Origin of the sequence: Telluria mixta (genome assembly GCF_029223865.1) — a bacterium.
Taxonomy (GTDB): domain Bacteria; phylum Pseudomonadota; class Gammaproteobacteria; order Burkholderiales; family Burkholderiaceae_D; genus Telluria; species Telluria mixta.
The window spans coordinates 2,968,215-3,025,885 of sequence record NZ_CP119520.1 but is presented as its reverse complement, the minus strand read 5'-3'; the positions used below and the strand labels follow the sequence as shown (position 1 = coordinate 3,025,885).

At 65.7% G+C, this 57,671-nt stretch carries 44 protein-coding genes and 1 tRNA gene (2 of these 45 cut by a window edge); 23 read left to right on the top strand and 22 right to left on the bottom strand.

Annotated elements, in window-relative coordinates:
- Positions 1 to 3,485: the 5' portion of a DNA polymerase III subunit alpha gene (dnaE, locus tag P0M04_RS13555; RefSeq protein ID WP_259449783.1), read on the bottom strand. 10 nt of this gene lie to the left of the window's left edge; only the first 3,485 of its 3,495 coding nucleotides appear in the window; it begins with the start codon at positions 3,483 to 3,485; its stop codon lies beyond the left edge, outside the window.
- 83 nt (positions 3,486 to 3,568) lie between these two features.
- The gene (locus P0M04_RS13550) at positions 3,569 to 4,447 is read right to left on the bottom strand and encodes a MipA/OmpV family protein (protein WP_259449782.1); all 879 of its coding nucleotides are present in this window, start codon (positions 4,445 to 4,447) and stop codon (positions 3,569 to 3,571) included.
- A gap of 232 nt (positions 4,448 to 4,679) precedes the next feature.
- On the opposite strand from P0M04_RS13550, the gene P0M04_RS13545 reads away from it, so the two are divergent.
- A complete protein-coding gene (locus P0M04_RS13545) occupies positions 4,680 to 5,903 on the top strand; it encodes a hypothetical protein (protein WP_259449781.1) in 1,224 nt (407 codons plus the stop codon).
- On the opposite strand, the gene P0M04_RS13540 is transcribed toward P0M04_RS13545, so the two are convergent.
- Positions 5,881 to 7,014 carry an acyltransferase family protein gene (locus P0M04_RS13540; protein WP_259449780.1) on the bottom strand — a complete coding sequence of 378 codons (1,134 nt, stop codon included), beginning with the start codon at positions 7,012 to 7,014 and terminating at the stop codon, positions 5,881 to 5,883. The genes P0M04_RS13545 and P0M04_RS13540 overlap by 23 nt on opposite strands.
- A 126-nt stretch (positions 7,015 to 7,140) precedes the next feature.
- Here P0M04_RS13540 and P0M04_RS13535 point away from each other — a divergent pair, with 126 nt between their 5' ends.
- Positions 7,141 to 8,079: a sulfurtransferase gene (locus tag P0M04_RS13535; protein WP_281042413.1), complete on the top strand. Its 939-nt coding sequence runs from the start codon at positions 7,141 to 7,143 to the stop codon at positions 8,077 to 8,079.
- Positions 8,080 to 8,100: 21 nt separating this feature from the next.
- On the opposite strand, the gene P0M04_RS13530 is transcribed toward P0M04_RS13535, so the two are convergent.
- From P0M04_RS13530 to P0M04_RS13505, 6 genes are all read right to left on the bottom strand, one after another.
- The gene (locus tag P0M04_RS13530; protein ID WP_259449778.1) at positions 8,101 to 8,715 is read right to left on the bottom strand and encodes a DUF4214 domain-containing protein; all 615 of its coding nucleotides are present in this window, start codon (positions 8,713 to 8,715) and stop codon (positions 8,101 to 8,103) included.
- A gap of 230 nt (positions 8,716 to 8,945) precedes the next feature.
- Positions 8,946 to 10,292 carry a TolC family outer membrane protein gene (locus P0M04_RS13525; RefSeq protein WP_259449777.1) on the bottom strand — a complete coding sequence of 449 codons (1,347 nt, stop codon included), beginning with the start codon at positions 10,290 to 10,292 and terminating at the stop codon, positions 8,946 to 8,948.
- A gap of 2 nt (positions 10,293 to 10,294) precedes the next feature.
- Complete coding sequence (locus P0M04_RS13520; protein WP_259449776.1) at positions 10,295 to 11,647, bottom strand: HlyD family type I secretion periplasmic adaptor subunit; 1,353 nt, start codon at positions 11,645 to 11,647, stop codon at positions 10,295 to 10,297.
- Complete coding sequence (locus P0M04_RS13515) at positions 11,647 to 13,458, bottom strand: type I secretion system permease/ATPase (RefSeq protein ID WP_259449775.1); 1,812 nt, start codon at positions 13,456 to 13,458, stop codon at positions 11,647 to 11,649. The genes P0M04_RS13520 and P0M04_RS13515 overlap by 1 nt, the downstream gene beginning before the upstream one ends.
- 233 nt (positions 13,459 to 13,691) lie before the next feature.
- Positions 13,692 to 15,692 carry a DUF4214 domain-containing protein gene (locus P0M04_RS13510; RefSeq protein ID WP_259449774.1) on the bottom strand — a complete coding sequence of 667 codons (2,001 nt, stop codon included), beginning with the start codon at positions 15,690 to 15,692 and terminating at the stop codon, positions 13,692 to 13,694.
- A 312-nt stretch (positions 15,693 to 16,004) separates the two neighbouring features.
- Entirely contained in the window at positions 16,005 to 17,366 is a 1,362-nt protein-coding gene (locus tag P0M04_RS13505) for a FecR family protein (RefSeq protein ID WP_259449773.1), read from the bottom strand.
- A gap of 193 nt (positions 17,367 to 17,559) precedes the next feature.
- On the opposite strand from P0M04_RS13505, the gene P0M04_RS13500 reads away from it, so the two are divergent.
- From P0M04_RS13500 to P0M04_RS13455, 10 genes are all read left to right on the top strand, one after another.
- Positions 17,560 to 19,476, top strand: a complete 1,917-nt coding sequence (locus P0M04_RS13500; protein WP_259449772.1) for a CHASE2 domain-containing protein — start codon at positions 17,560 to 17,562, stop codon at positions 19,474 to 19,476.
- Positions 19,473 to 20,747 (top strand): tetratricopeptide repeat protein, encoded by a 1,275-nt coding sequence (locus tag P0M04_RS13495; protein ID WP_259449771.1) that lies wholly within the window; start codon positions 19,473 to 19,475, stop codon positions 20,745 to 20,747. Before P0M04_RS13500 ends, P0M04_RS13495 begins: the two co-directional genes overlap by 4 nt.
- A gap of 28 nt (positions 20,748 to 20,775) precedes the next feature.
- A complete protein-coding gene (locus P0M04_RS13490) occupies positions 20,776 to 21,513 on the top strand; it encodes a Crp/Fnr family transcriptional regulator (protein WP_259449770.1) in 738 nt (245 codons plus the stop codon).
- 1 nt (position 21,514) lies between these two features.
- Positions 21,515 to 22,636: an acyltransferase family protein gene (locus tag P0M04_RS13485; RefSeq protein ID WP_259449769.1), complete on the top strand. Its 1,122-nt coding sequence runs from the start codon at positions 21,515 to 21,517 to the stop codon at positions 22,634 to 22,636.
- Positions 22,637 to 22,765: 129 nt separating this feature from the next.
- On the top strand, positions 22,766 to 23,569 hold the full coding sequence (locus tag P0M04_RS13480; protein WP_281042412.1) for an ABC transporter permease: 804 nt from the start codon (positions 22,766 to 22,768) through the stop codon (positions 23,567 to 23,569).
- Positions 23,569 to 24,789, top strand: coding sequence for an ABC transporter ATP-binding protein (locus P0M04_RS13475; RefSeq protein WP_259449768.1), 1,221 nt, complete (start codon positions 23,569 to 23,571; stop codon positions 24,787 to 24,789). The genes P0M04_RS13480 and P0M04_RS13475 overlap by 1 nt, the downstream gene beginning before the upstream one ends.
- The gene (locus P0M04_RS13470) at positions 24,786 to 26,012 is read left to right on the top strand and encodes an FkbM family methyltransferase (protein WP_259449767.1); all 1,227 of its coding nucleotides are present in this window, start codon (positions 24,786 to 24,788) and stop codon (positions 26,010 to 26,012) included. The genes P0M04_RS13475 and P0M04_RS13470 overlap by 4 nt, the downstream gene beginning before the upstream one ends.
- Before the next feature lie 3 nt (positions 26,013 to 26,015).
- The gene (locus tag P0M04_RS13465) at positions 26,016 to 28,913 is read left to right on the top strand and encodes a glycosyltransferase (RefSeq protein WP_259449766.1); all 2,898 of its coding nucleotides are present in this window, start codon (positions 26,016 to 26,018) and stop codon (positions 28,911 to 28,913) included.
- A gap of 6 nt (positions 28,914 to 28,919) precedes the next feature.
- Positions 28,920 to 30,401 (top strand): hypothetical protein, encoded by a 1,482-nt coding sequence (locus P0M04_RS13460; RefSeq protein WP_259449765.1) that lies wholly within the window; start codon positions 28,920 to 28,922, stop codon positions 30,399 to 30,401.
- A gap of 84 nt (positions 30,402 to 30,485) precedes the next feature.
- Positions 30,486 to 32,162, top strand: a complete 1,677-nt coding sequence (locus tag P0M04_RS13455; RefSeq protein ID WP_259449764.1) for an ATP-binding protein — start codon at positions 30,486 to 30,488, stop codon at positions 32,160 to 32,162.
- Positions 32,163 to 32,185: 23 nt separating this feature from the next.
- Here the strand turns inward: P0M04_RS13455 and P0M04_RS13450 are convergent, their stop codons facing one another.
- Complete coding sequence (locus P0M04_RS13450) at positions 32,186 to 33,646, bottom strand: DEAD/DEAH box helicase (RefSeq protein WP_259449763.1); 1,461 nt, start codon at positions 33,644 to 33,646, stop codon at positions 32,186 to 32,188.
- 323 nt (positions 33,647 to 33,969) lie between these two features.
- On the opposite strand from P0M04_RS13450, the gene P0M04_RS13445 reads away from it, so the two are divergent.
- Positions 33,970 to 34,692, top strand: a complete 723-nt coding sequence (locus tag P0M04_RS13445) for an EF-hand domain-containing protein (protein WP_259449762.1) — start codon at positions 33,970 to 33,972, stop codon at positions 34,690 to 34,692.
- 1 nt (position 34,693) lies between these two features.
- Here P0M04_RS13445 and P0M04_RS13440 read toward each other — a convergent pair whose 3' ends face one another.
- Complete coding sequence (locus tag P0M04_RS13440; RefSeq protein WP_259449761.1) at positions 34,694 to 35,311, bottom strand: LON peptidase substrate-binding domain-containing protein; 618 nt, start codon at positions 35,309 to 35,311, stop codon at positions 34,694 to 34,696.
- Positions 35,312 to 35,364: 53 nt separating this feature from the next.
- Positions 35,365 to 35,838, bottom strand: coding sequence for a cupredoxin domain-containing protein (locus tag P0M04_RS13435; RefSeq protein WP_259449760.1), 474 nt, complete (start codon positions 35,836 to 35,838; stop codon positions 35,365 to 35,367).
- A gap of 152 nt (positions 35,839 to 35,990) precedes the next feature.
- Here P0M04_RS13435 and P0M04_RS13430 point away from each other — a divergent pair, with 152 nt between their 5' ends.
- Together P0M04_RS13430 and P0M04_RS13425 are read left to right on the top strand one after the other, a co-directional pair.
- Positions 35,991 to 38,276: a CHASE domain-containing protein gene (locus P0M04_RS13430; protein ID WP_259449759.1), complete on the top strand. Its 2,286-nt coding sequence runs from the start codon at positions 35,991 to 35,993 to the stop codon at positions 38,274 to 38,276.
- 30 nt (positions 38,277 to 38,306) lie between these two features.
- Positions 38,307 to 39,593 (top strand): cytochrome P450, encoded by a 1,287-nt coding sequence (locus P0M04_RS13425; RefSeq protein ID WP_259449758.1) that lies wholly within the window; start codon positions 38,307 to 38,309, stop codon positions 39,591 to 39,593.
- A 124-nt stretch (positions 39,594 to 39,717) separates the two neighbouring features.
- On the opposite strand, the gene P0M04_RS13420 is transcribed toward P0M04_RS13425, so the two are convergent.
- On the bottom strand, positions 39,718 to 40,164 hold the full coding sequence (locus tag P0M04_RS13420) for a glycine zipper 2TM domain-containing protein (RefSeq protein ID WP_259449757.1): 447 nt from the start codon (positions 40,162 to 40,164) through the stop codon (positions 39,718 to 39,720).
- Between the two features lie 271 nt (positions 40,165 to 40,435).
- On the opposite strand from P0M04_RS13420, the gene P0M04_RS13415 reads away from it, so the two are divergent.
- The 3 genes from P0M04_RS13415 to P0M04_RS13405 are packed head-to-tail and all read left to right on the top strand — an operon-like array spanning position 40,436 to position 44,810.
- Positions 40,436 to 42,457, top strand: a complete 2,022-nt coding sequence (locus tag P0M04_RS13415) for a TonB-dependent receptor plug domain-containing protein (RefSeq protein WP_259449756.1) — start codon at positions 40,436 to 40,438, stop codon at positions 42,455 to 42,457.
- A gap of 2 nt (positions 42,458 to 42,459) precedes the next feature.
- Positions 42,460 to 42,948, top strand: a complete 489-nt coding sequence (locus P0M04_RS13410) for a YfiR family protein (RefSeq protein WP_259449755.1) — start codon at positions 42,460 to 42,462, stop codon at positions 42,946 to 42,948.
- On the top strand, positions 42,945 to 44,810 hold the full coding sequence (locus tag P0M04_RS13405; protein WP_259449754.1) for a putative bifunctional diguanylate cyclase/phosphodiesterase: 1,866 nt from the start codon (positions 42,945 to 42,947) through the stop codon (positions 44,808 to 44,810). Before P0M04_RS13410 ends, P0M04_RS13405 begins: the two co-directional genes overlap by 4 nt.
- A 7-nt stretch (positions 44,811 to 44,817) precedes the next feature.
- On the opposite strand, the gene P0M04_RS13400 is transcribed toward P0M04_RS13405, so the two are convergent.
- On the bottom strand, positions 44,818 to 45,201 hold the full coding sequence (locus P0M04_RS13400) for a hypothetical protein (protein WP_259449753.1): 384 nt from the start codon (positions 45,199 to 45,201) through the stop codon (positions 44,818 to 44,820).
- A gap of 129 nt (positions 45,202 to 45,330) precedes the next feature.
- Here P0M04_RS13400 and P0M04_RS13395 point away from each other — a divergent pair, with 129 nt between their 5' ends.
- Positions 45,331 to 45,912 (top strand): DJ-1/PfpI family protein, encoded by a 582-nt coding sequence (locus tag P0M04_RS13395; RefSeq protein WP_259449752.1) that lies wholly within the window; start codon positions 45,331 to 45,333, stop codon positions 45,910 to 45,912.
- 14 nt (positions 45,913 to 45,926) lie between these two features.
- Here P0M04_RS13395 and P0M04_RS13390 read toward each other — a convergent pair whose 3' ends face one another.
- The gene (locus tag P0M04_RS13390; protein ID WP_259449751.1) at positions 45,927 to 46,961 is read right to left on the bottom strand and encodes a GGDEF domain-containing protein; all 1,035 of its coding nucleotides are present in this window, start codon (positions 46,959 to 46,961) and stop codon (positions 45,927 to 45,929) included.
- 78 nt (positions 46,962 to 47,039) lie between these two features.
- Here P0M04_RS13390 and P0M04_RS13385 point away from each other — a divergent pair, with 78 nt between their 5' ends.
- A complete protein-coding gene (locus P0M04_RS13385; RefSeq protein WP_259449750.1) occupies positions 47,040 to 47,255 on the top strand; it encodes a hypothetical protein in 216 nt (71 codons plus the stop codon).
- A 51-nt stretch (positions 47,256 to 47,306) separates the two neighbouring features.
- Here P0M04_RS13385 and P0M04_RS13380 read toward each other — a convergent pair whose 3' ends face one another.
- On the bottom strand, positions 47,307 to 48,665 hold the full coding sequence (locus P0M04_RS13380) for a GGDEF domain-containing protein (RefSeq protein WP_259449749.1): 1,359 nt from the start codon (positions 48,663 to 48,665) through the stop codon (positions 47,307 to 47,309).
- A gap of 224 nt (positions 48,666 to 48,889) precedes the next feature.
- On the opposite strand from P0M04_RS13380, the gene P0M04_RS13375 reads away from it, so the two are divergent.
- Complete coding sequence (locus P0M04_RS13375; RefSeq protein WP_259449748.1) at positions 48,890 to 50,197, top strand: hypothetical protein; 1,308 nt, start codon at positions 48,890 to 48,892, stop codon at positions 50,195 to 50,197.
- Here the strand turns inward: P0M04_RS13375 and P0M04_RS13370 are convergent.
- Together P0M04_RS13370 and P0M04_RS13365 are read right to left on the bottom strand one after the other, a co-directional pair.
- Positions 50,187 to 50,666 (bottom strand): DUF1579 domain-containing protein, encoded by a 480-nt coding sequence (locus tag P0M04_RS13370; RefSeq protein ID WP_259449747.1) that lies wholly within the window; start codon positions 50,664 to 50,666, stop codon positions 50,187 to 50,189. The genes P0M04_RS13375 and P0M04_RS13370 overlap by 11 nt on opposite strands.
- Before the next feature lie 10 nt (positions 50,667 to 50,676).
- The gene (locus tag P0M04_RS13365) at positions 50,677 to 51,369 is read right to left on the bottom strand and encodes an NIPSNAP family protein (RefSeq protein ID WP_259449746.1); all 693 of its coding nucleotides are present in this window, start codon (positions 51,367 to 51,369) and stop codon (positions 50,677 to 50,679) included.
- A 79-nt stretch (positions 51,370 to 51,448) separates the two neighbouring features.
- Between P0M04_RS13365 and P0M04_RS13360 the strand changes: the two genes are divergently transcribed.
- Both P0M04_RS13360 and P0M04_RS13355 read left to right on the top strand, forming a co-directional pair.
- Positions 51,449 to 52,414, top strand: a complete 966-nt coding sequence (locus P0M04_RS13360; RefSeq protein WP_259449745.1) for a helix-turn-helix transcriptional regulator — start codon at positions 51,449 to 51,451, stop codon at positions 52,412 to 52,414.
- 118 nt (positions 52,415 to 52,532) lie between these two features.
- Entirely contained in the window at positions 52,533 to 53,315 is a 783-nt protein-coding gene (locus tag P0M04_RS13355) for a hypothetical protein (protein WP_259449744.1), read from the top strand.
- Positions 53,316 to 53,443: 128 nt separating this feature from the next.
- Here the strand turns inward: P0M04_RS13355 and P0M04_RS13350 are convergent, their stop codons facing one another.
- The 4 genes from P0M04_RS13350 to rpoD form a co-directional block, all read right to left on the bottom strand.
- A complete protein-coding gene (locus tag P0M04_RS13350) occupies positions 53,444 to 54,220 on the bottom strand; it encodes a slipin family protein (RefSeq protein WP_259449743.1) in 777 nt (258 codons plus the stop codon).
- Between the two features lie 16 nt (positions 54,221 to 54,236).
- A complete protein-coding gene (locus P0M04_RS13345; protein WP_307727171.1) occupies positions 54,237 to 55,610 on the bottom strand; it encodes an NfeD family protein in 1,374 nt (457 codons plus the stop codon).
- 194 nt (positions 55,611 to 55,804) lie between these two features.
- Positions 55,805 to 55,883, bottom strand: a tRNA-Ile gene (locus tag P0M04_RS13340).
- Between the two features lie 99 nt (positions 55,884 to 55,982).
- A protein-coding gene (gene rpoD, locus P0M04_RS13335) for an RNA polymerase sigma factor RpoD (protein WP_259450083.1) crosses the window boundary here: on the bottom strand, positions 55,983 to 57,671 show its 3' portion. The gene runs 522 nt beyond the window's last position; the window shows 1,689 of its 2,211 coding nt (coding positions 523-2,211); its start codon lies off the right edge, out of view — the gene reads right to left on this strand; it ends in the stop codon at positions 55,983 to 55,985.

Below are 57,671 nucleotides of genomic sequence, written 5' to 3'. Positions count from 1 at the left end.
ACCGCGACCTCTTTCGCGCCGAGGTGCAGCTCGAGCGCGTATTTCAGTTCGTCCGACGGCGCCACGCGCCAGGCATCACCCAGCTGCAGGGTGCACGGGATGCCCTGCGGCGTCACGCGCAGGCTGACCGGCAGGCCGTTCTCGTGGCGGTACGGCTGCAGGATCTCGGCCAGCTTCGCCGGTGCGATCGTGCACGCCACGTCCATCTCCAGCTTGTGGCCGTACTGGATGCGCGCCGTCGCGATGTCGAACACCTTCTCGGCCGTGATGCGCAGGCCGCCGTTGAACCGGTCTTCCGACACTTTACCCACGACGAGCAGGAACTCGTCCTCGCGGAAGATGTTCTTGTGCTGTTCGAACAGCTCGTTGTAGATCGTGACCTCGACGACGCCGGACTTGTCGTCCAGCGATACGATGAGGATCTTGCCGCGCTGCGTGAGCTGCGTGCGCACGCCCGTGATCACGCCGCACAGCATGCGCGGGTCGCGCGACGGCTCCAGGTCCTTCAGCTTGGTCTTGGCGAACCGGCGCACTTCCTGCGCGTACGAGTCGAACATATGGCCCGACAGGTAGTAGCCCAGCGCCGTCTTTTCCTCGGCCAGCTTCTGGCGGTCCGTCCACGGCGTTGCCTTCACGTAGTCCGGCGGCGCGACGAGATCGGAATCGTCGCCGCCGAACAGGCTGACCTGGTTCGCCGCCGCCGCCGCCTGGCCCGCCGCTTCCATCGCGAACGCGACCGACGCGAGCAGGATCGCGCGGTCGACGCCGAAGCAATCCATCGCGCCCGCGCGGATCAGCGATTCGATCGTGCGGCGGTTGATCTGCTTGCGGTCGACGCGCTTGCAGAAGTCGAACAGATCCTTGAACCTGCCGCCCTCTTCGCGCGCGGCGATGATCGCCTCGATGGCGCCCTGCCCCGCACCTTTCACGCCACCCAGGCCATAGCGGATGTTCTTCACCGGCTTGCCCGTGACGGACGGCGGCGGGCCTTCCGGCGTGAAGCGGAACTGCGATTCGTTGACATCCGGCGGCAGGATCGTCAGGTTGCACATGTCGATCGAGTCCTCGACGAGGATCTTGATCTTGTCCGTGTCTTCCATGGCCAGCGACATGTTGGCTGCCATGAACGCGGCGGTGTGGTGAACCTTCAGGTACGCCGTGTGATACGACAGCAGCGCGTACGCGGCCGCGTGCGACTTGTTGAAGCCGTAGCCCGCGAACTTCTCCATCAGATCGAAGATCTCGTCGGCCTTTTCGGTCGTCAGGCCGTCCTTCGCGGCGCCGGCGCGGAAGATCGCGCGGTGCTCGGCCATTTCCTCGGCCTTCTTCTTGCCCATCGCGCGGCGCAGCATGTCCGCGCCGCCCAGCGAGTAGCCGCCGACGATCTGCGCCATCTGCATCACCTGCTCCTGGTAGACCATGATGCCGTAGGTCTCGGACAGGATCGACTCGGTACGCGGGTCCGGGTAATCGAATTTCTCGCCGTGCTTACGCTTGCAGAAGTCCGGAATCAGGTCCATCGGGCCCGGACGGTACAGCGCCACGAGCGCGATGATGTCCTCGAAGCGGTCGGGACGCGCATCCTTCAGCATGCCCTGCATGCCGCGGCTTTCAAGCTGGAACACGGCGACGGTCTTCGCGTCGGTGAGCAGCTTGTACGTCGGCCGGTCCGTCAGCGGCAGCTTGGACAGCTCGAAATCCTTGTCGGCCGGATCGAGCGCGCGGATATAGTTGACGGCACGGTCGAGGATGGTCAGCGTGGTCAGGCCCAGGAAGTCGAACTTCACGAGGCCGGCCGCCTCCACGTCGTCCTTGTCGTACTGCGACACCACGCCGGCGTCGCCGCCCTGCGTGTACAGCGGGCAGAAGTCGGTCAGCTTGCCGGGCGCGATCAGCACGCCGCCCGCGTGCATGCCGATGTTGCGGGTGATGCCTTCGACCTGCTGCGCGAGCTCGATCAGCTGCTTCACTTCTTCCTCGTTCTCGAGGCGTTCCTTCAGCATCGGCTCTTCTTCGATCGCCTCGGCGATGGACACCTGCTTGCCCGGCTTGAACGGAATCAGTTTCGAGATGCCGTCGCAGAAGTTGTAGCCGAAATCGAGCACGCGGCCCACGTCGCGGATCGCGCCCTTCGCCGCCATCGTACCGAACGTGGCGATCTGCGACACGGCGTCGCGCCCGTACAGGTCCTTCACGTGCTGGATCACCAGCTCTCGCTTTTCCTGGCAGAAGTCGATGTCGAAGTCGGGCATCGAGACGCGTTCCGGATTCAGGAAACGTTCGAACAGCAGGTTGTATTTCAGCGGATCGAGGTCGGTGATCTTGAGCGCGTACGCGACGAGCGAACCCGCACCGGAGCCGCGGCCCGGGCCGATCGGCACGCCGTTGTTCTTGCCCCACTGGATGAACTCCGCCACGATGAGGAAGTAGCCCGGGAACTTCATCTTGATGATGGTGTTGTTCTCGAACTCCAGGCGCGCTTCGTAGCGCGGGCGCTCCTTCTCGCGCTGCACCGGGTCGGGGTACAGCTCGACGAGACGCTCTTCCAGGCCCTTCTTCGTTTCCGCGACGAGGAATTCATCGATCGTCATGCCCGGCGTCGGGAAATTCGGCAGCTGCGGCTTGCCGAGCGTGAGCGTCACGTTGCAGCGCTTGGCGATTTCCACGGAATTGGCGAGCGCGCCCGGCAAGTCCTTGAACAGCTCGGCCATCTCGGCCTGCGACTTGAAGCACATGCCCTCATTGAAGCGGCGCACGCGCTTGGCGTTGGCCAGCATCTCGCCCTCGGCGATACAGACGCGCGCCTCGTGGGCGATGAACTCGTCCTTGCTGATGAACTGCACCGGATGCGTCGCGACGACCGGCAGCCCGAGCCGGTTCGCCAGCGCCACCGAATGGCGCACCTGCTGTTCCTGGTTCGGCTGGCCGGCGCGCTGGATCTCCACGTAGAAGTGACCGGGGAAGCTCTGCGCCCAGCGCCGTGCGCACGCCTCGGCCTTGTCCAGGTCGCCGTTGTCGATGGCCTGGCCGATGTCGCCGAACTGCGCGCCGGACAGCACGATCAGGCCGTTCGATTGCGGCACGTCCGGCTCCAGCGTGGAGACGGAGGTCGCCAGCGCTTCCAGCCACTCGACGCGGATCTCGGCCCGGCCCTTGTACTGGTTCGTGAGCCACGCCTTGGACACCAGTTCGCACAGCTGCAGGTAGCCCGTCTTGTTCTTGCACAGGATGAGCAGGCGGAACGGCTTGTCGCGGTTCTCGTCGTTCGTGATCCACGCATCGACCCCGACGATCGGCTTGACACCCTTGCCGCGCGCCGCCTTATAGAAGCGCACGAGGCAGAAGGCGTTGGCCAGGTCGGTGACACCCACCGCCGGCTGCTGGTCCTTGACGGCAGCAGCCACGAGGTCGTCGATGCGGACGAGGCCGTCGACGATCGAGTATTCGGTATGGACGCGGAGGTGGGTGAAGATCGGTGAAGTCATCCTGTCATTTTACCTCGGACGGCCGAATCGGAGGGTTGCATCCAGGCACGGTGATGCTCTTGACAAGACGCCGATGCGTGATCTCAGAATGCATAGTTGATGGCCCCGCCGAACACCCACTGGTTCGGACTCCCGCGCCGGTCCACGATGGGGCTGTCCTTCGCATCCCCCAGCAGCCGTTCATAGCGCCCGGCCAGGGTCAGCCCCCAGTGCCGGTCGAACTGCGACGTCAGCTGGAACGGGACCCGGATCGACGTCAGCCCGCCTTCGGCCCGGTACGGCGTCCCGCCCCGCTCCGGGAAGGCGGCGAGATCCGCGCCGTTGATGCCGAAATAACGGTCGTTGAAATGGTCGCTCGCGAAAAACAGGCTGAAGCCGGCCGAACCGAGCAGCGGCCGCCCGCCCAGGCCTTGCGGGAACGGATAGAAATACGTCGCCTTGATGCTGCCGGTGGCACCCGTGTACAGGTTGTTCGTGTTCCACGCGACGTCGCCACTGAACACGATCTTGTGCAAGGGATCGCCGGACATCGGCATATCGTAGCTCGCAAAGATGCCCAGCTCGGACGCGGCCGGAATCCGGCGCATCTGGCGGACGATGGCATCGTCGACGTCCGTGTCGCGTGTGGGCCGCGCCCGGTACAGGAAGCCGGCCCGCAGGCTCTTGAGCTGGGCAAACGTCTCCGGCAGGTTCATGTCGGACGGCAGTACGTTCAGCTTGACTTCGGGCCCGATCACCCGCAGCCACATGCCGTTGCCGAAGTTCGCATGCAGGAAACCGGCCCCTTCGGGATGGTAATCCTCGGAACCGGGAAAGTCCGGCAACCCGAACGCGCCCGCCCCCACCATATTGATTTCCTGCGGCATCTCGACCGGGATCACTTCCTGCGCGCCCGCATGCGCCGCGAACAGCAAGGCGCCGGACATCGCGAGACCGGCCTTGAACAACGTTGGCTTCGTCATGATTCACCCCTCGGTGGAAAGATGCGAACCATCCTAAGGGGAGACGTCAATACGGTCGTTTGCGGCGGCTCATATGCGCCATCGAACTTTTATGAATCGACTTTGTCCCGACGAACGCGACAACCAAACATCGTGACCAAATAACAACAGTCGGTATTAAATTATGACCAACATTGCCATTTCAGTAAATATAATGCTGCACCACAACAATTATTAACTAGGGGTTAAAGTAATGCATTTGAAGCAAACGACTCTTATCGTCGCACTGGCCGGCACCGTGGTGCTGCCGGCGCACGCCCAACAATTGGACTGCCAGAAATCGTTCGGTTTTCGCGCGGACGTTAATGGCTCCACAGGAAAAACGCTGTGCGCGTCGAATGTCGACGCGTTCATCGATTCGGCCAAAAACTTCACGCTGAGCAATAGCGGCTACTCGCAGAACTCGGTTGCCCAGGCCCAGGGCCGCTTCGACGACCTCAACGTCGTCCTGCGCTACACCACCACGTCCACCACGCTGAGCTATGCCTTCCCGGAACTGGGCATGAGTGGCTCTTTCACGGGCGCAACGCGCGATGAATCGGAAGAGCAACTCGTCGAATTCCTGAAAAAATCGGACATCCTGGGCAAGATCCTGCGCTACCAAGCGAAGCATTCGGCCTCGAGCGCCCTGACCGGTGCCGGAGGCCTGATCCCGATGCTCGGCACCGCCGACTTCAATACGGGCTTCGATACGGCCAGCAAGATCGCCACCGGCGGCACGGCGGGGACGCCGAACAACCTGATCGGCGTCGGCCTGGGCTATTCGACCTACAACGTGAGCGGTGGCGGCGAACAGGTCAAGACCACCAGCCTGCCCCTGTCCTACACGTACCGGAGTGACAGTGACGCGCGCCGCCAGGTCGTGCTGAGCATGCCGATCATGGATGCCAAGACCGGCAACGCCCATGCCTACAACTTCGGCATCGGCGTCGCAGTGCGCCTCCCGGTAAGCGACCACTGGACGCTGACGCCGGGCGTGCGCTACTCCGCCGTCGCATCGCTCGACCGCGCCACCGTGTCCACCGTCGCATCCGGCTCGCTGATGAGCACGTACGTCATCCCGATGAACGGCTTCGATCTCGCGGTTGGCAACATGATCGCCCTGTACAAGACGGGCAAGTTCCGGAGCGGCGACTATTCGTTCGACCCGGACATCAAACTGAAGATGACGCGCAACGGCCTGATGGCATCCATCCCGACGACCATCTTCGGCAGCGACACGGCGGCGGAATTCTCGCTGATCGACACCCGCTACCTGGGCGACAAACCTTTCGTCAGCAACAGCCAGGAAATCGGCGTGACGGTCGGCACCAACCGCAATGCGACCAACCGCCACAGCTTCCTGCGCGCCGGCGTCTCTTACGTGCGCAGCAACGTCACCCGCGGGCTGACGCTCAATCTCGGCTACTGGTTCTGATCGATTCCAGTTCCGCCGCCGCTGCGCCGCGCTGCGCGCCGTAGCGGCGGCGCATGCGCAGGAACGGTTCCTCGATGCTGTTATAGCTGAGCGTCGCCAGCGCCCACGTCGCGCCATAGCTGACGGCCACCATGATGGCGGCGTCGAGCCAGCCGCGGCCGGTCGGATGCACGAGGCCGACGCGCTGCGCCAGCAGGTGCAGCAGGCCCATGTGCAGCAGGTAGAACGAAAAGCTGACCTTGCCGCCATGGCACAGCACGCGCTCCACCGGTCCCGGCAGGCGCGGGCGGAATCCGACCCACGCGACGATGAACAAGGCCCAGCCGGTACTTTCCGCCATCGACCAGAAGATCCAGAACGACGATTTCGGCGTTGCGCCGAACGGGGCCAGGCGGTGCATCGCGGCCGTGTCCCACACGACGAGCGCGGCCGCCACCATGAGCAGCCATGGCGCGAGGCGTTGCAGCGCAGGCTGGTATTGCTGGTACAGCATCGCCGCCAGCATGCCGATCAGGAACTGGTCGAAACGGCCGACGAACGTGCAGAAATACATCAGCGTGCTGTTGTCGTTGACGGTGTACGCGGCCAGTTTAAAAAACGCCATCAGCGCGAGCAGTTCGAGCAGGTAGCGCTTGCCCCGCTCCAGCGCGAAGCGCGCGAGGAACGGAAACACGAGATAGAACAGGAATTCGAGGGAGATCGTCCAGGCAGCGCCCGTGATCACCGTGCCGGACGTGGGCGCGTGGCCGAGGTTGGTCGCAAACAGGTACAGGATGTCCTGCGGCTGGAAGTTGTCGCGGCCGATCGACGTGGCCACGAGAAAGATCGTCAGGAACAGCGGGACAATGCGCAGCACGCGGTTACGCACGAAATCGCGGTAGACAATGGTCTTTTGCGCGAGCGCGATCTGCATGAACAGGAAGCCCGACAGGGTGAAGAACAGCCCGACGCCCGTATGTCCTTCCGTGATCAGCGCCGCCCAGTTGCTGACCAGCGGCGTCCCGCCCAGCCCGCGGTATTCCAGGTGAAAGTGGAACAGGAACACGATGGTGGCGGCCAGCCAGCGCAACTGGTCGATGCGCGGGTTGTATTGCAGGTTCAGCGATTGCATGGGAGGGCCGGAAGGCTTGCGCGAAAGAAAAGCATTGTAATGCCAATTGCCGCGAAGATGACGTCTTCAGGGCTCAGCTGTCTTATAATAGAGGGCTTCATTTCACGTTCCTCCGCATTAACGATCATGCACGTCAATATCGCCGCCTACAAGTTCGTCAGCCTCGACAACCTCGAAGAGATGCGCCCGCAATACCAGGCGCTGTGCAACGAGCTGGGCCTGAAAGGCACCGTCCTGCTGACGCCGGAAGGCATCAACATGTTCGTGTCCGGCCCGCGCGAACAGATCGACCAGTACCTGGCATGGGTGCGCAGCGACGCACGCCTGGCCGACCTGGAATGGAAGGAAAGCGTGTCGAATGAACAGTCGCACCGCCGCATGCTGGTCCGCATCAAGAAGGAAATCATTACGATGCGGATGCCGCTGATCAAGCCGGAACTGGGCCGCGCACCGTCCGTGGCGCCGAAGACACTCAAGCGCTGGCTCGACCAGGGCCATGACGATGACGGCGTCCCCGTCGTCATGATGGAAACCCGCAACGCGTTCGAAGTCGACGTCGGCACGTTCGAGAATACGCTCGATTACCGCATCGAAAAATTCAGCGAATTCCCGGACGTCGTCGAGAAACACAAGGATGAGCTGAAAGGCAAGACCGTCGTGACGTTCTGCACGGGCGGCATCCGTTGCGAAAAAGCCGCGATCCACATGCAGAACATCGGCTACGACCGCGTCTATCAGCTCGATGGAGGCATCCTGAAGTATTTCGAGGAAGTGGGCGGCGACCACTACTCGGGCGACTGCTTCGTGTTCGACTACCGTACCGCCCTCAATCCGAAGCTGGAGCCGACGGAGACCGTGCAGTGCTTCGCGTGCCGCGCCGTCGTGACGCCGCGCCAGCAGTTGTCGCCGGAATATGTCGTCGGGAAGTCGTGTCCGCATTGCGCGGGGGCAAGGAGCGCGCGGACCACATGTCCGAAGACGGCGCCGCCGCCTGAGTTCCAGCAAAAAGGCACTACCGCGGTAGTGCCTTTTACTTTTGTCATTCACGCGGCTCGCGTGCAATGAACCGTGTACGGGGCGCGACGCTCAGCCGTGGAGCGGCGTGAAACCTGCGTCGGACACGCCGACGACTTGCGCATGGCCATCGGTACCGGTGGCGGCAGCCGACACCATCTTGTCGATCGTGATGTCGATATTGCCCGGATCGCGCGCCAGCGAGGCGGACAGCAGGTCCTTGATACTGGCAATGTAATCGGAGGCGACCTTCATGCCGGCCGGCTTCGCATACGCTGCCTGTTCCGATGCCAGGTCCAGGTGCTCCGTGAACACGGCGGCCACCGCCACCTTGCCGTCGTAGGCGATCTTGTCCGTGCTTTGCGCGCCGGCCGCGATCTGGGTGACGACGTTGTCGACCGTGATCACTTTCTGGTCCAGCATCTTGGCCCAGTAATCGACACCGGCAGTTTCCGCGGGACGACCGAACAGGTGCTCGTAGACCGTGCTGACGACGGCGCGGTTGTCCTGGCCCGCATACATGGCCTTGTACTCCGCCGACGAGGCGAAGTTCGCCGAAATCATCTGGTAGCCGTCCGGATTGCTGGCCAGGATATTCGTCCAGTACGCCAGACCCGCCACGTCCGCCGGGCGGCTGAAATACGCCACGTAAAGCTTCTGCACTGTTGTTTCGGTCGCTGTCGCCATGATGGGCTCCTCTGCAATGGGTTAAGTGGTAAAAAAATATACCCCAATTGCTTAAAGATGGGCGCACCAAACTGATGTGTAACGTGCGTAAGTTATTGAATAGAAAAAGATTTTTCTAGGAAACTGGCGGTCAACATGAGTTAGATACCGCACAGTCCGAAGCATCGGTTTGCGCATAAAAAAAGCCCCGCCGCATGAGCGGCAGGGCTTCGTCAGACGCGCGGATCGGATCAGCGGAAGTAGGCAGCCACTTCGCGCACGGCGCTGCTGTCGAGCGTGCCGGCCGCCGCGCGCAGGCGCAACAGGCCGATCATGTAGGTATAGCGGGCCTGGGCCAGGTCGCGCTGGCTCGTGTACAACTGCTGCTGGGCGTTCAGCAGGTCGAGATTGATGCGCACCCCGCCCTTGATGCTCTGTTCGGTGGCAGTCATCAACAGCTTGCCGGAAGCAACGGCTTTTTCCAGCGCCTCGATCTTGTGCACGCTGGACATGACCAGGCTGTGCGCCTTGCGCAGTTCGACGAGGACCTTGCTCGTGCGCGCGTCCACATCCGCCTGGGCGCGCGCATAGTTCGCGGCCGCCTGGCGCGTGGTCGCATTGATCGCGCCGCCCTGGTAGATCGGAATGCTGACCTGCACGCCGATCGTCCGGTTCACCGTATTCTGGGTGTACGTGTTGATCGATTCCGCGTCGCCCTTGCTATACGCGGCGACGAAGTCCACACGCGGGTAGTGGCCGGCGCGGTTGCGGTCGATGTCGAGCCGGGCGTTTTCGGTGGCCAGGCGCGCGGCCGCCAGTTCGTGATTGTGTTCGCGCGCGATCTTTTCCCAGTCCTCGAACGTGCCGGGTTGGGCGGTAGCGGGCTTGAAGCCGTCGCCGAGCCGGTCGAGCGGGCCCGGATCCATGCCGATGATGCCGGCCAGCGTTTCGCGCGCGGCCACGGCATTGTCCTTCGCCTCCGTCAGCTGGGCTTCGGCCAGGTCGAGCCGGGCCTGGGTTTCCAGCATGTCCGTCTTGGTGCCCTCGCCTTTTTCGAACAGGCGCTGGTTCACCTTCATCATCTCCAGGTACATGTCGCGCGACACCTTCGACAGCGCCACCTGGTCGTCCGCGAACAGCGCGTCCATGTAGGCACTGACGACGCGCACCGTGACCTCGTCGGTGCCCGCCGCGAACGCGGCTTCGCCCTGCTGGGCCTGCACCTTGCCCTGGCGGTAGCGGGCGACGCCGTCCAGGTTCAGGATCGGCTGGCGCAGTTGCACGACGTTGGAGCGGCTGATGTAGCGGGGATGCGTGATGCTCCGCGCCGGCCGGCCCAGGATGTCGGTTCCCATATTGTCGATGTCGGCGACGTTGCGGCTGCTCGACAGGCTCGCCGACACGCTGGGCATCAGGTAAGACCGGCCGATGATGCGGTTTTCCTGGGCCGCCTCCTTGTCGTAGAAGCTCATGCGGTAGGTCGGGTCGTTCTTCAGCGCCGCCTCGTAGGCCTGCTGCAGGGTGACCGCTCCTGCTTGTCCGGCAGCCAGCGCCACGGCCAGCGCCACGACGCCGCGTTTCATCATCGTACCTACCACGCTCACTCCTCGCTCAGCGCCGAGCCGGCGCGGTCCAGTACCGGCTTGAGCAGGTAGTTCATCATGGTGCGCTCGCCCGTCTTCACAAACAGCTCGACCGGCATGCCGGGACGGATGTCCATCTTGTGCGCGGCGATCATCTGCGCGCCCTTCGGCGTCACCTTCACGCGCACCTTGTAGAAGGCTGCGCCGGTGCGCTCGTCCACGACCCGGTCGGCCGCCACCTGCTCGACGACGCCTTCGATGTGCGGCGTGCGGTTGGCGTTGAAGGCGGAGAAGATCAGTTCGGTCTTCAGGCCCGCGTGCACACGGTCGACCAGGTTGACCGGCAACTGGCCTTCGACCACCAGCGGATCGTTGCTGGGCACGATGTCCATCATCTTGAAGCCCGCCGGCACCACGCCGCCCGGCGTGAACACGGCCAGGTTGACCACGGTGCCGTCGGCGGGCGCCTTGACCTCGACGTTGGACAGCTCGAACTTCTGCGCCTGCAGGCGGGCCTGCTGGGCTTCGGCTTCGCGCTGCACGTCGGTCAGCTGGGTGCGGACTTCCTTCTGGTAGTCCTGCACGCGCTGGGCCTTGCGCAGCGTCAGTTCAGTCACCTGGCGCTGGGCGCGGCCGATGTTGCCGATGTCTTCCGAGATCGAACCGTTCAGCTGGGCATACGTGCGCTCCAGTTCGAGCAGGCGGTTGCGCGCCACATAGCCTTCCTTGGCCAGGTCGCGCATGCCGGCAAGCTGCTCCTTCAGGATGTTCACTTGCTCCTTCTTGGCGTCGCGCGACTCCTGCAGGCCCTGGATCTGCACCTTCAGGCCGGCGATGCTTTCGTCCACGCCGCCCAGCTCGTTCTGCAGCGAGCCCTGGCGCGACGCCAGCAGCTGGTTCTGCAGGCTCATCATCTCAGCCACGCGCGGATCGCTGCGGCGCTGTTCCATCTCGGCCGGGAACTTGATGGTTTTGGCACCGTCGCGTTCGGCGATCAGGCGCGCCTCGACGGCGCGCGCGCTCAGGTACTGGCTGTCGGTCATCTCGACGGCCGACTGGGCCACGATCGGGTTCATGCGCACCAGCACCTGGCCGGCCTTGACGACGTCGCCGTCGCGCACGAGGATCTGCTGGATGGTGCCGCCGGTCTGGTGCTGCACGGCCTGGCGGTTCGATTCCTTGGCGACGGTGCCGCCCATCGGCACGCCCTTGTCGAGCGGCGCCAGCAGCGCCCACAGCAGGAAGCCGCCGACGCCCAGCAGCACGATCATCCAGCCCAGGCGCGCATAGACGCGGGCATCCGTATTCACTTCGATCGGCGTGACGTCGTGCGCGACGACGTCCTGCGCCTTGTTCGCAATCAGTTTCATTACTTTCCTTCTCCAGTGGTGGCACTGGCGGCCTGGGCCGCCTGGGCGGCTGCAGCAGCGCGCTGGGCAGCGGCCTGCGCCTGCGCGACCTGCTCCTGAGCGGCGGCCTGGGCTTCCATCGCTTTCTTGTTGGCTTCCTGCAGGGCGGCGAGCACCTGGTTGGTCGGGCCGAACATGTGCACGGTACCGTCGCGCATCAGCAGCAATTTGGTGGTCACCTGCACCACGTTCGGGCGGTGGGTAATCATCACGATGGTCTTGCCGCGCGCGCGCAGGTCGGTCACAGCGGCCAGCAGGGCCGCTTCGCCGACGTCGTCGAGGTTCGAGTTCGGCTCGTCCAGCACCAGCAGGGCCGGGTCGCCGTACATGGCGCGCGCCAGGCCGAGGCGCTGCTTCTGGCCGCCCGACAGGCCCGCGCCGCCGTCGCCCAGCTTCGTGTCATAGCCTTCCGGGAACTGCAGGATCATCTCGTGGACGCCGGCGCGCTTAGCCGCCTGCACCACCTTCTCCGCGTCGACCTCGCCGAAGCGGGCAATGTTTTCGCTGATGCTGCCTGCGAACAGTTCGATGTCCTGCGGCAGGTAGCCCACGTGCGGGCCCAGCTCGGCCTTGTTCCAGTGGTAGATGTCGGCGCCGTCCAGGCGCACCTTGCCGATCATGGTCGGCCACACGCCTACCAGCAGGCGCGCCAGGGTCGACTTGCCGGAACCGCTCGGGCCGAGCACGCCCAGCACGTCGCCCGGGGTGATCGCGATCGACACGCCCTTCACGATCGGCACCTTGACGCCCGGCGGCGCGGCCGTCACGTTATCCAGCAGCAGCGTACCTTGCGGGGCCGGCAGGGCCATGCCCGCCTCGCGCGCCGGATTGGCTTCCAGCAGGGCTTCCAGGCGCTCGTAGGAGCTGCGTGCGCCGCTGACGCTCTTCCAGACCGCGATGACCTGCTGCACCGGCTGCAGCGTACGGCCCAGCAGGATCGATGCGGCGATCATCATGCCCGGGGTGATCTTGTGCTCCAGGACCAGCAGCGCGCCCAGGCCCAGCACCAGCGACTGCATGGACACCTGCACGAACTTGGTCACGGCGGTGATCAGGCCGGCCTTCTGGCTGGCATCCGCCTGCAGCGTGAGGAATTTTCCGTGCAGCTTGAACCAGCGGCCGATCAGATTGGGCAGCATGCCCATCGATTCGATGACTTCGGCGTTGCGCAGGTTGTTCGTGGCCAGGGTATTGGCCTGGATCGACATCGAGTTCGCTTCGGCCAGCGGTTGCTTGGTCACGCGCTCGTTGACGATGGCCAGGATGATCAGCACGACGGTGCCGGCCAGCGCGAACATGCCCAGCACCGGCTCGAATATGAAGATGACGATCAGGTAGATCGGGAACCAGGGTGCGTCGAAGAAGGCGAACAGTGCGCTGCCCGTGAGGAACTGGCGCAGGTTCGTCAGGTCCGCCAACGCTTGGCCGGCATTGCCGCCCGCCTGCTTGAGGTTCTGCTCGAAGGCGGCGGTGTAGATGCGCTTGTTGAGCTGCATGTCGAACTTCGCGCCCACGCGCACCAGCACGAACGAACGGATCAGTTCGAGGCCGCCCATGAACAGGTACGCGCCGATGATCAGCAGGGTCAGCATCAGCAGCGTGATCTCGTTACGGCTGCCCAGCACACGGTCGTACACCTGCAGCATGTACAACGAGGGCGCCAGCATCAGCAGGTTGACGATCGCGCTGAACGCGCCCACCGTGAAGAAGGTGCTTTTGAACGACCGGAGCACCAGCTGGATTTCGCTCTTTTTTTCTAACAGTTTTTTCATAGCGGATTGCGTATCGACGTTGTTTCGTCACCGAAGCACGCCATAACCTAAAGAAATTTGCCCGCGCATATTATCTATCAAAAACATTCAAAAATGTGATGTGCGTCACAAATTTTGAACAAGAGTCGCGTCCGGGTCACAGACACCTGGTAAGCCAAATGAAAAACCCCGCTGCCTTGCGGCAGCGGGGTTTCCGGGAACAGCCCGGTTGCCCGGGCTGGATCCAGCCTGAATTAGGCCACGGTGATGATGCCGTTGGTCAGGTGCACCTTGGTCGAGTCAGCACCGGTCAGGGTGATGGTGACGATTTCCGGAGTTGCTGCATTCGAGCCGAAGGCCGAGGTTTCCAGAACCAGCTTGGTGTCCGAACCGCTCTTCACCAGGAAAGCTTCCAGCACTGCGTTGTTGCCGGCGCCTTTGGTGTAGTCACCGGTGTTCAGCGTGTATTGGGTACCGATGTACAGCGAGTCGGAGCCCAGCAGGCCGAAGTTGGTGATGGTCGAATCCTTTGCACCTTTGGCGACGACGAAGATGTCGGCGTCAGCGGTTGCCACAGCCGAGGTGTGGGTGGCATCCAGGGTGACCGGCAGCATCAGCTTGTTGGTGGTGAAGGCGTCCTGGGCAGCTTTCACTTGACCGTTGACAGCAGCCAGTTGAGCAGCCGTTGCGTTGGCGGCGTCCAGAGCAGTCACTGCCTTGGTCAGGTCGGTGACGCTCTTCTGAGCGGCGGTCACAGCGTCATTAGCAGTGTCCAGCTTGGCGATCAGCGGATTGTCGGTATCGGCAGCCACGAATGCGTCAACCAGGCCCTTGAAGTCGGTGTACGCTTTAGCAGCAGCAGCGGCAGCGTCCTTCTGAGCTTGCGTAGCGCCGGTTTGGGCTGCGACTGCAGCGGCCGACTTGTTGATGGCATCCAGCTGGCTCAGTTCGGTCTTGATCTGAGCGGAGGTCGGGGTTGCGCCGTCAGCCAGATCAACGATGGTCATCGCGGCAGCCACATCCTTCAGCTTGGTTTGCGCTGCAGCGCTCAGATCCAGCGTGTCAACCGCGGCTTGTGCGTTGGCTTGTGCCGTCACTGCGTCGGCAGTCGCCTTCTGAGCAGCTTCGGTAGCGACGCTTGCGTTCAGCAGCGTGGTCACGCCCGGGTTGGTCGTTTCGGTGACATCGGTAGCCAGGACCAGCTTGCCGTCAGCGTCCAGGGTGACAACTTTCGTGCCGTTGATGGTGATTTCGCCGTTGGCAGCAACAACAGCCGTCTTGGTCGGATTGACGACATTGTACGAAGCAACCTTGGCAGCCAGATCAGCTTCCTTGGTGATCTGGGCGGTTTGCGCATCCTTGGTAGCGGTCTCGGCGGTTTCCAGTGCGCTGATCGCATCGGTCAGGCCTGCAACCTTGGCGATGTTGGCGTTTGCCGTAGCCACAGCAGCTTGTGCGTCAGCCAGCGTAGCCGCATTCAGCGACATCTGCGATTGCAGCAGAACCGAACGGACGCCAGCGGTAGCGCCGGTGTAGTCGCCAGCGACCAGGGTGTCCACGCCGGTAATGGCGGTGGTCACTTTGGTGCCGATAGCGGCATCAGTGGTCGAGGTCTTGGCATTGTTGTCACCGTCAGCAGCAGCCAGGAAATCGGCTTTAGCCACGGTAGCGACGTTCAGGGCTTCCAGGCCCGAAGCCAGCGAGAAGGCGGTGCCGGCAGCAACCGACTTGGCGACGGTGGCGCCCAGGGTTGCCGGAGCGATGGCAGCGGCCAGCGATGCATCCGTCGTCACGCCCGAGATGAAGGTCTTGGCGATGGCGTTAGCTGCGTCGCCGCTGTAGCCCTTCTGTTCGGTAGCGGTGTCCAGAGCAGCGGTAAAGGCGGTGGCAGCCTTGACCTTGTTGTTGTACGCGGTCAGGTCGGAGCCTTGTGCGCCGGAAGCGACAGCGGTCACGACTGCGTCGATGGTGATCGTCTTCTTGTCCAGCAGGTCGGCCCAGTAAGCCTTGCCAGCGGCTTCGGCGTCACGGCCGAACAGGTTCTGGTAAACCTTGTTGACGATGTCGGCGTTCGACAGGTCTTTGTAAGCAGCCTTGTACTCGGTGTCAGCAGCGAAAGCGGCCGAAACAGCGGCGGTGTCGCCCTTGGCGGCTTCGACGACGCCTTCCCAGTATGCCAGGCCAGCGGTGTCAGCCGGACGGTTGAAGTATGCCACGTACAGCTTCTGGATGTTTTCGTAGTAGGTCGTTGCCATTTAATGCTCCAAGTAGATCGATCGATCGATGAATGTCTCTAGATTGTGCAGCCTCGGGAATGCCTTTGCTGTCCAACGGGCCGAATCATGACAGATCGCACAAGCATGGCGATGTGACAGCCATCACAAAAATAAAAAACTCGTTCAAAATTCATACAAATTTTTGACACTTCAGTTGACATTACCCGTCAATTCTCTCCAATTATCTCAACAATATTCACGACTGCACAAAAAACCGGCATTGGACCGGCGTTTCTCATGCATATAAAAAAACCCCGGCAATACCGGGGTTTTATACGGGGATAATACGATTTACCTGCGCATCCAATACGTCGCGCCATTCACCGTACGCAAGGCGTCAATGCGACCATCGAAGATATATGCGGCACTGCCACCCTTGTCGTTACTCAGCAACCCCTGTACGTTGAGATAACCCGGCCGTCCCTTGGCTTCGTCGCCGAACAGGCGGCCATCGCTGCCCACCGCACCCGTCGCCTGGAACGGGAATGATTCGTCCTTCGACAGGACGGTGAAATTGGTGGCGAAGGTCCGGCTACCGAAATCTACGTTCAGCGAGCCATTCGACACGGTTGCCGGCGCGATCGTGCGCGAACCATAGCCGTAATCCGTATAAATCACCGCATCGGAATCACGCAGCGCGAAACCCATGCTGCCATTATTCGGTGTAACGAATTGGCGGCCGGGCGTACGGAGCAGCGCGTAATCGCCATTCGTCGCCAGTAACTCGGCATTTTGCATTTCCGTCGGCAAATTCAGCTTGGCGTAATACGCGTCGAATTGCACCCAGCGTCCCCACACGATGCGGCTTTCCGGCCTGGACGGATCCGGCGGCGGCACCGGATCGACGGCCGGCGGCGGCACCGGCGTTTCCGGCGCCGGCAATACGGGCGGCTTCGGCTGTTCGTTGACGGCCGTCAGGGCCACCACTTTCTTGACCTCGAGATTCGGGGTGCCGCCATTGGTCGTCACACCCGACGTGGCATCGGTCTTGGCAACCGGCTCGTCGGTGCGCGGCGGCGACACCAGGTCGGGAGACAGCGCGCTGCCGCTGAGCAGCTGCGGTGCCACCTGGCCGCGCGTCACCTGCAGCAGCTGGCCGCGCTGGGCCGCCGACAGCTCGCGGCTCATGGTGCCCTCGCAGGGCCCGCCGCCTTCCGGCCGGCAGGCGCCGGCAAAGCCGCTCACCACCACGCCGCCGGTCAGCACCGCCACGCGCGACGTGTGGTCGTCGGTGAACACGGTGAAGTCGGTGCCGCGCACGCCGATGGCCGCCACCGGGGTGTTGAAACGAAAGTTCTGGCGCGCCTGCTTGACCGCCTCGCCCGACTTGCTGCGTGCCACGCCGCTCAGCAGCTCGAACTTGACCCGGGTATTCGCCGGGTTGGCCGTGTCGACGTGGTAGGCGGTAATCCGCGCGCGGGTTGCGGGACGCAGGATGAACAGGCCGTTGTCGACCGTCTTCACATAGATATAGCCGTCGCTGCCAGTGGACAGCAGCTCGCCTTCGCGCACGCTGCCGCCCTCGACGGCCGGCTGGTCGCCGACACTCGCCTTGCCGGCAACAAAGATGATGCGCCCGGCGTCGGCGGCCTGGGCCGCCTGAACGATACAGGCGCCGGCGAACAGGGTGGTGGCAAGCAGATAGCGCGGCATAAATGGGTTCCTCTCCTGCCCCGAGCTTAACGTGCGGGCAGGACGGTAGAAAGTGACGACGGTCACAATTATATGCAAACGCCAGGGCTCGCCTGTCGCTAATTTGTCTCTAAAATTATGAACAGTGCGCACTAGCAACAGCGCGACGCTATAATGTTTCTTTGCTTGCAATTTTTCCATCCTTCTTTCCCGCGTGGCAGAATTCCTTCCACAATCCGCTGCCGCGCCATCGCCAATCAGGCGCGCGGGCCTGCCGATCCGCTGGCTGATCGCCATCGCGGCCGTGCTGCTGACCGCCTGGATGCAGTGGGCGCCCGCGCCGCGCCTGGCCTTCATCGCCAACGAATGGATGCGCGATGCGTTCCTGCGCCTGCAGGTCAGCAATGCGCCGGAACCGCGCGTCCTGGTGGTGGATATCGACGAGGCCAGCCTGACCCGTATCGGCCCCTGGCCGTGGCCGCGCGAACGCCTGGCCGACCTGGTCGAAATTCTGCTCGGCCGTTATGAAGCGCGCGGAGTCGCGCTCGACATCCTGTTGCCCAAGGCCGATGGCGGTCCGGGCGATACCCGCCTGGCCCTGCTCGCGCGCCACGGCCCGGTGGTGCCGGCCCAGGCGTTCGACTTCGACCTGGCGCGGCTGCGGCCGGAACCCGTGCTCGACGGCCACCTGGGCGGCGCGGTCACGGGCTATGCCGGCGGCGTCGAGGCCACGGGCTATATCGCCAACTATCCGGCCTTGGCCCAGGCGCCGCACATCGGCGCGATCGGCTTCATCCCCGATCCGGACGGCACGCTGCGCCGCGTGCCCCTGATCACCCGCTACGAAGGCCGCGCCTACCCGGCGCTGGCCCTGGCCCTCGTCAACTGCTGCAACGGGCGCGGCAATTTGCCGCTGGCGGACGGCGGCCCGATGCGCGTCGCCTTCCAGCGGGACTGGAATGCCTATACCGTCGTCAGCGCGGCCGACATCCTCGACCAGGCGATCGACCCGGCCAGTGCGCACGGCCGCCTCGTGCTGGTCGGCTCGTCCTCGCTGGGCATGGGCGACCGCGTGGCCACGCCGCTGGCGGCCAGCCGTCCGGGCCTGGGCGTGCAGGCCGCCATGCTGTCGACCCTGCTCGACCTGCAGGCCGGACGCGCCCCGGCGCGCTGGCCCGGCGCCCTGCTTGCGCTGGGCTGGACCCTGCTGACGGCGCTGCTGGTGCCGCTCGCCTTCCCGCGCCTGTCGGCGCTGGCCAGCGTGGGCCTGCTGGGCGCGAGTTCGCTGGGCTGGACGAGCCTGGCCTGGCTCGCGGCGCCGCACGATCCGGATTTCAGCACCGTCGCGCCGCTGGCCAGCAACCTGCTGCTGCTCGCGGTGGCCGTGCCCTACCAGTGGCAGCAGACCCAGCGCCGGTCGCGCAGCCTGCTGCTGACCTTGCGCCAGTACGTCGCCCCCGCGGTGGTCGCGGAACTGCTGCGCAGCGACCTCGAGGATCCGCTGCAGCCGCGCCAGCTCGACGTGACCACGCTGATCGCCGACATGGAAGGCTATACCGCCCAGGTCGAGTCGCTGCCGGTCGAGGACGCGGCGCGGCTCACGCGCGATTTCCTGGACTGCCTGACCGGTCCCGTGATCGAACGCCAGGGCACGCTCGACAAGTACACCGGCGACGGCCTGGTGGCGTTCTGGGGCGCGCCGCTGCCGCTCGACGAGCACGCCGACCTGGCGCTGGACGCCGCGCGCGCGATCGTCGCGCGGGTGCGCGCATTCAGCGCGGCGCGCGAACGCCTGGGCCACCCGCCGCTGCGGGTGCGCATCGGCATCGAAAGCGGCCCGGCCATGGCCGGCGATTTCGGCACCAGCTTCCGCAGCATTTATACTGCCGTGGGCGACAGCGTAAACACCGCCTCGCGCCTGGAGCAGGCGGCGCGCGACTACCCCCACGACGTCATCATCGGCCCGGGCACGGTGGCACGGGCGCAACGACATCGTTTCCTGCCGCTGGGCGAGCGCCGCCTGCGCGGCAAGGAACACCTGATTAACGTTTTCACTTTGCAAGACAGCATGCATCAACCGGGCAGTACCGAGAACACGGCAGCCTCCCTCACGACGGGGCCGGCGGCATGACATTTCTACGCAAGGACACCTGGCTGGCGGCCATGCTGGCGTGCGCGCTGGCGTGTGCGCCGGCGCTGGCGGCCGAGAACGTCGAAAACCTGGCCGACAGCGGCGACGCCGCCGCCGAGAACCCCGAACAGGCACTGTACCGCGAGGCCCTCGAGGCCCTGTCCGAAGGGCGTCGCAGCGATGCGTCGGCCACCTTGCGCCGCCTCGTCGAACAGGCGCCGCTGCACGCCGGCGCCTTCCTCGAACTGGCCCTGACCCAGTGCAGCCTGGGCAACGCCGACGAAGCCGAGCGCCTGTTCGCGATCATCGAAACCCGCTTCAGCCCGACGCGCGACCTGCTGACCCTGATCGCGGAAACGCGCGAAGCCGGCTGCAAGCAGTGGGTGCCGTCCAGGTCAACCGTCGTGACCCTCGGGCGGGGCTTCGACCGCAACGTCAACCAGGGCACCAGCGTATCGTCGCTGATCGTCGACCGGGGCGGGCCGATCGAACTGCCCCTGCTGCCGGAATTCCAGCCGCACGCCGACCAGTACAGCGTGATCGGCGTGGACCACCTGCGCGAACTGACGCCCAACGGCAGCATCGGCTACCTGCAATACCAGGTGCGGCGCAACGACGCCCTGCGCCAGTACGACAGCGCCGCCGTGTATGCCGGGGTCGAGTCGCCGTGGCGCGTCGGGCGCTGGACCGTGCACGCCAGCGGCGCGCTGGGCGCGGTGAGCCTGGGGGGCCACATGTACCAGCGCCAGGGCCAGGTGCAGGCGCGGGTGAATCCGGGCCTGCCGCTGCCGGCCGGCGCGCAACTCAACCTGATCGCCGGCGCCACCTACAGCGATTACCTGACGCTGACCAACTTCAATTCCCTGATGCTGGAGGGACGCGCCCTGCTGACCTGGCGGGAGGGCCCGCTGGTGGCCAGCGCCACCGCCGGCCTGATGACCGACCAGGCGCGCGACCAGCGTCCCGGCGGCAACCGCCACGGCAACTTCGCCAGCCTGATGCTCAAGCGCACGCTGTCCGAGAACGTCACGGGCGAACTCGGCTATACACGCCAGACCTGGAACAGCGCCCTGCCCTATGCGCCCGAACTGCTGATCGACGCCGTACGTGCCCAGCGTACGCAGATGGTGCGGGCCGACCTGTCTTATCAGTTAGGCAAGGGACAAACGCTACACCTGGAAGCGCGCGCCGTCCGAAACAACGAGAACATATCGATCTTTCAGTACAATAACCGGATTTTGCAGCTGAGCTTGCAGTGGCAGCTCCCGTGAGCGCGCCGCGCACCTAACAGGATCATCGATGACGTCCGCGAGCAAGACCCTGGCAACTCCCTACGCTTCCGGCGCGGCCGTCGAGGCGAGCCAGATCCAGATCAACCTGCGCAAGATCCCGCTGCTGGCCGGCCTGAGCGAAGACGAGATGCGCCGCGTGAACGCCGAGATCCGCATCCGCCACTACGACAAGCGCGAAGTGGTGCTGCACAAGGGCGGCAGCGGCGACGCCCTGCTGTTCCTGCTGTCCGGCCAACTGCAGGTGGTCGACATCACGGAAGACGGCCGCGCGATCGGCCTGCGCATGCTCGCCCCGGGCGACTTCTTCGGCGAAATCGCCCTGATCAACGACTCGACCCGCTCGGCCTCGGTGGTGGCGACGAGCGACGTGCTGGTGGCCTTCCTGCCCGCCGCCACCGCGCTGCATTTGTTCTCGCACTCGCCCAGCGTGGCCAACCTGATGCTTCGCCACCTCGCGCAAAAGATCCAGCGCGACTCGGAATTCCGCGCGGTCCTCAGCATCAACAACACGGCGCGCCGCATCTACACGTACCTGTCGCTGCTGCAAAAGCCGGACGGTAACGGCAAGGCCGTGATCGACAACCTGCCCACGCACCAGGACGTCGCGAACATGATCAACACGAGCCGCGAGACGGTCACCCGCGCCCTGCTGAGCCTCGTCCAGCAGGGCATCGTGCAGAAGGAATCGAACCGCCTCGTCATCCTGGATCCCGCCGCCCTGCAGAAACTCGTGCAGGGCGCCTAGGATGAATCCACGCACCCTCGACCAGGCCACCGCCTCGCACGACAACGGTTTCAATCTCGTCCGGCTCGTCTGCGCGACGCTCGTCGTCGTGTTCCATGCCTTCCCGATGAATTCGGCGCGCCCCGGCGCGTCCGACCCCGTCAGCCCCCTGCTCGCGCCGCACACGGACCTCGGCGCGCTGGCCGTCGGCGTCTTTTTCCTGATCAGCGGCATCTTCATCAGCCAGAGCTGGGAACGCGATCCGCACCTCGGCCGCTACGTGCTGCGCCGCGTGGCGCGCATCGTGCCCGGCCTGTTCGTGTGCCTGCTCGTGATGACGGTGCTCGCCGTGTGTCTGTTTTCAGGCACGGGCTGGCGCGGCCTGCTGGACCCGGCGCCGTGGCGCTACATCTTCGGCAATACCGTGCTGCACTGGCTGCGCTACATCATCCCGCCGGAAGAACTGAAACTGCCCGGGGTGTTCAGCGGCGAAACGCTGAACGGTCCCCTGTGGACGCTGTACTGGGAAGGCCGCATGTACGTGGTCGTCGCGCTCGTGGGCCTGTCCGCCGCGCTGCCGCTGCGCACGTGGATGCGCGGCGCCGCGCTGTTCCTGCTGGCGGCGGCGAACCTGTTTCCGGACGTGCTGTCCGGCTATATCTGGGAAGTGCGGCTGTGGTCGCTGTTCCTGACCGGCATGCTGATCCATACGCTGGGACGCGACCTGCGCATCGGCTGGCGCCACGTCGCGTGCGCGCTCGCGCTCGTGGCGCTGGACTGGACCCGCTCGCAGGCCCTCACCCCGAATCCGCTCACATGGTTCGGCATCTTCCTCGTGGCGGGCACGCTCGCGCTCACCGTCGGCACGGCGCGGCTACCGTTCGCCCGCCACCTGCAGCGCCACGATTACTCGTACGGCATCTACATCTACCACTGGCCGGTGCTCCTGGCGCTGCGGACGGCGTTCGCGCCCCTCGGCCACTGGCGCCTGCTGGCGCTGGGTCTCGTCGTGACGGGCGTGCTGGCCGTGCTCAGCTGGCACTTCGTCGAAGCCCCGGCCCTGCGCGCGATCCGGCGCCGGCTGCGCCGCGCGAGCCCGTCCGAGGGAGATCAAAGACAGCCCGCGGGCTTACATCAGGGCTGAATTTCATTACAACTCTGTTAATTTGTGTGGCGGAACCGTAGAGTATAATCTTGCGCTCACTGGGCCTTGCCACTTTATGAAGAACCACCCGACGTACTCTGCCGAGGCGCGGCCTGCCGGGACCGCGCCATGATCTCTCCGCTGATGCTGCGCGGCCTCTGGGCCTACCGCGGCTTCGTGCTGGGCAGCGTCAAGCGCGAATTCCAGTCGAAGTACAGCAATGCGGTGCTGGGGGCGTTGTGGTCCCTGCTGTCGCCGCTCGCGATGATCGTCGTGTACACGGTGATCTTTTCCGAAGTCATGCACAGCAAGCTGCCGGGAGCAGTCGATTCGCACTACGCCTACAGCGTCTGGCTGTGCGCGGGCGTGCTCACGTGGGGCCTGTTCGCGGAAATCGTCGCGCGCGCCCAGGGCATGTTCATCGAGCAGGCGAACCTGATCAAGAAGGTCAGCTTTCCCCGCATCTGTCTGCCCCTCATCATCGTGCTCTCCGCGACGCTCAACTTCGCCATCATCTTCGGGCTGTTCACCGTCTTCCTCGTCGCCTCCGGTTCCTTCCCCGGCTGGATCTATTTGTCGATCCTGCCCGTGCTCGTCGTGCAGGTGCTGCTGGCGATCGGCCTCGGCATGATCGCCGGCGTGCTGAACGTGTTCTTCCGCGACGTGGGCCAGTTCGTCACGATCGCGATGCAGTTCTGGTTCTGGCTCACGCCCATCGTCTATCCCGCCACGATCCTGCCGGCCGACGTGCGTCCGCTGCTGGAGTGGAACCCGATGGCGCGCATCATTGGCGCGTACCAGGCCGTCCTCGTGCAGGGTGCAACGCCCGACTGGCGTTCCCTGTTCCCCGTGTTCGTGCTGGCCGTGGTCCTGTGCCTGTTCGGCCTGCGCCTGTTCCGCCGCCGCGCCGGCGAGATGGTGGATGAACTCTGATGGGCGCGATCGTCGTCACAGGCCTGGGCAAGGCCTATAAACAGTATCCGACGCGCTGGTCGCGCCTGGCCGAGTGGGTCTTTCCCGGCCGCCCGCGCCACAAGCTGAAATGGGTGCTGCGCGACGTGAGCTTTTCCGTCAAGCCGGGCGAAGCCGTGGGCCTCATCGGCATCAACGGTGCCGGTAAAAGCACGCTGCTGAAGCTCATCACCGGCACGACGCAGCCGACGACGGGCACCGTCTACATGGAAGGCCGCGTGGCCGCGCTGCTGGAACTGGGCATGGGCTTCCACCCCGATTTCACGGGCCGCCAGAACGTCTACATGGCCGGCCAGCTGCTCGGCATGACGGTCGAGGAGATCACGGCCCTGATGCCGGAGATCGAGGCGTTCGCCGAGATCGGCGACTACATGGACCAGCCCGTGCGCGTGTACTCGAGCGGCATGCAGATGCGCGTGGCGTTCTCCGTCGCCACCGCGCGCCGGCCCGACATCCTCATCGTCGACGAAGCGCTGTCCGTGGGCGACGCCTACTTCCAGCACAAGAGCTTCGACCGCATCCGCCGCTACCGCCAGCAGGGCACGACGCTGTTGCTCGTCTCGCACGACAAGCAGGCGATCCAGTCCGTGTGCGACCGCGCCCTGCTGCTGGACGGCGGCCGCCTGACGAAGGAAGGCGCACCCGAGGAGATCATGGATTACTACAACGCCCTGATCGCGGAACGGGAAAATGCCACGGTGCGCCTGCAGGCGACGGAGACGGGCAAGGTGCAGACGGTGTCCGGCACGGGCGAGGCGACGGTGGCCGACATCGCCCTGCTGGACGAACACGGCGAGCGCGTGGAAGTCGTCGACGTCGGCGCGTCCGTCACGCTGCAGGTGACGGTCAGGACCAGCGCCGCGATCCCGCGCATGGTCCTCGGCTACATGATCAAGGACCGTCTGGGCCAGCCGATGTACGGCACCAACACGCACTTGAAAGAGCTGCCGCTGGAAGACGTGGCCGCCGGCGAGGAAGTCGTGTACCGCTTCGCCTTCCCGATGAACCTGGGGCCGGGCAGTTATTCGGTGGCGACGGCCATCGTCAGCACCGAGACCCACCTCGTCAACAACTATGAATGGCGCGACCTGGCGCTCGTGTTCACGGTCGTGAACATGCGCCGTCCGTATTTCGAAGGATCGGCCTGGCTCGACCCGGCCGTCGACATCCAACGCACATGAGATTCATCTCCTACGCCCAGAACAACGAGGACGTGCTGCTGTGGCGCGCGCTCGGCCACGTCCGGGACGGCTTCTACATCGACGTGGGCGCCAACGACCCGGTCGAGCATTCGGTCACGAAAGCGTTCTACGACGCCGGCTGGCGCGGCATCAACATCGAACCGCTGCCCGCGCACATCGCCGCCTTCGACGAGCAGCGTCCCGGCGACATCAATCTGGCCGTCGCCGCCGGCAGCGCAGCCGGTACGCTCACCTTGTACGACGTGCCGGCAGTGCGCGGCTGGGCCTCGCCCGACAAGTCGGTCGCCGACCTGCACCGCGCCGAAGGCCACACCGTGGCCGAACTCACCGTGCCCGTGCGCACCTTGGCCGACGTGTGCGCAGAGCACGTGCGCGGCGACGTCCACTTCCTGAAAATCGACGTCGAAGGCTTCGAGGGCGACGTCCTGCGCGGCATGGACTTCGAGCGGTGGCGGCCGTGGGTGCTCGTGATCGAGGCGACCCAGCCGAACAGCCGCGAAACGAACCACGCCAGCTGGGAACACCTGGTCACGAGCCGGCGCTACCGCTACGCGTGGTTCGACGGCCTGAATCGCTACTACGTGGCCGAGGAACATGCGGAACTGCTGGCCAGTTTCGGCATCCAGCCGAACGTGTTCGACGACTACATCTCGCACCACCTGGACAAGGCCTGGGCCGCGAACGGCGAGGCGACGGCAGCGCTGCAGGCGCAGGAGAGGGAGCTCGATGCCGCACGCACGGAACTGCACGACATGATCCAGTTCGCGGAAGCGCTGGAGCTGGAAAAGCAGGACGCGCTGGCCCTGGCCGCGCAGCAGCGGCACGAACTGGCGCAGGTCCAGATGTGGGCGCTCGACCTCGAACAGCGCCTGACGGCAACCCTGAACAGCACGTCGTGGAAGGTGACGCGCCCGCTGCGCATGGCCGGCGCCCTCGTGCAGCGCGTGCGCCGGCCCGGCCTCGCGCGCCGCCTGCTGACGCGCGTGACGAAGAACCAGCGCCTGCGCCGCACCCTGATCCCGTTCCTGCTGCGCCATCCCGCGCTGAACCGGCGCGTGGCCGGCATGCTGCAGGCCGTCAAGGGCAGCCTGCCGCACCCGGTGGTGAACATCGACGTCCCCGAAGAACTCAGGGGCCTGCCGGTCTCGGTCCGCAACGTGCTGACCGACCTGCAGCGCGCCCGCAAGCACACAGGCGGTTGAACCATGCGCATCGTGATCGACTTCGACGACGGCGACGGCCGCATCGACCCCGCGGCCCTGCTGCTCGCCCAGGAACTGATCCGCATGGCCGACGGCCACGAGATCGTCCTGAGCGCATCGAGCCGCGCACACACGGCGGTGGAGACGCTGCGCGCCACGTTCAGCCAGCCACTGCGCACATTCGATTTCCCGAACAATGCGCGCTACGCGGCCGCCGTGCGCATCCACGCGTTCGCCGATCTCGCGCCCGACGTCGTCGTGTCGCTGGGCCGGGCCGGCCGCGTGCGTCCCATGCCGGGCGCGCCGTTTGCGCACGTCGTGTCCGCACCGGGCATGGAGAGCGCCGCCACGCTGTGGACCCGCATCGCGGCCAGCGCCGCCGAAGTGGCGGTGGCGCCGCCCGCGCCGCAAGCGCGGCCGAAACTGGCGTACGTCTCGCCGCTGCCGCCCGTGAAATCCGGCATCGCCGACTACAGCGCGGAACTGCTGCCGGAGCTGGCGAAGCATTACGAGATCGACCTCGTCGTCGACCAGGAACGCGTGGATGACCCGCGCGTGGCCGGCTTCCCGCAGCGGTCTCCCGACTGGCTGCGCGCCAACGCGCATGCGTTCGACCGCGTGGTCTACCACTTCGGCAATTCGCACGCGCACCAGCACATGTTCGAATTGATCCGCGACGTGCCCGGCATCGTCGTGCTGCACGACTTCTTTTTCTCGGGCGTGCTGGACAACCTGGAGAACGAGGGCTACCTGCAGCAGGCGTTCCTGCACGCGCTGTACGAATCGCACGGCTTCCCCGGCCTGCTCGACCACGCCAGGAACGGCCGCCATGCGGCGATCTGGAAGTACCCCGTCAACAAGGGCGTGCTCGATGCGGCCGCCGGCGTGATCGTGCACTCGGATTTTTCGAAGACGCTGGCAACGACCTGGTACGGCCCGCAAACGGCCGCCGGCTGGCGCACGATTCCGCTGCTGCGCGGCCGGCCCGAGGGCAGCATTGGCCCGGACGCGCGCGCGAACGCCCGCGTGCGCCTGGGTCTTGCGCGCGACGATTACGTCGTGTGCACGTTCGGCATGCTGGGCCGCACGAAGCTGAACGACGAACTGCTGGACGCCTTCCTCGCGTCGCCCCTCGCGCTGGACCCGCATTGCAGGCTGGTGTTCGTGGGCGAGAACGACCCCGGCCTGTACGGCGGCGAACTCGTACAGAAGGCGAACGCCGGCGCGGCGAAGGACCGCATCCGCATCACGGGCTTCGTCGACGCGGCGACCTACGCCGACTGGCTGGCTGCCGCCGACTGCGCCGTGCAGCTGCGCACGTCGACGCGCGGCGAGACGTCGGCCTCCGTGCTCGACTGCCTGCTGTACGGCCTGCCCACCGTCGTCAACGCGCACGGCTCCACCGCCTCCATTGACGACGAGCTGCTCGTCAAGCTGCGCGACGACTTCACGGTTCCCGAACTGGCGGACGCGCTCGCGCACCTGCACGGGGACGCCGGCGCGCGCACGGCGCTGGCACAGAAAGCCCTCGCCCACATGGAAGCCGAACATGCGCCGGCGCGCGTGGGCCGGATGTATGTGGACGCCATCGAACACTTCACGCAGCACGGCAGCCAGGCGCATTACCGCCAGGTCGTGCGCGCCGCGGCGCCCGTGTGCCCGGACAATGAACTGGCCCCGCTCGCCGCGGCCATCGCGTTCAACCGCGCGCCGGTCGCACCGCGCCAGCTTCTGGTCGACGTGTCGGCCCTCGTGCAGTCGGACCTCAAGACGGGCATCCAGCGCGTCGTGCGCAGCGTCCTGCTGGCGATGCTGAACGATCCGCCGCCGGGATTCCGCATCGAGCCCGTGTTCTCGCACGGCGGCGGCAACCCGTACCGCTACGCGCGCCAGTTCGCGCTGAACCTGACGGGCACCACCGGCCTCGCGCTGGAAGACGCGCCCGCCGACCTGCGTCCCGGCGACGTGTTCCTCGGCCTCGACCTGTTCACGAACGGCACGTCGCAGAACGAGGCGTTGCTGCGGTCGATGTCGGACCGGGGCGTCGCCATCCACTTCGTCGTGTACGACCTGTTGCCGATGCTGCGGCCGGACGTGTTCCCGTTCGGGACCGAACAATACTTCGGCGACTTCCTGCGCACCGTGCACGCCGTGACCGACGGCGTGATCTGCATCTCGCGCGCCGTCGCCGACGAGCTGGCGGACTGGTACGAGGGACAAGGCCTGCGCCGCCGGCTGCCGCTGCAACTGGGCTGGTTCCACCTGGGCGCCGACATCGACGCGAGCGCCCCGAGCACGGGCATGCCGCCCGACGCCCACGTCGTGCTGAATGCGCTGGCCGCGCGCCCCAGCTTCCTGATGGTCGGCACCGTCGAACCGCGCAAGGGCCAGGCCCAGGCGCTGGCCGCGTTCGAAGCCTTGTGGGAACGCGGTGTCGATGTCAACCTCGTCATCGTCGGCAAGGAAGGCTGGATGGTCGAGCAGCTCGCCGCGCGCATGGCGAATCACCCGGAAAAGGGCAAGCGCATGTTCTGGCTGGCCGGGATCTCGGACGAGATGCTGCTGAAGCTGTATGCCGGTTCGGCGGCGCTGCTGGCCGCGTCCGAAGGCGAAGGTTTCGGCCTGCCGCTGATCGAGGCGGCGCAGCACGGCATCCCGATCATCGCGCGCAGCCTGCCCGTGTTCCGCGAAGTCGCGGGCGACCACGCCTATTATTTCGACGGCCTCGCGCCCGCCGACCTGGCCCGCGCCATCGAGGACTGGCTCGCCCTGCACCGCGCCGGCAACGCCCCCGTCTCGACGGGCATGCCGTGGCTGACGTGGGACCGCAGCGCGCGCCAGGTGATCGATACGGTTATCGGCGGGCGCTGGTATCGCACGCTGCCCGGCACGGACGCGTAAGCGACGATGCGGCCCGCCTGGCGTTTTCCGTTGGCGCTGCTGGCCGCGCTGACCGTGCTGTTCTGCCTGAACCAGCCCATCCTCGGCGGCGACATGCTCGAGTACACGCTCGACACCGTCGCCATCGCGCACCACGGCACGCCCGACATCCGCCTCGATGACATCGCGGCCGTGCGCAAGCTCGTGCCGCAACTGGGCTGGGCGTTCGATCCGCTGGAACAGGACATGCGCAACGGCGTGCAGAACGTCTATCCCGCCTTCGCGCGCGGGCGATCCGGCGACGTCTTTCCGATCCACTTCTTCGGCTATCCCGCGCTGGCCGCGTTACCCTTGCGCGTGTTCGAGGCGACCGGCATCCCGCCGCTGAAAGCGTTCCAGGCCGCGAACTACGCGGCCATCTTCGTGCTCGGCCTCGCGCTGCTGCGCTTCTTTCGCTCGGCGCCGGGCGCGAGCCTCGGCGTGCTGCTGTTCCTCGGCTGCGGCGGCGTGCTGTACATGAACCAGACGAGCCCCGAGTGCGTCGGCGCCGCGTCGCTGCTGGCCGGCCTGCTGTTCTGGCTGGGCGGCGCGCCGCTCGCCGGCGGCGTCATGGCCGGCCTCGCGGCGCAGCAGAATCCCACCATCGTGATGTTCTTCGTCTTCGCGCCGCTGCTGAAACTGTGCGCCGACTGGCGGCGCGACGCGGATGTCAGGACGAACGTGACGACCCAGCTCACGCGCGCGAACATCGCCGGCCTGGCCGCGGGTCTCTCCCTGTTTGCGCTGCCGCCGCTGTTCAATCTCGTGCAGTTCGGCGTCCCCAACATCATCGCGAACAAATTCTCCAACCCGGGGCTCGTCAGCGGCACGCGCCTCGTCTCGTTCTTCTTCGACCTGAACCAGGGCGCGATCGTCGCCCTGCCCGGCGTGGCCGCGGCGCTGCTCGCGTGGGGCTGGCGCCGCCGGTCGGCCGCGACGGCGGCCGTGTGCCTGGCCCTCGTGCTGGCGCTGATCGGGCCCGCGCTGGCCGTCCTGAACTGGAATTCCGGCGCGGCCGGCGTCATGCGGTATGCATTCTGGGCCGGGATGCCGCTCGTGCTCGCGCTGCTGCTGCGCGTGCGCACGCACGGGCGCTGGCCGCCGCTGCTGGCGCTGTGGCTGGTGCTGGCGCAGGGCGCGGCGATGGTCAATGCGAGTCGTTACTCGTACGTGGAATTCAGCCCCGCCGCCCGCTTCGTGCTGGCCCACATCCCGGAACACTACCACCCGGAACCGGAAATCTTCGCGGAACGCATGGCGGGCAACGACGACTACATCCACCCGGACAAGGTCTATGTCTACCGCCCGGCCGGCCTACCGCCCAAGGCACTGTTCAACGCGACCAATCCCCGCGCAGGAGAACAGCTGTGCGGCCCGGGCCGGACGCTGGCGCCGGGCAATCGCATCGTCAAGAGCGCCCAGACCTGGCGCTACCTCGACGGCGAACCGCGCTGCATGCCGGCGCGCTAGGTGCGCTTTCGAACAGTTCACCCCAAACGTGCGCCCTAGAATTCCATCATCGAGCTCCATCGTCTGGAGCGAAAGGATGGCGCGATGGTGATGGGCCCGGACAAGGAAGAGGTATTCAGGAAAGGACTGGAGGAGCAAGGCGGCGGCCAGAGCTTCGGCGTGCGCGCCGACGGCGAGATCGAGGGCAATGCCTACGAGCCGATGGGCAGCCCCGGCGTCAACCACTGGCAGGCCACCTACATCAAGCGCGATGGCTTGCAAGACCGCGGCAACATCTTCTTCGCCGCCGTCGAGATGACGCGCATGCCGATGGTCATCACCGATCCGCGCCAGCCGGACAACCCGATCGTGTTCTGCAACGGTGCTTTCCTCGATCTCACGCAGTACAAGGAAGACGACGTCGTCGGCCGCAACTGCCGCTTCCTGCAGGGTCCCGAGACGGACCGCCGCACGGTGGACGAGGTGGGCAAGGCCGTCGGTGAACAACGCGCCGTCGCCGTCGACATCCTGAACTACAAGGCGGACGGCACGCCGTTCTGGAACGCCCTGTTCATCGGCCCGATCTTCGACCAGGACGGCCAGCTGCTGTATTTCTTCGCGTCGCAGATGGACATCACGGAGCGCCGCACGAGCCAGGAATCGCACCTGCAGGCGCAGAAGATGGAAGCCATCGGCCAGCTCACGGCCGGCATGGCGCACGACTTCAACAACCTGCTGCAGGTCATCAACGGCAACCTGGAAGTCGCGCTGATCAGTCTCGACAAGCCGGACATGGCGCGCGGCGCACTGGAACGGGCGCAGCGCGCGGCGATGCGCGCCGGTAAACTCACCCAGCAGCTGCTGACGTTCGCACGCAAGCAGCGGCTGGAACCCAAGCCCGTCAACATCAACACCCTCGTCGTGGAATTTTCCGAAATGCTCGTGCGCACGCTGGGCGACAAGGTCGACCTGCGCCTCGACCTGCGTCCCGGCCTGCCGCTGTGCCACCTCGACCCGACGCACCTGGAGATGGCCCTGCTGAACGTGTTGATCAACGCCCGCGACGCCATGCCGGAAGGCGGCACCGTCACAGTCGGGACGGCCATCGTGCGCGGCGAAGAGCGCATCCCCTACGTCGACCTGTGCGTGGTGGATAAAGGCATCGGCATGCCGCCCGAGGTGCTGCAGCGCGCGACGGAGCCCTTCTTCACGACCAAGGGACCGGGCACGGGCCTCGGCCTGGCGATGGTCCACGGCTTCGTGCAGCAGTCGCACGGCCGCCTGGAAATCGACAGCAAGCCGGGCGAAGGCACGACGGTGCGCATGATCTTCCCCGTGGCCGACAACGGCCAGGACGGTGCCGGCGGCACGGGCCCGGACCAGGACGCCGCGCCGCCCGACGCGGACGACCTGGCGGGCAGCCGGCCCAGCGTGCTCGTCGTCGAGGACAACGACGACGTGCGCGAACTGGCCGAGAGCGTGCTGGGCATGGCCGGCTACGCGGTCCTGGCGGCCGCCAGCGGCGAACAGGCGCTGGATCTGCTGCGCGAGGGTGCGCGCGTCGACCTGCTGTTCACGGACGTGATCATGCCGGGCGGGATGAACGGGCTGCAGCTCGTCGATGAAGTCCGGCGGCTGCGTCCGCGCGTGCCGGTGCTCGTCACGACGGGCTACATGGACGAGTTGCCGGAACGCGGTCAGGGCCAGCGTCTGAATATCCTCGCCAAGCCGTACAAGCATGGCGATCTGCTGGAGCGGGTGGAGGCGGCGCTGGGGACGTAGCGTGGACGGCTATGCCGTCCACGCTACTGCTTGGGGAGTCCGCCGAGCAGCGCCGCCAGCTTCGGCTTCGGCTTGCTCGATGCAGCCGGTGCCGCGGACGTGTCCTTGCGCGGGGCCGCCGCCGGTTCGTACGGCTTGAGGAACCACGGATCGATCTTCTCGCGGCGCGGCGCGCCGTAGCTGCGCGGGCCGCGGTCGGTGCGCTCGGCACGCTCGCCACGCTCGGCGCGCGGGCTGTCCGATTCGCGGCGGCCGCCGCGGCGGTCGCCCGGGCGCTCGCTGCGCTCGACGCCGCGCGACGGGGAGAATCCCGTCAGCTCGCCGCGCGTGATGGTCTGCTTGATCAGCTTCTCGATGTCGACCAGCAGGCGCTCGTCCTTGTCCGAATACACGGACAGCGCATCGCCCGTGGCGCCGGCGCGACCCGTGCGGCCGATGCGGTGCACGTAGTCCTCGGCGTTGTACGGCAGGTCGTAGTTGATCACGCACGGCAGGTCGGTGATGTCGAGGCCGCGCGCCGCGACGTCGGTCGCGACGAGCACGTCGATCTCGCCGTTCTTGAAGGCGTCCAGCGCGGCGATGCGTTCCTGCTGCGTCTTGTCGCCGTGGATGGCGGAGGCCTTGATGCCGGCCTGCTCGAGGTAGCGCGCCAGGCGCGACGCGCCGATCTTGGTGTTCGAGAACACGAGGACCTGCTTCAGGTCGCGCGCGCGGATCAGGTGCTCGACGACGTTGCGCTTCTGCTCTTCGTCGACCTTGTACAGCACCTGGGTAATGGACGTGTTCGTGGCGTTGCTGCGCGCGACTTCGATCGTCAGCGGGTCGTTCAGGAAACTCGACGCCAGCTTCTTGATCTCGGGCGAGAACGTGGCCGAGAACATCAGGTTCTGGCGCTTCTTCGGCAGCAGGTTGATGATGCGCTGCAGGTCGGGCAGGAAGCCCATGTCGAGCATGCGGTCGGCTTCGTCCATCACGAGCATCTGGACCTGGGCCAGGCTGATGTTCTTCTGCTCCACGTGGTCGAGCAGGCGGCCCGGCGTAGCGATGACGATCTCGACGCCGCGGCGCAGGATCTCGGTCTGCGGCTTCATGTCCATGCCGCCGAAGACGACGGTGGAGCGCAGCGGCGTATGCTGGGCATAGGCCTTGACGTTCTCGGCGACCTGGATCGCCAGTTCGCGCGTCGGCGTCAGCACCAGGGCGCGCACGGCATGGCGCGCCGGCGACATGCTGGTATTGGCATGCGGCAGCAGCAGCTGGATGATCGGCAGCGAGAAACTCGCCGTCTTGCCGGTGCCGGTCTGGGCCGCGCCCATGACGTCGCGGCCCTGCAGGACGATGGGGATCGCCTTGGCCTGGATCGGGGTCGGATGGACATAGCCCTGGTCCGACAGCGCACGCTGGATCTCAGGCGCGAGGCCGAAATCGGCAAAGCGCACGGTCGGCGCGCCGCCATCTTCAATGGTGGTCGGTGTTTCAGACATGTTTTCTTTCGGGCAGTGAATCGTTGCGTTCTACGGCCGGGCTGCTGCCTGGGAGGGCCAACGCGGGAAAACCGGGGTGACGGGACGCGCTTCGCGCGGGCTTGGCCGGGAGCGGCGGCTTTGGCTGACGTAGAGAATCTAAATCGCGCTCAAGGTTACCTCAAATCGTACCCCCTGTATATGAAATCCGCGTTTTTGGCGGCAAATTGCAATCTTTTCATCAGCCGTTCTTTACCTGGCTTTACTCCGCTTTACATATAGAAACCTTCAGTTAGGCCGATAATTTACTCAATAAAACATTCCGCTTAGCAAAGGATTCCATCATGGTAGCGAGCATCAGCAGCAGTTCCGGCGGCCTGTCCAAATGGGCCGATTCCGTCTTCTCCAAACTGGATACGAAGAACCAGGGCTACATCGAGAAAAGCGACCTGCAGAGCGCGCTGTCGAGCACGGATGGGAGCACCACGCAGTCGAGCGACATCGACGACGCCTTCGGCGCCCTCGACGGCGACAGCGACGGCAAGGTCACCAAGAGCGAGCTGACGGATGCGATGACCAAGCTGTCCGACCAGCTGAACGCTCAGTTCGATGCAGCGCGCGTCAACGGCGGCGGCATGCGGCCGGACGGTCCCCCGCCGGGTCCGCCGCCGTCCGAAGATGCCCAGGATCAGGGAAGCATCGACGCCGCCAGCGGCAGCGACAGCACGCAAGGCACGCGCGGCGCCGGCGGTCCGCCGCCGGGTGGCCCGCACGGCCCGCGCGGCAGCGGCGGCGCCGACTCGGCCGACTCCACCGACAGCACGAGCAGCAGCACGGCCGAAGCGGCGGATGCCGACGGCGACGGCACCGTCAGCGCGCAAGAGCAGGCGGCGTACGACGCGAAGCAGGCAAGCGAAACCGGCGAGTCCACCGGCAGCGCGACGTCCAAAACCCACCACGAACGCGATCCGATGCGCGAATTCGCCCATGCGCTGCAGTTACTGAAGGCATATTCCGACGACAGCGACACGGCGTCGACCAGCAGCAGCGTCAGCGTCGCGGCCTGACTCAGGATGTGATCAGGCCGTGCTCGTCGAGCACGTCGTGCAGCAGCTCCAGCCGGATCATCGGATTGTCGAGCATGAGCATGCTCTGCTTCTGGTGATTCGGCAGCGGCAGCAGCTCGCACCAGCGGTTGGCCACCCAGCCGCAATCGTCCAGGCGGAACGGCGGCTGCACGGGCCAGCGGCTCTGCGGCACGTCGTGCAGCGACGCGAGCACGCGGTCGAGCGCGTCGGCCGCCCCTTTCAAATCGGACGGGATGCGCACGATATGGTCGTCTTCCAGCAACTCCGCCTCGGCCATCCACAGGCCGTTCGTGCGGCGTTCGCTTTCCAGGACGTTAAAACGCGCACCGCCGCGGCACACCACCTGCAGCAGGCCCGGCGTGGATGCCGTCGTGTCCTGCACGGACGCCAGTGTGCCCGCGGGTGCGAATTTTTCCTGCCCCTGCGGGGTGCGCACTTCCTGGCCGTGCGTCAGCAGCACGACGCCGAACGGCTCGTCTTCCGTCAGGCAATGGCTGATCATGTCGAGGTAGCGTACCTCAAAGATCTGTAGCGGCAGCACGCCATCCGGAAACAGGACCGTGCTGAGCGGGAACAGGGGTAACGTGATCGTGGCCATGCGCGCATGATGACAGATTCGCCGCGCGGGACGGAGCACGATTGCGCGCCGTTTCAGTCGCCCGGGCCGACGATCGGCAGGGTACGCACGGCCTCGGCCAGGACGCGCAGGCGCCACCCCAGGCGCGCCCAGCCGGGATCGGGATGAGTCCCCACGCGCACCGTGACGGCATGGCCGGGCGCCGCGTCGCAGGCATACACATAGTCGCCGGCCTGCTCGAACGGCAGGCGGAACGCATGGCCCGGCAGCACGAGCACTTGGCCGAACACGTGCGGCGCGATGTCGCGGTTATGCAGCAGCAGGACGTCGCGCACGCCCAGGGTCAGGCGCACCTCGGCCGGTACCAGGCCCGCTTGTTCCCCGCGCAGGACCGCGGCGCCGCGCGGGAACTCGAACGTGCGCTCGCGCGTCGGGTAGCGCACGGGCGCGAGCGCGGCCCACAGCAGGACGGCGACGAGGGCCAGCGCGGCACCCCAGCGCACGCGCTGCAGCAGGCTCATCGTGGAGAAGTGGAAAGGCATGGGCATGGCGTAAAACGCTCATTGTAGCCGGACCGTTCGCCGCCCTGTTGTGCGCCGATTCCGGCCATACACCGGTATCCTGTCATGACGGCGCGCTTGCCATGCCGGCAATGGACCATTGCCACCTTTTCCCTTGTCGAGTACAGCGTACTGCCTTCATGCCGCGTCCAGACCCATCGTCCATTCCATCCAACAGCTCTTCGCCGCGCAGCCCGGTCCACCTTCCCCTGCTCCTGGCCGCGCTCGCGTTCCTCGCCGCGCTGATCGTGACCTATATGGTGGCCGGCAACGCACAGCGGACCGCGGCGGGCGAACTGGCAGGTAATTTCAATTTCCGCGCACGCGACATGGCCGCCAGTATCGACCGGCGCCTGGACGTCTACGAGGAAGTGCTGCTGGCCACGAGCGGCTTCCTGCGCGGCTCGGTCGAGATCGACCGCGGCGCATTTGCCGAGTACTACGAGCTGCTGCGCCTGAACGAACACTTCCCCGGCATCGAGGCGCTGGGCATCGCCGCGATCATTCCGCCCGGCCGGCTCGACGCGCACGTCGCGGCCATGCGTGCCGAAGGCTTTCGCGACTATGCGGTCAAGCCGCCCGGGCCGCGTCCCGTGATCACGTCGATCACCCGCATCGAACCGTTCTCCGGGCGCAACCTGCGCGCCTTCGGCTACGACATGTTCAGCGAGCCGTCGCGGCGCACGGCGATGGAGCAGGCGCGCGATACCGGGCACGCGGCCGCCACCGGCAAGGTCGTGCTGGTGCAGGAAGGCGGTCATGGCGGCCAGCCCGGCTTCCTGATGTACGTGCCCGTGTACGAGGCCGGCCTGACGCACGACTCGGTCCCGGCCCGGCGCGCCGCCATCATCGGCTGGGTGTACGCGCCGTTCCGCATGAGCGACCTGATGCGCGGACTGGGCGGCGAGCATGCGGACGACCTGCAGGTCGAGATCTACGATGGCCTCGCGCCCACCGCGGACGCCCTGCTCTACCGGTCTTCCCGTGGCGGCCCCGTCAGCCGCAAGCCCCTGCTGAGCTACCAGACGACGGTCGACAGCGCCGGCCGCACATGGACCGTCGTCCTCCACTCGGCGCCGCGCTTCGAGGAGGCGCTCGACCGCCGTACGACGCTCGCGATCACGCTCACTGGCATTGGCCTGGGCATCCTGCTGGCGCTCGTCGTGTGGCTGCTCGCCTCCGAGCGCCGCCGCGCGCTGCAGCTGGCGCAGGGGATGACGGTGGAGCTGCGCGCGTCGCGCGACCGCATCGACGCCGAACGCGAACGCGTCCGCCTGATCCTGCAGACGGCGTACGACGCCTTCATCGCGGTGGCGCCCGACGGCCGCATCACGGACTGGAACCTGCAGGCCTGCAAGCTGTTCGGCTGGCGCGAGGACGAGGCGGTGGGGCACGACGTGCTCGACCTCCTGATCCCCGCACCGGAGCGCGAGGAGTGGCGCGACTGCCTGGCGCACTTCGCGCAGAGCGGCGCCTGCGCGATGCTGACGGGTCCTACGGAAACGACGGCGCTGACGCGCGACGGCCCCGCGATCCCGGTGGAAGTCGCGATCACGCCGCTGGCGACCAGGCAAGGCTATGGCATCACGGCATTCGTGCGCGACATCCGTCCGCGCAAGGAGGCGGCGGAGCGCGAGCAGCAGCGCCAGCAGCGGCTGGAGGAAGCGCGCGCCGCGCTGCTGCGCTCGCAGAAGCTGGAGGCCGTCGGCAAGCTGACGGGCGGCGTGGCGCACGACTTCAACAACATCCTGCACATCATCAGCGCCAACGTCCAGCTGATGCTGCGCAGCGACGACAATGGCCGCAAGCGCCTCCTGAACATCCTCGACGCCGTCGAACGGGGCAAGAAGCTGGCCGCCCAGCTGCTCGCCTTCGCGCGGCGCCAGCCGCTGCACCCGAGCGTCGTCAACCTGGCGCAGCTCATCGAACGCATGGACACGCTGCTGCACCGCGCCGTCGGCGACAGCGTCGCGATCCGGTTGACCATCGCGCCCGACCTGTGGAACGTCCTCGTCGATCCGAACCAGCTGGAAAACGTGCTGCTGAACCTCGTGATCAACGCGCGCGACGCGATGGAGGGCGGCGGCAATGTCACGATCACGCTGGCCAATGCGACGATCGACCCGGCCGACCCACTGGCCTATTCCGGCATCCGTCCCGGCGAATTCGTCACGATCGCCGTCAGCGACACGGGCAGCGGCATGCCGCCCGACGTGATGGAGCGGGCTTTCGAACCGTTCTTCACGACCAAGCCCGAGGGCAAGGGCACGGGCCTGGGCCTGTCGATGGCGCACGGTTTCGTCAAGCAGAGCGGCGGCCACATCCGGCTCGCGAGCAGGGAGGGAGAAGGCACGACCGTCACGATCTACCTGCCGCGCGCCCTGCAGGACACGCCCGATCCCGCCTTCGCGCCCGTGCCGCACTGAGTATCTGGTATCACCACCGCAGGAGAAGTTTTGAGCAATACCGACCAACACCACGCCGACGCCCTCGACGCCGTACCGCGTGCCCCGGGTTTCGACCTGTCCATCGCCTTCCTCGCGCAAGGCTACGAGTTCATGCCGCGCCGTTACGCCGCCCTGGGCAGCGACATGTTCGCGACCCGCCTGATGCTGCAGCGCGTGCTGTGCGTGCGCGGCGAGGACGCCGGCCGCATGTTTTACCAACCCGGCCGCTTCACGCGCCGCCACGCGCTGCCGGCGACGACGATGGCCTTGCTGCAGGACTTCGGCAGCGTGATGGCGCTCGACGGCGAAGCGCACAGGAAGCGCAAGGCCATGCTGATGTCGCTGTTCGGGCCCCTGGAGCGGCAGCGCCTCGTCGGCCTGGCCGCGGCCGAATGGCGCACGCGCTTCGCGCAATGGACGGGCAATTCGCAAATCGTCATGCACGACGCCGCGCAGGAAGTGCTGTGCCGCGCCGTGTGCCACTGGGCCGGGATTCCGGTCAGCGCGGCGGAAGCGCAGGAGCGCACGCGCGAATTCGCGCGGATGATCGCCGGCGCCGGTTCGGCGGGTCCGCGCAACTGGCGCGGCCACCTCGCGCGCGTCCGCACCGAGCAATGGGCGCGCGCCCTCGTCGACGCCGTGCGCGCCGGCCAGATCCAGCCGCCGTTCGACAGCCCGCTGAACGTGATCGCGCGCCACCGCGACGCCAATGGGGAACTCATGCACCGCAAGCACGCGGGCGTGGAACTCATCAACCTGCTGCGCCCGACGGTGGCCGTGGCGCGCTATATCGTCTTCGGCCTGCTGGCGCTGCACGAACACCCGCAATGCCGCACGCGCATCGCCTCAGGCGACGATGCGTACGCGACGTGGTTCATGCAGGAAGTGCGGCGCTACTACCCGTTCATCCCGGCGATGGGCGGCCGCGCCCTGCATGCCTTCGACTGGCGCGGGATGCATGTGAAGAAAGGGACGTGGGTGCTGTTCGATCTGTACGGCACGAACCACCACCCCGGGATCTGGGGTGACCCGGCCGTGTTCCGGCCGGAGCGCTTCGACCGCTGGCAGAGCAGCGGCTTCGATTTCGTGCCGCACGGCGGCGGCGACCATTACTCGGGCCACCGCTGCCCGGGCGAATTCGTCACCGGCGACCTGGTGAAGTCGGCCCTGCAGCTGTTCGCCGGCGAGATCGCCTACGATGTGCCGCCGCAGGACCTGACGGTGAGCATGCGGCGGATTCCGACCTTGCCGGCGAGCGGGTTCGTGATCAAGAACGTGCGGCCGGTGAATACCTGACGCACTCAAACGACGTCATCCCCGCGCAGGCGGGGATCCAATTTTGTTTGCGTCTCGACGACGCCTGAAACTTGGGTTCCCGCCTGCGCGGGAACGACGGTTTTGAGGTTTCGTATCGCGATGGTCAGCGTACGAGGCGCCCATCCAGCACGCGCACGCGTTCGCCATTGCGGAAGCGCGGCGCGCCCTTCTCGGTGAACGTGCGATAACCGCCGGCCGCCATCTTCACACGCACGTCCGTATAGGTTTCTGCCTTCATGTTGCGCTCGATGCGGTTGCCGGCATAGGCGCCGCCCACCGCGCCCGCCACCGTGGCGAGCGTGCGGCCGCGGCCGCTGCCGACCTGGTTGCCCAGCAGGCCGCCGACGACGGCACCGCCCACGCCACCGACGCCGCTGGCGCGCTCGGGTTCACGTTTGTACGTATGGTTCGAGACGACCGTGGCGCAGTTGCGGCACTGCGCTTCGGCGCGCGGGTGGTGGTCGGGTGCGGCCTGGGCCGCGAATGGCGCGGCGAGGACTGCGGCGACGAGGGCGGCACGGGCCGTATGACGGATCGAAAATGCTTGCATGGTGTTCCCCTTACATATCGTTGTAACAAACATGTGTACAGAGTAACGGTCATGCCCGGATGTGGAAAGAGTGAAACAGTATCAATTGCAAGTGAGTGTAACCGCCCAGTTTTGGTGCAATATGGAATGATGCTTGCCATAAATACGCTATTCTGTCTTTTTGATGCAACTTTTCGGTGCCACATTGCGAAAGTTTCTCTATAGTACTGACATGTGATTATTTGAAACAATTTACAAAAGACGGGGCGTCACCGCCGGCCTTCGTCATCCCATGTCCACATCCATGTCGTCACGTACCCTGCCCGTCATCGTCTGCACCGCCATACTGGCCTGCCCCACCGTGGCGTTCGCCGGCGCGGACACGGACACTGGCGACATCCGTACGCTGAGCACGATTCCCCTCGAGGAACTGATGCAGATGCGGGTCGTGACGGCCGCCTCGAAATTCGCCCAGCCGATCAGCGATGCGCCATCGTCCGTGGTCGTGCTCACGGCGTCCGACATCCGCGACCATGGCTGGCGCACGCTGGCCGACGCGCTGGCCACGCTGCCCGGCCTGTACGTGACGAACGACCGCAACTACACGTACCTTGGCGCGCGCGGCTTCCTGCGTCCGGGCGACTACAACAGCCGTTTCCTGCTGCTGGTCGACGGCATGCGCATCAACGACGCCGTGTACGACCAGGCCCTCATCGGCACCGAGGGCCTGATCGACATGGACATGGTCAAGCGCATCGAATTCGTGCCCGGCCCCGGCTCGGCCGTGTATGGCTCGAACGCGCTGTTCGGCGTGATCAACGTCGTCACGCGCGACGGCAGCGGCATGTCCGGCATCCAGGGCGCCGTCACCGTGGCCGGCCAGGGCGAGCGCAAGGCCCGCACCAGCTACGGCTGGCATGGCCAGAACGGCGCCGACCTGCTGCTGTCCGCCAGCGCCTTCAACCGCACGGGCCGCGACCTGTATTACCCGGAGTTCGACACCCCCGAGACCAACGGCGGCATCGCCCGCCACCTCGACTGGGACCGCGCCCAGAACTTCCTCGTCAAGGGCAGTTACGGCGGCGTGACGCTGTCGGCGAGCCACGTCGCGCGCACCAAAGGGGTCCCGACCGCCTCGTTCGGCGCCGTCTTCAACGCGCCCGACAGCACGCGCGACACGCAGACGAGCATCGGCGTGGCGTGGAACCGCCAGCTCGCACCGGCGCTGGCGCTCGCGGTGCAGCTGCAGTCGGGCCAGGCCGATTATCGCGGCCCAGGCTGGTATCCGGACACCGAAGGCGTGCCGCGCCTGAACATCGACGGCGCCCACGCGCGCTGGTACGACGCCAGCGCGCATGCGACCCTGACGAACCTGCCGGGCCAGAAGATCGTGATCGGCGCCGAGCTGGGTCGCGATGCGCACCGCGACCAGGTCAACTACAACGAGCAGCCCTACGAATTGCTGCTGCAGGACCACCGCGACGCGATGCGCCGCGCCGTGTTCGTGGAAGACGAGATCCGCCTGCCGGCCGGCTTCCTCGTCAACGCCGGCGTGCGCTACGACAACCGCGAAGACCCGGAGATGCATCGCTTCAGCCCGCGTGTGGCCGTCGTGTACAAGGCGACGCCGGCCGACACCGTCAAGCTGATCGCGGGCAGCGCCTTCCGCGCGGCCAACGCCTACGAGATGTATTACGCGCTGCCGGACATGGCGGGCGGCCTGCTCCCCAACCCGAACCTGCGCCCGGAAAAGATCGCGACGCGCGAACTGGTGCTGGAACACATGCTCGCGGGCGGCGGCCATGCGACGCTGTCGCTGTTCCGCTACGCCGTGGACGACCTGATCAGCCAGCAGATCGACCCGGGCACGGGCATGCTCATCTTCCGCAACATCGACCATGCCGACGCCCGCGGCCTCGAGGCCGCGCTCGACCGCGACTTCGGCGCCGTGCGCCTGCGCGCCAGCTATTCCTGGCAGCTGGCACGCGGCACCGGCGGCGTACCCCTGATCGATTCCCCGCGCCACCTGGCCAAGGCGAACCTCACGGCGCCGCTGGGCTGGCGCGGCGGCCGCGTCGGCGCCGAGCTGCTGTGCAGCGGCAAGCGCCTGGCCGACCAGGGCGCGGCCGGCGGGTACTGCGTCGCCAACGTCACGCTCTCCGCGCTGCGGCTGCTGCCGCGCGCCGAGCTGTCGCTCTCCGCCTACAACGCCACCGGCAAGCACTATGCCGACGTGGCCGGCCCCGCATTCGTGCAGACCGCGCTCGCGCGCGAAGGCCGCACGCTGGCCGCGAAACTCGACTGGCGGTTCTGACGATGGTCCGCGCCCTCTCCTTCCTTGCGATCGTAGCCGGCCTGGGCCTGGCGGCCGGCATGTGCCGCGCCCAGGTCGACGGCAAGGACCTGAAGGCGGCGTACATCTTCAACTTCGCCATGTTCACGACCTGGCCCGATGCCGCCGGCAAGGGGCCGCTGTTCGTGTGCACGAATCCCGACAACCCGCTCTGGTCCGGGCTGAACGCCCTGAACGGCAAGCCGGTCAACGGCCGACCCTGGACCGTGACCGAACTCGCGCATCCGAAAGCCGCGCGCTGCGACATCGCCGTGCTGCCGCGCGCCATGGAGCGGCCGGCGCTGCTTACGGGGGGCGTGCTCGTCGTGCGCGACGGTGCCGGCAGCAAGGCCGCCATCACGCTCGTCGAGGATGATGAACACATCCGCTTCGACATCGACACGCAGGAAGCGGCGAAGAGCGGCCTGCGCTTTTCGTCCCACCTGCTGCGCCTGGCGAGGAACGTGCTATGAACCCGACGACGGCACGCCGCACCGGGGAACTGAGCCGCATGCTCGGCAAGGGCCAGCTGCTGGCCGCGGCCGCCGCGCTCGGCGTGGCCTGCTGCATCCTGCTGGCTTACCAGTTCGTCGCGCTGCGCCGCAATCTCACCGACGACCTCACCGTGCAGGCCGCGATCATTGCCGACAACGTCGCGGCCACGCTGATGTTCCACGACCAGGACGCGGCGCACGAGATGCTGCGCTCGTTCCGCCACTCGTCGTTCCTGGCCGCTGCCACCGTGTACGACCGCCAGGACGTCGAATTCGCCGCATACCGCAACGGCGCCGTCGACGACACGCCGTCGCTGCTGCGCGACTGGACGCTGTTCACGCCGCTGTCGGTGGCGCGTCCCATCCGCTATCGCGGCATGGCGCTGGGCCGGGTCGTGCTGACGGCCGACACGGTCGGCATCCGCAACGGCCTGCTGCGCTACGGCGCCCTGCTGGCCCTGGCCTCGCTGGGCGCGCTGGTGACGACGTGGGTGCTCACGCGCCGCTCCAAGGCGCGCATGCGCCGCGCCGAATCGCAGCTGAAGCACCTGGCCTACACGGACACCGTGACCGACCTGCCGAACCGCCGCTGCACCTACGAGGCGCTGGAGCTGGAAATCGCCATGCGCACGGAAAGCGGCGGCCGCATCGGCCTGCTCTTGATCGACCTCGACAACTTCAAGGTCGTCAACGACACGGCCGGCCACGCCGCTGGCGACCGCCTGCTGCGCCAGGTCGCGAGCGTGCTGCGCGCGACGGCACGCCCCAGCGACCGCATTGGCCGCATCGGCGGCGACGAATTCGCCGTCATCGTCGCCCCGCTCGAGGATGCGGCCGAGCTGGAACGCGTGGGCCAGCGCATCGTGGCCGGCCTGCGCCAGCCGCTGCAGGTCGAGGGCCAGGAAGTGACGCCCACGGCCAGCATCGGCGCCTGCGTGTTCCCGGACGACGCGCACACGATGAGCGAACTGCTCAGCAACGCCGACGCCGCCCTCTACCGCGCCAAGGGCAAGGGCCGCGACACGGTGGCCGTGTTCGAGCGCGAGATGATCCTCGCCACGCAGCGGCGCGCTCGCCTGGACCGCGACCTGCGCCGCCACCTCGAGGCCGGCCTGCTGGAACTGTGCTACCAGCCGCAATACGCCTGCGGCTCGCGCAAGATGGTCGGCGTGGAAGCGCTGCTGCGCTGGCCGCATCCCGACCAGGGTTATATTTCGCCGGCCGAGTTCATTCCCATCGCCGAGGAAAGCGGCTTGATCGTCGAAGTCGGCAAGTGGGTGCTGGAACGCGCCTGCCGCGACGCCGTCGCGTTATACCGGCAGACCGGCACGTGGCTCAGCATGGCCGTCAACGTCTCGGCGCGCCAGCTGCGCGACCGCGACTTCATCGGCGTCGTCGAGCGCACGCTGGCGCAGACCGGCCTGCCCCCGGACCGGCTCGAACTGGAGCTCACGGAAAGCATGCTGATGGAAGACCTGGACGGCGCCGTCGATTTCATGCACAACGTGCGCGCGCTGGGCGTGCGCCTGTCGATCGACGACTTCGGCACCGGCTATTCGTCGCTCGCCTATCTGCAGACCTTCCCGATCAACCATCTCAAGATCGACCGCAGCTTCGTCCGCCTGCTGCCCACGTCCGGCACGACGATCGCCGGCGCCGTGATCGCCCTCGCCCACGGTTTCAACCTCACCGTGGTGGCCGAGGGCGTCGAGGAACCCGAGCAGTTCGAATGGCTGCGCCAGGCGGGCTGCGACTACGTGCAGGGCTACCTGCTGGCGCGTCCGCTGCCGCTGGCGGCGCTGCGTGCGCGCGTGCTCGAGGAGCGCGTGCCGGCCGCCTGAGCCGCGTTCAATCCGGCGCGGGCACGTCCACGATCAGGCGCGGATCGAGCGCCCGGATCCGCGGCTCGACGTAGTAGCCGCCCGCCTCCACATAACGTAACGCGCAGCGCCCGCACACGGTGCATTGCATCACCTGAGCGCGGTTGTAGGGATAGTGGCGCGGCGCGATCGGCGCGTCCGCCGACCAGGACGTCGTGCCATCCGGATGGTACTCGGCGAACGTGGGTTCGCCGTACGGATCGTCGACGAGCGTCCCCACCGTGCGCATGTGCGACTCCGGAAAATCCACCGGCACGCGCGTCCATTCCCGATAGGTGTCGATGGCGCAGGCGCACGGCTGCGTCACGGCGGCCGAGGCGTCGGCGAGCGATTTCAGTTCATCCACGGTCATCGAAAGCTCCATAGCTGCGGGTCCGATTCCGGCAACAAACCGTGCCGAACATCAAGCCTTACGGCGCCCGCGCGACGATGGTATCTTGTCGAGGCAAGTCCAGGGGAACCTCTTTAAGGAGAACACACGATGGCAGCGAAAAAGATCCTGTTGTTGACCGGCGATTTTGCGGAAGATTACGAAACCATGGTGCCGTTCCAGGCACTGCTGGCGGTGGGCCACACGGTGCACGCCGTCTGCCCCGGCAAGAAGAAGGGCGACAAGGTCAAGACCGCGATCCACGATTTCGAAGGCGACCAGACCTACACGGAAAAGCCCGGCCACCAGTTCGCGCTGAACGCCGATTTTTCCGAAGCGAGCGCCGACGACTACGACGCCCTCGTCATCGCGGGCGGCCGCGCACCGGAATACCTGCGCCTCGATCCGCAAGTGATCGCGCTGGTGCGGGGCTTTGCCCACGCCGACAAGCCCATCGCCGCGGTCTGCCACGGCGCCCAACTGCTGGCGGCAGCCGACGTCATCCGCGGCAAGCGCGTATCGGCCTATCCCGCGTGCGCGCCGGAGGTCAAGCTGGCCGGCGGAGAATACGCCGACATCCCGGTCGACCAGGCGGTCACCGACGGCAACCTCGTCACCGCCCCTGCCTGGCCCGCGCATCCGCAATGGATCGCGCAATTCCTCAAGCGGCTCGGGACCGAAATAACGCTGTAGTTCGCGCTGTAACGTCAGGCGGCTTCGGCGGACGCGATCATGTCGCCCGGAAGATGGGCGCATACACGGTCGCGGCCGCCCTGCTTGGCGCGATACAGCGCCTCGTCGGCATGTTTGATGACGACGCCGACCTCGTCGCGCTCGTGATGCTGCGCCACGCCGAACGACGCCGTGACGCGCAGGCCGGCCGGCCACGCCTGCTGGTGCAGCGCGCGGCGCAGGTTTTCCGCGAGGGTCCGTCCCTGGTGCACGTTGGTCATCGGACAGACGATGAGGAATTCCTCGCCGCCCCAGCGCACGAAGCGGTCCGACGAACGGATGCCGGACGCGATGACGTTGGCGAACTTGCGCAGCACATCGTCGCCCACGTCATGGCCATGCGTGTCATTGATCGATTTGAAGTGGTCGATGTCGATGAAGACCACGGCCATCGGATCGGCCAGCAGGCTCGACGTACTCATCAGCACCGCACGCAGGCCTTGCCGGTTCAGCGCGCCTGTCAGCGGATCGATGTGCGCCTGCCCGGCCAGGTCGCGCGCCTCGAGCTCCAGCGCCTTGTTGACCTCTTTGAGCAATGTGATGGCCGTCTCCCGGTCCTTCAATTCCGTACGCAACGACAGCGTGACGGCCACCAGCCAGCCGACGGCGCACAGGATCCAGGCGCTCACCAGTCCCATCAACAATGTATTCAAGGCGATCGCCTTGCCGTGCAATTGCAGCCGGCGCAACGTGAACACGTGCTCGCCGTCCTTGCCGTCGCCCCTGATCAGCAACTCGACGCGCGCGACATTGTCGACATTGACGGCCGCGTGCTCCATCGACGGCTTGACCATGTCCTTCCACCACGGTGCCACAGCGAACCATTTGAGCGGAATCAGCAACTTGCCGTCGGCCGGCAAATCGAGCTTATCGACCTGGTGGACCTTGAAGGTTTCCCACTGGTCGAGCCGCGTCAATCCTTCCTCGACCTGGGCCAGGGCCAGACTGAAGCCTGGGTTCCCGGTGCCGGCATAGTGTCCGTCGATGGTCATGTAATCGAACGTTGACATGTCCATACCCACATTCCCCTTGAGAAGATTGAACGTGAGTTTGCAATACGGCCATCCGTACTTCGGGACGATATGGCAATGAACGACCAGGTCGCGCCCTTTCTTTTCGATCGACCCGACCGAGGCGCCGCCTTCGCTGCTGCTGCTGCGATCATCCTCGATCCAGACCGGGAAATGATCGCTGGTCAGCTCGACCACCGTCTCCATGCCAACGCGCTGCCAGGTGAGCAGAACTATCGTCAGCAGCAGCAGTCCACCGAACACGTAACGGGCATATCCGACGATACGGGCTAACGGCTGAAGCGAAGCGATAGACGCGGACATGATTGTTATACGCGAGTGACGTCAGGCCGCCTTGGCATTCGCGATCATGTCCGCCGGGATGTGCGCGCATACGCGGTCGCGGCCGTCCTGCTTGGCGCGATACAGCGCCTCGTCGGCATGTTTGATGACCACGCCGACCTCGTCCCGCTCGTGATGCTGCGCCACGCCGAACGATGCCGTGACGCGCAAGCCCGCCGGCCACGCCTGCTGGTGCAGCGCATGGCGCAGGTTTTCCGCGAGAATCCGTCCCTGGTACACATTGGTCATCGGACACACGATAAGGAATTCCTCGCCGCCCCAGCGTACGAGGCGGTCCGACGACCGGATGCCGGACGAGATGACGTTGGCGAACTTGCGCAGGACATCGTCGCCCACATCATGGCCATGCGTGTCATTGATGGATTTGAAGTGGTCGATGTCGATGAAAACGACTGCCATCGGATCGGTCAGCAGGCTCGACGTGCTCATCAGCGCCGCACGCAGGCCTTGCCGGTTCAGCACGCCCGTGAGCGGATCGATGTGTGCCTGTCCGGCCAGGTCGCGCGCTTCGAGTTCCAGCGCCTTGTTGACCGTCCTGAGCAGCGCGACAGCCGCCCGGCTGTCCGCAAGTTGCGTGCGCAGCGACAGCGTGAGAATCGCCAGCCAGCCGACCGCGCACGACACCCATGCGGCCACGATCCACATCAGCAGCGTGTCGCGGCTGATCATCTTGCCGTGCAGGCGCAGGGCGTGCAGGGTGAATACGTGCTCGCCTTCCTTGCCACCGCCATTGATCATCAATTCCGCGCGCGCGACGTTGTCGACATTGACTGCGGAATGCGCCAGCGTCGGCTTTGTCATGTCCTTCCACCACTGCGCCACGCCAAACCACTTGATCGGTATCACGAAGACTTTGCCATCGGGCGGCAGGTCGAGCGCATCGATCTGGTTGATCTTGTAGGTTTGCCACTGGTCGAGGCGGGTCAGCCCTTCTTCGATATCCGCAAGCACCAGGCCGAATTTCGACGACCCCGGCCCAGCATATCGCCCCTCGATGGTCAAGAAGTCGAAACGGGACATGTCCATGCCCATCTCCTCCTTGAGGAAATTGAAACTCAACTTACAGTACGGCCACGGGCTCTTCGACGAGATATGGCAGTGCACGATGAGATCCTGCCCTTTGCGCTCGAGCGAGGCCACAGAAGCGCCACCGCCTGACCGGTCATCCTCTACCCACAGCGGAAAGTGATCGCCGGTCAACTCGACAACCTTTTCCATGCCATAGCGCTGCCATACGAGCAGGACGACCGTGACGACCAGCAAGCCCGCGAAGACATAGCGGGCATAGCCGAGGAGCCGGACAAGGGGCTGCAGCGAGGTTTCAGTGGAGGACACCGACATGGTGAGTTTTTTAGAGATTCTTGCGATACAGCAAGATACCTCACCGTTTAGGTGCATGCAATAAAACTGAAAAGCAGTGTTGCCATTCGGTATCAATTGGTGCGGATGGCGAACAAATTGTGTGACGCCGTGTCGACGACCGGCAATGACGAGCCCCACACCGAGGGGGCTATTTCGGGGCGGTACCTGCCGAGATAATGGCGGCCTTCTCTCAAGGAGTGCCCATGTCTTCGCTCAAACCGCTCGCAGTGGCCGTGTCCGGCCTGTTCGCCCTGACGCCCGCGCTGGCCGCGGACCTCGTCCAGAAAGTCAAGCCGCCCGTCAGCCAGGCCTATGTCGACCTCGCGACCTTCTCGGGCGGGATGCCGGCGATGCCGGGCGGCGGCGCGGCCGGCATGCTGGGTAGCCTGTTCAACAAGGGCAACGGAGGGGGCAATACCTTTGGCCAGACGCAGGGCCAGAGCCAGGGCCGCTGGATGGACGTCGTCCTGCTGACGCGGAATAACACCAATCTGAAAACGGCGACCCAGAGCGTACCGGCCGGCTCCCGGCTGGCGCCGACGCTGAACCTGCTCGCGCCGGAACCGCAACCGCACCAGGCGCCCGAGCGCAATATTCCGGATGACGAGCCGGCCAAGTTCGAGATGCCGAAGGGGAAGATGTATCTGTACTGGGGATGCGGCACGGAAGTCCGTAAAGGCCAGCCTCTCGTCATCGATTTCGCCAGGATGGACGTCACGCAGTACAACAAGTTCTTCCAGAATCGCGGCGCCACGGCGCGCGTCCCGACGCCCGTCCCCGGCCGCCCGGCATGGCCGAACAAGACCGATGCGCGCCTGCTGCCGGAAGGCGCGTCGATGGCGGGCGAGCATGCGTTTGCCGGGGACGGCATCGTGGACGGTTTCAAGTTCAACATCGACGCCGCGCACGACCTGATGCCGGCAGTGGAAGCGACCCGCAGCGACGATGGCAAGGGTGTACTGTTCAAGTGGAAAGCGATGCCGCAGGCGACGGCCTGGTTCGTCCAGGCGATGGGCATGCGCGACACGGGCCATGGCGGCGACAACGACATGGAACTGGTCTACTGGACGTCGAGCGAACTGCCCGACATGGGCATGGGACTCGTCAATTACCAGCCCGACAGCGCGATCGAAAAATGGCGCAAGGAGAAGGTGCTGCTGCCGGCCAGCGCCACCGAGTGCGCTGCGCCGAAAGAAGCCGTCGGCGCAACGGCCATGAGCCGCGTGATCGCCTACGGCGACGAACTGAACATGGCCTGGCCGCCGCGCCCGAAGGATCCGAAAATCACCTGGGAGCCGCAATGGGACGTCAAGGTGCGCCGCAAGTCGGTGGCGTCCCTGATGCCGGGAATGGATTCGATGGCGACGAGCGCGGCCATGTCCGGTCACGGCGATGACGTTTCAAGCGGACCGCCGGCGCAACCCGCCCCCGCCCAGGCCAGGACGCCCACGGCGACGGACGTGATCACGCAAGGCGCGGTGGGCCTGCTGCGCGGGGTGTTCAAGAAATAGCGCGCTCAAAGTCCACGCGTTGAAACTCCATGATCCAGTTCGTTTCCCACGTCGCGCCGCCATCCTTCGAGAACGCCTGCTGCCAGCGGGCGCTGGATGGCGCGATATCCGTCCAGAGGAAGCGCACGCGGATCGGTTGGCCGTTCAAGGTGTCGTCGGCAAAGAAGGTGCCGGTGCCGCTCTTGAACGCGCCCACGACCGGCGTGCCGAGGTCATGAGGATGACGGCTGTCGAGCCACCAGATCGACCATAGCGTCGTCGCCGGATCGTAGGCGCGGATCGAGGCCGCGCGATAGGTACCCGACGGCAGCTCCAGCACGTTGTCGTCGACATTCGCCTGGCCGTCTAGCAGCGGTCGCAGGGAACATGTCCCGGGGAACTCTTCCCATTCGGTGCAGCCGGCGAGGCGTTCCTTGAGACGCCGATGGCGGACCGTCCAGTGACCGACGAGGAAATCGAAATCGTTCATGGTGGCCTCCTTATGCATGGATGGCCGAGCGGGTGGTCGGCGTCAGTTTCATGGAATGGTGCGGCTTGTTTAGCCACTGCGACAAGGCCTGCGCGACGTCGCGTTGCCAGCGCCCTCCTTCAAGCAGCTCCTTGAACACGGCCACGACAACGAGCACGTTTTCCCCTTCACGCACGGGCAGGCTCGGGAAATTGTTCGGGCTCGATTCGGTGACATACCAGCCCTGCGCCAGCGCACCTTCGCTTTGAAGAACCGACGTCACACGCTCGTGACAGAAGTCGAGCAGTGCCGGGCTCGCGGCATCGCTCAGGCTGAACACAGCGATGTCGACCATGCCGCCAGCAAGCCCTGCCCTGCGCGCGGGATCATGTACGAGACCGGCACCGTGCCACGCCGGCCGCAGCAGCAGGACGTCGTCGGAATCGATCATGGTCGCGTTCGCCGCGTCGCGATGCGCAGCCCAGACGGGACCGCCATAAAAGCCCTGCAAGCCGCGCGCACGCGACGCCATGTCGGCAAAGCCGCGCAGCCAGACGAAGCGATCAGGATCGTCCAGGTCGCGGAACTGGCCCATCACGCTCATGCCTTCCGCTTCCTGCGACTCGACGAATTCGCGGTCGAACAAATCGACCAGTGCATCGCGTTTATTCGGGTGCAGCGTGTACTGGCGCAGTTCGACGATCTGGGGATGTTTCGGTGGCATCGCGGTCTCCTCATTGATTTCGATGCCGGCAGTATCGACTAGAATATCTGCCACCTCATGTCATATATTCCCGCCGATCATGCGCGCCAGCCGTCTGCTTTCCATCCAAATGATGCTCGAGACGCGCGGCCCCATGAGCGCCGCCGCGCTGGCCGAAGCGCTGGAGATTTCCGTGCGCACCCTGCACCGCGACATCGACCAGCTCACCGCCGCCGGCGTGCCGATCTACGCGGAACGCGGCCGCACGGGCGGCTTCCGCCTGCTCGATGGCTGGAACACGCGACTCACCGGACTGACGCCGGCCGAAGCGCAGGTCGTGTTCCTCAGCGGCCTGGCCGGCCCGGCAGCCGACCTCGGCCTCGACAAGCCGCTGCAGGGTGCGCAACTCAAGCTGCTGACGTCGATGCCGGAATCGTCACGGTCGGAAGCGCAGAAGATGCAGTCCCGCTTTCACCTCGATCCGGTCGACTGGTATCGCGAGGCGGATGCGGTGCCGTATCTGGCGATCGTCGCTGAAGCGGTCTGGACGGACAGGCAGCTGAGCATGTGCTACGAGAGCTGGCGTGACGAGGTCGAGCGGGTCGTGCATCCGCTGGGGCTCGTGCTGAAGGCGGGCGCGTGGTATCTCGTTGCTGCAGCGGATGGCAAGCCGCGCACGTATCGGCTCTCGAACGTGAAACGCGCGGCAATCCTGGAACAGAAAGCGCGGCGGCCGAAGCGGTTCGACCTGGCGCGGTACTGGGCGGAGTCCGTCGCGCGCTTCGAGTCGGAGCTTTATACGGATTATGCGGACGTGCTGGCGACGCGGGTTGGGCTCAAGGATTTGCGTTACCTGAATGCCGCGGTCGCGCGCGCGGTTGCGGAGGCGCGGCCTTCCCGCCGACGGGATGGACGGGTCGCGGTGCGTATTCCGGTCGAGTCGGTCGAGCATGGCGCCGGCCAGTTGCTGCGGCTGGCGCCGGAGGTGCAGGTGACGGGGCCGGCCAGGCTCAGGGAGGCGATCGTTTCCAGGCTGCGACGGGTTTCGGCGCTCTATGGTTGCTGACGAGGCGGCAAAATTCTGCGTCGTTTGGACGTTTTCGTAATTGCAACACGAAATGCGTGCGCACAGAATTTACTTTTCAGCAATTCTGTCACCGACCATCGTCGAACGAGGCCGCCCGATGTTTTCAGACGCAGTCACCAGACCACGCCAGGCGCGCCGCGAATTCGCGCCCACCCACCCGGCCGACGGCCCCCTGTTTCTCATCTATATCACGCTGATCTGGGTCGGCATGCTGCTCGGTTTCGGTCGCGAAATCGCCCGGCACATCGCGAACAACGACCCACCCTACCCCATGATCCTGCACGTGCATTCCACCGTGTTCGTCACATGGCTGGTGGCGTTCACCGCGCAGATCCTGCTCATCCGCATAGGGAAACCGGCCCTGCATCGGCGCCTCGGTATCGCGATGGCATTCGGCGTGGGCGTCCTCGCCGTCGTCGGCCCGCTGACGGCCTACACGATACAAAACCTGAATTTCGGCACGCCGCGCAGCGACCCCGCGTTCTTCAGCGTTCAACTGGGCGATGTGATCGGCTTCGTCGGCCTGAGCGTGGCCGCCCTCGTGCTCCGCAAACGGGTAGCGGCGCACAAGCGCCTGATGATGCTGGCGATCCTGCAGCTGAGCACGGCCGGCTTCGCGCGCTGGCTGGGCGGTGCGATTGGCTACGCCTACCCGTTCGGCTACTGGGGCCAGAGTTTCTGGGCGACGTTCCTGGTCCTGCACTTCACCAACGACATGCTTGCGCTCGGCATCGGCGTCCATGATCTGCTGACGCGCGGGCGGCTGCATCCTGCCTGGGTGGCAGGCATCGTCTGGAGTTTCGGGTGGCAGGTTACCCACGTCAGCTTGTATCTGTGGCCGGCCTGGTTACCGGTGGCGAAGAGGCTGCTGGGGCATTGAGATCGGCGACGCATCGTCCGTTTCAGAACGTGTAACCCAACCGGATCGAGAAACGGGGGCCAGTGTGACAGGGCGCGAAGATCCATACCCTTGAGCTCAGCCGTACCGATCCGTCCACAGAGCAAGACTCACCGTGCCGCTGCATCGTTTCCCAGCCTGTCCACCAGCTTCCCGAGCATCTCCATCGGCAGCGGAAACACGATCGTCGAACTCTTGTCGCCGGCGATCGACGACAAGGTCTGCAGGTAGCGCAGTTTCATCGCGCCGCCCTGCTGCGCCAGCACCTGCGCCGCCTGCATCAGCTTTTCAGAGGCCTGCAGTTCGCCCTCGGCGTGGATCACCTTGGCGCGCCGTTCGCGCTCCGCTTCGGCCTGGCGGGCGATCGCGCGCACCATCGATTCGTCCAGGTCCACATGCTTGATTTCTACGTTGGCGACCTTGATGCCCCAGTTGTCGGTTTGCGCGTCCAGCACCTGCTGGATGTCGATGTTCAGGCGCTCGCGCTCGGCCAGCATCTCGTCCAGCTCGTGCTTGCCCAGCACCGAGCGCAGCGTCGTCTGCGCCAGTTGGCTGGTGGCCTCGAAGAAGTTGGCGACCTGGATGATCGCGCGCTGCGGGTCGATCACGCGAAAGTACAGCACCGCCGATACCTTAACCGAAACGTTGTCGCGCGAGATCACGTCCTGCTTGGGCACGTCGTGCACGATGGTGCGCAGATCGACCCGCACCATCTGCTGCAGCACCGGGATCAGGAGGATCAGCCCCGGTCCCTTCACCGCCCAGAAGCGCCCGAGCTGGAACACGACGCCGCGCTCGTACTCGCGCAGGATGCGTACCGACGAGGCGAGCAGCGCCACCACCACGACCGCGATCAGACCGAATCCGAAACTGAACTGGAATAGCATTTGAGCCTCCTTGTGTTCAATTGTCGAGCGGTGCTACTTCGAGAACCGCTCCGCGGCGCGCCACCACGCGCACCTTCTGCGCGCGCGCGAGCGGCGTGGCGCTGACCACGCGCCAGGTCTCGCCGCCTACGTTGGCCCAGCCCTCATGCGGCGCATCGCCCAGCATCTCGGCCACGCTGCCGATCAGGGTCTCAGGACCGCTTACCGCGTGCCGCCGCCGCGTGCGCAGAGCAATGCTGGCGGTTCCCGCGAGCAGCAGCGCCGCCACCACGCCGACGCTCACGACCAAAAACGGCGGAATTCCCAGGCCCGGCGACTCGGTATCGATCAGCATCAGCGCACCGATCACGAACGCGATCACGCCGCCGATGCCGACCGCGCCAAAGGTCGGCAGGAAGGCTTCGGCGATCATGAAGGCGATGCCGAGGCAAATCAGCGCCAGCCCGGAGTAATTGATGGGCAGTAGCTGCAACCCATACAGCGCCAGAAGCAGGCAGATCGTGCCGACAACTCCCGGCGCCACCGCGCCCGGGTTCATGAATTCGAAGATCAGTCCGTAGATCCCGATCGTCATCAGGATCAGCGCGATGCTGGGGTTGGTGATCGCCGCCAGCAGCCGCGTGCGCCAGTCGGGCTGGGCGTCCTCGACGGCCGCACCGGCAGTGCGCAGGGTGCGCTCCTGCCCGAGCACGTTAATGACCCTGCCGTCCACCTGCGCCAGCAGGTGAGGAAGGTCCGGCGCCACGTAGTCGACCACGTGGGCCTTCAGCGCATCGCCGGCCGGCAGGCTGACCGCCTCGCGCACGGCGCGCTCGGCCCAATCGGCGTTGCGTCCGCGCATGTTGGCGAGGCCGCGGATGAAGGCGGCCGCGTCGTTGACCTGCTTGTGTTCCATCGTCGAAGGAGTCGCATTCTTGTCGCGCGGCGGCTCCTGTCCGCCGACGCCGACCTGGATCGGGCTGGCCGCGCCGATGTTGGTGCCGGGCGCCATCGCCGCGATGTGGCAGGCGTACAGGATGTAGGTGCCGGCGCTGGCCGCGCGAGCACCGCTGGGTGCCACATAGCACGCCACTGGAACCGGCGATGTGAGGATCGCGCGAATGATGGAGCGCATTGACGTGTCGAGCCCGCCGGGGGTATCGAGCTGCAGTACCACCAGTTGGCTGCCCTCTTTCGCCGCGCGGTTGATGCCGCGCGACACGTAGTCGGCATAGGCTGGTCCGATCGCGCCATCGACCGTCAGCAACACGACCGGGCCGCGCGCGGTTTGCGCGTGCACAGGCACACCGCCGACCAGCAAGGCCATCAGCGCGATGGCCGACCATGCAGCGGCCAGTATCTGGAAGAACGGCGGGAATGACGGCAGCCTTGCAGCCGTCTGTCGGAACATGCTTGCCCCCAGGCGGGACGACGGGTCCCAGTATCATTTAGATGCGCTGGACGTCCCGGCGGTTCCTGCACACATGTACAGAATTGAGCAGAACAGTGACTGACACAGCCTGGGTACACCTAAGGTACACAGAAAAAAGTGAAGAGAAAAAGAAAAAGGACTTGCGCCTTAACCGTGCAAGTCCTTGATTTTATTGGTAGGCCTCCCCGGAGTCGAACCGGGCACCAACGGATTATGAGTCCGCTGCTCTAACCAGGCATGAGCTAGAGGCCCGAAACTGGTACATCCGAAGACGCTAAAAACTCGCCACTTACGGTCGCCGAGCGGCCGAAGTGGCGAGAGGATATTGTTTTAGCGTAGGTCCGTCAAGCCTCAGCCGCTGTTGTTCTCGAGGAAGCTCTTCAGCTTGTCGGAACGCGACGGGTGGCGCAGCTTGCGTAGCGCCTTGGCTTCGATCTGGCGGATACGCTCGCGAGTGACGTCGAATTGCTTGCCGACCTCTTCCAACGTGTGGTCGGTCGACATTTCGATGCCGAAGCGCATGCGCAGCACCTTCGCTTCGCGCGGCGTCAGCGAGTCGAGCACGTCCTTCACCACACCGCGCATCGAGGCATGCAGCGCGGCGTCCGAAGGCGCCAGCGTGTTGTTGTCCTCGATAAAGTCGCCCAGATGCGAATCGTCGTCGTCGCCGATCGGCGTTTCCATCGAGATCGGCTCTTTCGCGATCTTCATGATCTTCCGGATCTTATCTTCCGGCATTTCCATCTTGATCGCGAGCGTCGCCGGATCCGGCTCAGCGCCCGTCTCCTGCAGGATCTGGCGCGAGATCCGGTTCATCTTGTTGATCGTTTCGATCATGTGGACCGGAATACGGATCGTGCGCGCCTGGTCCGCGATCGAGCGGGTAATGGCTTGGCGGATCCACCACGTTGCATACGTCGAGAATTTGTAGCCGCGACGGTATTCGAACTTGTCCACCGCCTTCATCAGGCCGATATTGCCTTCTTGGATCAGGTCGAGGAATTGCAGGCCGCGGTTCGTGTATTTCTTCGCGATCGAGATGACGAGACGCAGGTTGGCTTCCGTCATTTCGCGCTTCGCCTTGCGCGCCTTCATTTCACCGGCCGCCATCTGGCGGTTGATGTTGCGCAGGTCCGGCAGCGGCAGGACGACGCGGGCTTGCAGGTCGATCAGGCGTTGCTGCAGTTCTTTGATCGTCGGGATATTGCGGCCGAGGATGGCGCTGTAGGCGTGGCCGGCGTTCACTTCGCCGTCGACCCACTCGAGGTTCGTCTCGTTGCCCGGGAAGACCTTGATGAAGTGGGCGCGCGGCATGCCGCAGCGGTTCACGGCCACGTCCAGGATCTGCTTCTCGATGTGGCGCACTTCGTCGACCTGGCCGCGCAGGGTGTCGCACAGCTTTTCGACGACCTTGGCCGTGAAGCGGATGCCGAGCAGTTCGTTCGAGATCGCTTCCTGGGCCTTGACGTAGCCGTCCGAGTTATAGCCCTGCTTCTCGTACGCCTTGCGCATCTTGTCGAACTGCTGTTCGATTTCGCGGAATTTGTCGAGGGCCGAGTTCTTCAGCTGCTCGAGCTGTTCGGCGGAATAACCGGCCGCGCCGGAACTCGCGCCCGCCTCTTCTTCCTCTTCCTCTTCTTCCTCTTCCTCGTCTTCGTCCTCATCGTCGTCGGACTCGGTCGCTGCCGGCGCGACGGCGGTCGGCGACGTGGCTTCGTCTTCGTCCGGGTCGACCATGCCGTCGACGATTTCGTCGATCTTGATCTCGTCCTGCTCGATGCGGCGGGCGGCGTCGATGATCTCGGCGATCGTCACCGGGCAGGCGGAGATCGCCTGGATCATGTCGCGCAGGCCGTCTTCGATGCGCTTGGCGATCTCGATCTCGCCTTCGCGGGTCAGCAGTTCAACCGAACCCATCTCGCGCATGTACATGCGGACGGGATCGGTGGTGCGGCCGAAATCGGAGTCGACGGTCGACAGCGCCGCTTCGGCGGCAGCTTCGGCTTCGTCGTCGCTCGTGACGGTGGCGACGTTATCGGA

What these genes read in the sequence shown, in the direction of transcription:
- P0M04_RS13550 (WP_259449782.1), bottom strand. Translation starts at nt 4,447, where the DNA reads ATGACGAAGCCAACGTTGTTCAAGGCCGGTCTCGCGATGTCCGGCGCC.
- P0M04_RS13545 (WP_259449781.1), top strand. Translation starts at nt 4,680, where the DNA reads ATGCATTTGAAGCAAACGACTCTTATCGTCGCACTGGCCGGCACCGTG.
- P0M04_RS13540 (WP_259449780.1), bottom strand. Translation starts at nt 7,014, where the DNA reads ATGCAATCGCTGAACCTGCAATACAACCCGCGCATCGACCAGTTGCGC.
- P0M04_RS13535 (WP_281042413.1), top strand. Translation starts at nt 7,141, where the DNA reads ATGCACGTCAATATCGCCGCCTACAAGTTCGTCAGCCTCGACAACCTC.
- P0M04_RS13530 (WP_259449778.1), bottom strand. Translation starts at nt 8,715, where the DNA reads ATGGCGACAGCGACCGAAACAACAGTGCAGAAGCTTTACGTGGCGTAT.
- P0M04_RS13520 (WP_259449776.1), bottom strand. Translation starts at nt 11,647, where the DNA reads ATGAAACTGATTGCGAACAAGGCGCAGGACGTCGTCGCGCACGACGTC.
- P0M04_RS13515 (WP_259449775.1), bottom strand. Translation starts at nt 13,458, where the DNA reads ATGAAAAAACTGTTAGAAAAAAAGAGCGAAATCCAGCTGGTGCTCCGG.
- P0M04_RS13510 (WP_259449774.1), bottom strand. Translation starts at nt 15,692, where the DNA reads ATGGCAACGACCTACTACGAAAACATCCAGAAGCTGTACGTGGCATAC.
- P0M04_RS13505 (WP_259449773.1), bottom strand. Translation starts at nt 17,366, where the DNA reads ATGCCGCGCTATCTGCTTGCCACCACCCTGTTCGCCGGCGCCTGTATC.
- P0M04_RS13495 (WP_259449771.1), top strand. Translation starts at nt 19,473, where the DNA reads ATGACATTTCTACGCAAGGACACCTGGCTGGCGGCCATGCTGGCGTGC.
- P0M04_RS13490 (WP_259449770.1), top strand. Translation starts at nt 20,776, where the DNA reads ATGACGTCCGCGAGCAAGACCCTGGCAACTCCCTACGCTTCCGGCGCG.
- P0M04_RS13485 (WP_259449769.1), top strand. Translation starts at nt 21,515, where the DNA reads ATGAATCCACGCACCCTCGACCAGGCCACCGCCTCGCACGACAACGGT.
- P0M04_RS13480 (WP_281042412.1), top strand. Translation starts at nt 22,766, where the DNA reads ATGATCTCTCCGCTGATGCTGCGCGGCCTCTGGGCCTACCGCGGCTTC.
- P0M04_RS13475 (WP_259449768.1), top strand. Translation starts at nt 23,569, where the DNA reads ATGGGCGCGATCGTCGTCACAGGCCTGGGCAAGGCCTATAAACAGTAT.
- P0M04_RS13470 (WP_259449767.1), top strand. Translation starts at nt 24,786, where the DNA reads ATGAGATTCATCTCCTACGCCCAGAACAACGAGGACGTGCTGCTGTGG.
- P0M04_RS13465 (WP_259449766.1), top strand. Translation starts at nt 26,016, where the DNA reads ATGCGCATCGTGATCGACTTCGACGACGGCGACGGCCGCATCGACCCC.
- P0M04_RS13460 (WP_259449765.1), top strand. Translation starts at nt 28,920, where the DNA reads ATGCGGCCCGCCTGGCGTTTTCCGTTGGCGCTGCTGGCCGCGCTGACC.
- P0M04_RS13455 (WP_259449764.1), top strand. Translation starts at nt 30,486, where the DNA reads ATGGTGATGGGCCCGGACAAGGAAGAGGTATTCAGGAAAGGACTGGAG.
- P0M04_RS13450 (WP_259449763.1), bottom strand. Translation starts at nt 33,646, where the DNA reads ATGTCTGAAACACCGACCACCATTGAAGATGGCGGCGCGCCGACCGTG.
- P0M04_RS13445 (WP_259449762.1), top strand. Translation starts at nt 33,970, where the DNA reads ATGGTAGCGAGCATCAGCAGCAGTTCCGGCGGCCTGTCCAAATGGGCC.
- P0M04_RS13440 (WP_259449761.1), bottom strand. Translation starts at nt 35,311, where the DNA reads ATGGCCACGATCACGTTACCCCTGTTCCCGCTCAGCACGGTCCTGTTT.
- P0M04_RS13435 (WP_259449760.1), bottom strand. Translation starts at nt 35,838, where the DNA reads ATGCCCATGCCTTTCCACTTCTCCACGATGAGCCTGCTGCAGCGCGTG.
- P0M04_RS13430 (WP_259449759.1), top strand. Translation starts at nt 35,991, where the DNA reads ATGCCGCGTCCAGACCCATCGTCCATTCCATCCAACAGCTCTTCGCCG.
- P0M04_RS13420 (WP_259449757.1), bottom strand. Translation starts at nt 40,164, where the DNA reads ATGCAAGCATTTTCGATCCGTCATACGGCCCGTGCCGCCCTCGTCGCC.
- P0M04_RS13415 (WP_259449756.1), top strand. Translation starts at nt 40,436, where the DNA reads ATGTCCACATCCATGTCGTCACGTACCCTGCCCGTCATCGTCTGCACC.
- P0M04_RS13410 (WP_259449755.1), top strand. Translation starts at nt 42,460, where the DNA reads ATGGTCCGCGCCCTCTCCTTCCTTGCGATCGTAGCCGGCCTGGGCCTG.
- P0M04_RS13405 (WP_259449754.1), top strand. Translation starts at nt 42,945, where the DNA reads ATGAACCCGACGACGGCACGCCGCACCGGGGAACTGAGCCGCATGCTC.
- P0M04_RS13400 (WP_259449753.1), bottom strand. Translation starts at nt 45,201, where the DNA reads ATGACCGTGGATGAACTGAAATCGCTCGCCGACGCCTCGGCCGCCGTG.
- P0M04_RS13395 (WP_259449752.1), top strand. Translation starts at nt 45,331, where the DNA reads ATGGCAGCGAAAAAGATCCTGTTGTTGACCGGCGATTTTGCGGAAGAT.
- P0M04_RS13390 (WP_259449751.1), bottom strand. Translation starts at nt 46,961, where the DNA reads ATGTCAACGTTCGATTACATGACCATCGACGGACACTATGCCGGCACC.
- P0M04_RS13385 (WP_259449750.1), top strand. Translation starts at nt 47,040, where the DNA reads ATGAACGACCAGGTCGCGCCCTTTCTTTTCGATCGACCCGACCGAGGC.
- P0M04_RS13380 (WP_259449749.1), bottom strand. Translation starts at nt 48,665, where the DNA reads ATGTCGGTGTCCTCCACTGAAACCTCGCTGCAGCCCCTTGTCCGGCTC.
- P0M04_RS13375 (WP_259449748.1), top strand. Translation starts at nt 48,890, where the DNA reads ATGTCTTCGCTCAAACCGCTCGCAGTGGCCGTGTCCGGCCTGTTCGCC.
- P0M04_RS13370 (WP_259449747.1), bottom strand. Translation starts at nt 50,666, where the DNA reads ATGAACGATTTCGATTTCCTCGTCGGTCACTGGACGGTCCGCCATCGG.
- P0M04_RS13365 (WP_259449746.1), bottom strand. Translation starts at nt 51,369, where the DNA reads ATGCCACCGAAACATCCCCAGATCGTCGAACTGCGCCAGTACACGCTG.
- P0M04_RS13360 (WP_259449745.1), top strand. Translation starts at nt 51,449, where the DNA reads ATGCGCGCCAGCCGTCTGCTTTCCATCCAAATGATGCTCGAGACGCGC.
- P0M04_RS13355 (WP_259449744.1), top strand. Translation starts at nt 52,533, where the DNA reads ATGTTTTCAGACGCAGTCACCAGACCACGCCAGGCGCGCCGCGAATTC.
- P0M04_RS13350 (WP_259449743.1), bottom strand. Translation starts at nt 54,220, where the DNA reads ATGCTATTCCAGTTCAGTTTCGGATTCGGTCTGATCGCGGTCGTGGTG.
- P0M04_RS13345 (WP_307727171.1), bottom strand. Translation starts at nt 55,610, where the DNA reads ATGTTCCGACAGACGGCTGCAAGGCTGCCGTCATTCCCGCCGTTCTTC.